Raw genomic sequence first — 57,333 nt, 5'->3', positions numbered from 1 at the left:
TGTTCCTCGGGCCGACGGGCGTCGGCAAGACCGAGCTGTGCAAGGCGCTCGCGGCGTTCCTGTTCGATTCGGAAGATCATCTGATCCGCATCGACATGAGCGAGTTCATGGAGAAGCACAGCGTCGCGCGGCTGATCGGCGCGCCGCCGGGGTACGTCGGCTACGAGGAAGGCGGCTATCTGACCGAAGCCGTGCGCCGCAAGCCGTATAGCGTGATCCTGCTCGATGAAATCGAGAAGGCGCATCCGGACGTGTTCAACGTGCTGCTGCAAGTGCTGGATGATGGCCGCATGACGGATGGCCAGGGCCGCACCGTGGACTTCAAGAACACGGTGATCGTGATGACCTCGAACCTCGGTTCGCAGGTGATTCAAGGCATGGTCGGCGAGCCGCAGGAAGCCGTGAAGGACGCGGTCTGGGAAGAAGTGAAGCTGCATTTCCGGCCCGAGTTCCTCAACCGTATCGACGATGTCGTCGTGTTCCACTCGCTGGATCGCGCGAACATCGAGTCGATCGCCAAGATTCAGTTGCAGCGTCTGCACGACCGGCTGGCGAAGCTCGACATGCAGCTGGACGTGTCCGATGCCGCGCTGGAGCAGGTCGGCAAAGTGGGCTACGACCCGGTGTTCGGCGCGCGGCCGTTAAAGCGCGCGATTCAGCAGGAGATCGAGAACCCGGTCGCCAAGCTGATTCTCGCCGGGCGCTTCGGACCGAAGGACGTCATTCCGGTCGATGTCCGGGACGGCGAGTTCGTGTTCGATCGCGTGGTGCACTAAAGCGCTGGCTCCTTCGCGAGTCGAAGGAGTGTAGTTTCAAAGGCAACGAAGCGATTCGTTGCCTTTTTTATTGCCCGCGATCTGCGGGCGGCTGGTTCGCAAGCGTAAACAAATGCCCCGCGCCGGCGCGAGCCGGGCGCGGGGCGAAGCGTGCGACAGGATGAGCGCGCTTATCCTTGCTTCGGCTCTTCGCTCTTGCCGAACAGGCCAGCAAGACCGCCCAGCGAGCCGAGCACGCCCGTCAGGTCGAGCTTGCCTTCGGGCGGGACTTCGCCGTTGGGCGTCGCGCGATCGACGATATGCGGCAGCACCGCCGCAAGCATGCCGGAGAGCTGATCGCCCGACACGCCCGCCTTCTGCGCGAGCGCGCCGACGTTGTCCGCGCCGAGCACGTTGGTCAAGAGGCCCGGGCTGATCGGCTTGTTTTCGCCGTTGCCGATCCACGACGAGACGATATCGCCCGCGCCGTTCTGATGGAAACGCTGAATCAGCCCCATGATGCCGCCGGGCTGGCTGTTCACGAATTCGAGCGCCGCCGCGATCAGCGCAGCCTGGCCGGATTGACCCGGCTGACCGGTCTGGCCGCCTTGTTGCGACGAATTGCCGAGGGAAGAGGCGAGGATATCGAGTAGGCTCATGGCAGTCTCAGTACTAAAGGTTGCAGATGAATTACAGGCTGGCAGCCGACGCGCTCGCCGCCTTGTCTTTCTTTCGCTTCGATTTCGAGGGCTTCGCGTCGCTCGTTGCCGCCGCAGCCGTGGCGCCCGACTTCTTGGCCGAAGCAGTGGTGGATGCCGAAGCACCCGCCGGGCCCGATGCCGGGGCGACGGCCGGCGTCTGCGCGGTCGTGGCCGCGGGCGATGTCGCAGCGGTCGCCGCCGCCGATGACTTGATGGTCGAGTTCGGCGCGGCCGCGCCGTGAGAAGCCGTCGCGGCGGGCTTCGGGGCCTTGCCGGTCGGCGGCAGCGAAGATCCGCCGATGGTCAGGCCGTTCTCTTCCAGCTTGGCGACCGACTTGGCGCCGAGTCCTTTGACGCGATTAGCGAGATCGTCCGCGTCCTTGAACGGGCCGTTCTTCGTGCGCTCGTCGACGATCGCCTTCGATTTGACGGGCCCGAGGCCCTTGACCGAATCGAGCGCGGCTTGATCGGCGGTATTGACATCGATGGCGGCGAACGCCGCGCCGATGGACAGCGTGAACGCGAGGCACAGCATCAACAGCTTTCTCAGCATGACGACACTCCAGGCAGATTAACGGAACAAACGAAACGAAGGAAACGAAGGCCGCACGGTCCGGCAAACGGACGATGCCGTTAAGGATAGGACAAATCCGTGTTTCGAACGCGGGCTGTCCGCATTGTGCATGAGGCCGGGGAAAGCGCTCCGTCGGCGCACAATCTTTAACGTTGCATGTCGTGCGACGAACGGCCGGATTGTGTCCGCGAGCAAATGAATTGTTGAAACGCTTCGTCGTGCCAACGGTGCGCCAGCGCCGGCAGCTATTTCACGACAGGCGCGGCAGTTTTCGCGCAGGCGCCGCGCACTTCGAAGTTGACCGAGTCGATCACTTCTCCGCGCGCATCGACGAGTTCCAGCCGGTGACGGCCCGGCCACGGCAGCCACGCGGCGCGGGCGTCGCGGCTGAACGGCTTGCCGTCGAGCCGGCGGTGCCGGTCTTTACCGCGCCGAAGGTGCGCGTCTCGAGCACGCGGTCGAGGTAGAACTTGCGCGTGCGGGCATGGTTGTCCGCGAGGGTGTCGGAGACGATGAAACTCGCTCCAAGATTTTTCCGCCGAGATTTTACGGGACTCCTACCGAGATCCTTCTACGCGGCCCGGCCATCGACGCTTTCTCCCGCTTTCGATGACACGCGCTCGTTCAGTTCGCGTCCACCGTATTGAGATGCCGCGCGCTCACGCGCCGCCAGTAGACGAACAGTCCGACGCCCGCCACGCCGAGGCTCAGCGAATTGGCGATCCAGAATCCGCGCGCGCCCTGAAGCCACGCGGGCACCGCGCCACCGACATCGAAGCCGAGCAGATAACCGCCGCCCAGCCCGATGCCCCACAGCGCGATCGCATAGATGATGGTCGGCACGAGGGTGACCTTGTACGCGCGCAGAATGAAGGCAGTGGTGATCTGCAGCGCGTCGCAGAGGTGATAGAAGACGATGATGAGCACGAGCGGCATCGCAGCCGCGATGACGTTCGCATCGGGCGTATAGGCCGCGATGATGTGCGGCCGCGCGGCGAGCAGGATCACGCCGTACACGAAGGCCAGCACGCACGCCATGCCGATGCCGTGCCGCGAGATCGACGCGGCGTCGTCGAAGCGCCGCGCGCCGAGCGCCTGCGAAACCAGCGTGGACGACGCAATGCCGATGGCAAGCGGCGTCATGTAGAGCACCGCGCCGAGGTTGCCCGCGATCTGATGGCCCGCGAGCGTCGTCGTGCCGAAACGCGAGATGAAGAGCGCCATGAACGTGTACGACGTCACTTCGATCAGATAAGAGAGCCCCATCGGAATGCCGAGCCGCAAGAGCGCGACTTGCCGCCTGAATGCAGGCCACGAAAAGCGCGAGAAGATGCCGAACGGGCGGAAGAACTCGAACTTCACGAGCACCGTCATGCCGACCGCCGCCAGCACCCAGTTGATGAGCGTGCTCGCGAGCGCGCAGCCCGGACCGCCGAGCGCCGGCACGCCCGCGCCGCCGAAAATGAACCACGTATTGAGGGGAAACTTGAGAATCAGGCCGCCGACTTGCAGAAACATCACGAGCCGGGGCTTGCCGACCGCGTTGGTCAGCGAACTGTAGACGCGAAACGCGAGGCTCGCGGGCAAACCGAACGACAAGATGCGCAGATACTGCACCGTGCGTTCGTGCAGCGCGGGCGGCGCCTTAGCAAGACTCAGAAGCGGCTCGGGGAAGAAGAGCAGCACGAAGCCCATCACCGTCAGCGCCACCGCGAGCCACAGCGCCTGACGCGTCTCCTCGCCGATCTCGCTCTCGCGTCCCGCGCCGAAAAGCTGGCCGGCAATCGGCTGAAGCGCCACGAGAATGCCCGTCAGGCCGATGTAGATGGAGATATAGACCGACGAGCCGAGGCCGAGCGCGGCGAGGTCGGTGGCGGAGAAGCGGCCGACCATCGCGGTGTCGATCACGCCGAACGCGATCACCGCGAGCTGGCCGATCAGCACCGGCCACGCGAGCGCCGCGATGGTGCGTACGTCGCGCCACATGCCGGCCTGGCCGTTCGGGATCGAGAGCTTCGGGAGCATGGCCTTACTGTGTCCGGCGCAGCGTTCGCGGGCGCAACGGCTTCTTCACCGGCGGCGCGGGGCGCTGGATGCGCACGTACAGGCGGAAGCGTTCGTCGCGGTCGGCGGCGCGGCGGCCTTCCCAGACGAGCTTCCACTGGAACGTCGAGATGGACGGCGGATCGCCGTAATCGGCGCGGTCCTGTCGCAGGATCACATCGCAGTCTTCATCGAACGCGAAATGCATGCCGCCGAAATAGGCGAAGGTCGCGATTTGCGCATCGCCGAGGCGCACGGGCGAAATGCACGTGTAGTCGGGCGGAAGATGATCCGCGATCTGCTCCGCGACGTCGCGATACGTGCGGCTGTAGTTGACGACCGGCAGCCAAAGCGTCATGAGCAGCACCCACATCAGCGTCGTCCCCGCGCTCGACAACACGACGCTGCGCCACAGCACCTTCGGGTGCCGTGCAAGCCGCCAGCGGGCGAGCAGGAACCAGCAGACCGTCACGGCCACCGCGCAAACGAAGGAAATGAGCTTGAACTCAGGATGAAAGCCCGGCACGAGACGCGCGAGGTTGCGCGCCATCGGCGCCGGGAAGCCGATCATGCCCGCCGTCCACACGAGCCACACCAGCGAGCCGATGATCGTGAAGCTGAGCATCGCGAACCAGTCGATCGCGTTGATCGCGCCGCGCTTGAGCGTCGGCAGCGCGAAGGTCGCGAGCACGGAAAGCGGCGGCAAGAGCAGCAGGAACAGGCGGTTGGTCTCGTGCGCCTGCAACACGACGAGCACCAGCAGCGGCCCGATGATCGACAACGGCACCGCCACGTGCGGCGAGCGGCGCATGCCGCCCCAGCTTACGAACGCCCAGATCGCGAGCGGCCACGCGGGCCACGCGAAGAGCGGCAGGTTCTTCATCGCGTAGCCGAAGACGATCGACGGCGGCCCGGAGAACGTATAGAAGCTCGTGCGCCACCATTGGCGCAGCCACCACTCGCCGTCGTCGGGAAAGAAGTGCAGGGTCGGCCACACCCATGCGGCGATCAGCACGACGGCGACCGGCAGGCCGTAGATCAGCAGGGGCGCGGCGCGCACCTGACGCACGATGATCGTCATGGCGAGCGTGCAGAGCAGCAGCGCGAATACGAGCACCGGCGAGCTCGACAGCCCGACGACGCCGATCGCCGCGCCCCACACGAGCGCGCCGTGGACCGGCTTGTCGAGGCTGCGCACGAGGCCGTAGATGAGCATGGCCGTGCCGGCGAACTGCGCGAGCTGCGGCGTGGTTTCGTGGCCGCGCTCGGCAAGGCCGAAGCACGCGAGCAGGATCAGGAGCGCGCCGTCGGCGAGGGTGCGGCCGTAGTCGCGCGGCTCCGGCTCGCCGCCGAACGCGTACTTGAACGGCTGCGCTTCTTCGCGGCGGCCGAGCAGATACGTCGAATACCAGACGAACGCGCACGCGATACAGAAGAGCAGGCCCGTTACGACGCGCGACGCGTTGCTCGCATCGACCCACGGGCTCAGGAGGCGGATGAACGTCGCGCCGAGCCAGTACATCAGCGGTCCGTCGGCGGTCGGCGCCTTGCCGAGCAGATTCGGCAGGAGCCAGTCGCGGGCGTCGCCGTTGGCCATCGTCCACATCACGCCGAAGCCCGCTGCGTCTTCGTTCTTCCAGGGATCGCGGCCGAAGAGGCCGAACGACGCATACGTGATGCAGATGGCGAGCAGGAGCCAGCGCGGCAGGGCGCTGGTGGCGGAGGCGGTCAGACGAACGACAGATCGCATGCGAGAAGGCTTGATGAAGAGACGGACCGCCAGGAGGCGTGCGCAAAAGAGCGCGGCGGGGCCGGAGCATCCGGCATTGTAGTCGGGCAGCGGCTTCTGTAGCGTCTTGCCGCGTCGGCATGTAACCGCGCGCAACGACGCTTGCCGAAGGTGCGACGACAGAAGACGCAGGGACAAAAAAGGGCAGCCAAAGCTGCCCTTTTTGCTGAACACTGAAGCCCGACTTACTTCTTGGTGGAGAAGCGCGCGAACTTGTTGTTGAACTTCTCGACGCGGCCGGCCGTGTCCATGATCTTCTGCTGGCCGGTGTAGAACGGGTGCGATTCCGACGACACTTCGATCTTGGCGAGCGGGTACGTCTTGCCGTTGTACTCGGCGGTTTCGCGCGTCTGGATGGTCGAGCGGGTCACGAACTTGAAGTCGTTCGACATGTCGACGAACAGGACTTCGCGGTAATCCGGGTGAATGCCTTCTTTCATGATCTTTCCTGGTATCTGGCGGTAGCCAACCCACTGCACCGTTCACGGCGGCTTTAGCGAGTCACTTGCCTGGGGGTCGAAAAACGAAGATTATGCCAGAAAATCAGTCGGTTGATACTTTTTCCGAGACGTTTGCAGCACTCAACCGGCCAGCGCGCCCACGTTCGCCGGGTCTTGGCGGTAATAACGCGCGAGCAGCCGATACAACTCGGGATACTCGGCCTCGAAAGCCTGCGGCGTGACGAAGAGCGCCTCGCTGCATACCGCGAAGAATTCCGACGGATGGTCCGCCGCATACGGATCGATCAGCGATTCGCGCTCGAAGCGCGCCCAACGGCGCTTCGGCACGGCGTCCACGCGCGCGCAGAACTGGTCGTACGCGTTGTCGAACACGTCGGACCACGCGGCGTGGTCGAGCGGCGCGTGCCAGCGTCGAAAGAGCGGCGGATGCCCGTTAGCCTCGCCGTTCACCATGTCGATCTTGTGCGCGAACTCGTGAATCACGACGTTGTACGCGTCCGAGCCGTCCGCCATCTGCGCGTCCTCCCACGAGAGCACGACCGGCCCGCCTTCCCACGCCTCGCCGCTCGCGTCGTGCTCGATCTCATGCACCACGCCGGCTTCGTCCTCCACGGTCTTCTTGATCACGAACTCGCCCGGATAGACGATCACGCCGACCCAGCCGTCGTATAGATCGAGACTCAGGTTGAGCACCGGCAGGCACGCCTGCGCGGCGATCGCGACGATCATCTCGTCGGTCATTTGCAGTTCGTGCGCGGTGGAAAACGACTTCTGCGCGATGAACAGGCTCGTCAGCTCGCGCAGGCGGTCGCGGTCGGGCGCGCTCAGGTGGCCGAAGAACGGGAAGGCGTCGAGCGTGCACTGCCAGAGGGCGTCGTCGATGGCGTATTTGCGCAGCGCGCGCTCGCGGCGTTGCGCGCCGAACCAGCGGGTGAAGAGGTTGGGCATTGGTCGGTCGAGTGGTGCACGTGATCGCGCAGGAACAGACGGGATTGTACGGATGCGAGCCCGACAGCATCGTGACCGGGCGCCCACGCGCCAAAAAAAAACCGCCTGACGAAGCAGGCGGCATTCTATGACGACGCGAACGAGAATCAACCCCCGCCGCGACGCATCAGGTCGAAGAACTCGGAGTTGCTCTTCGTCTGACGGATCTTATCGAGCAGGAATTCCATCGCTTCGACTTCGTCCATGTCGTGAATGAACTTGCGCAGCACCCAGACCTTTTGCAGCAGATCCGGCTTGATGAGCAGTTCTTCGCGGCGCGTGCCCGACTTGTTCAGGTTGATCGACGGATACACGCGCTTTTCCGCGAGACGGCGCTCGAGGTGCACTTCCATGTTGCCGGTGCCCTTGAACTCTTCGTAGATCACGTCGTCCATGCGGCTGCCGGTTTCGATCAGCGCCGTGCCGATGATGGTGAGCGACCCGCCTTCCTCGATGTTGCGCGCCGCGCCGAAGAAGCGCTTTGGACGTTGCAGCGCGTTCGCATCGACACCGCCCGTCAGCACCTTGCCCGATGCCGGCACGACCGTGTTGTAGGCGCGCGCGAGACGCGTGATGGAGTCGAGCAGAATCACGACGTCATGCTTCATTTCGACCAAGCGCTTCGCCTTCTCGATGACCATTTCGGCCACCTGCACGTGACGCGCGGCGGGTTCGTCGAAGGTCGAGGCGATCACTTCGCCCGCGACCGAGCGCTGCATTTCGGTGACTTCCTCGGGACGTTCGTCGATCAGGAGCACGAACAGCACGACATCCGGATGATTGGCCTTCACCGCATGCGCGATGTGCTGAAGCATCACGGTCTTGCCCGACTTCGGCGATGCGACGAGCAGCCCGCGCTGGCCCTTGCCGATCGGCGCGATCATGTCGATGATGCGGCCCGTCACGTTTTCTTCGCCGCGCATTTCGCGTTCGAGCGGCAGCGGCTTGTTCGGATGCAGCGGCGTGAGGTTCTCGAACATGATCTTGTGTTTCGAGGCCTCGGGCGGCTGCCCGTTGACTTTGTCGACTTTCACCAGCGCGAAATAGCGCTCGCCGTCTTTCGGCGTGCGGACTTCGCCTTCGATGGTGTCGCCGGTATGCAGATTGAAACGGCGGATCTGCGACGGGCTGATATAGATATCGTCCGTACTCGCGAGATACGAAGTCTCGGGCGAGCGCAGAAACCCGAAGCCGTCGGGCAGCACTTCGAGCGTGCCGTCGCCGAAAATCGTGTCGCCAGCCTTGGCGCGCTTTTTAAGAATCGCGAACATCAATTCCTGCTTGCGCAGGCGGTTCGCGTTTTCGATCTCCAGGCCATTGGCCATCTCGATCAGTGCAGACACGTGCTGAGACTTGAGCTCGGATAAATGCATACGGATTTCCCGCCAGGGAGAAGAGGTGCGACAGAAAGATTTGGGGAAGAGGTGAGCGGAACCGCTCTAGACTTAATACTGCTAGTTAATACTTCTTGAAGTCTTGTGATTCTAGCATAGCACACGCCGCGCAAGCCTCGGATAGGCCGGGGACGGGGCTTTTCGGCCGATGTTGTCGTGCGACAACATCGGCTCACGCGCTTTTCATTCGAATCGCGCGGAATCGCAGAGCGGGCGCCGATGAAAGCCGACGCCCGCCTGTGGTGCAGTTACAGGTTGCTGTCGAGAAATGCGGTCAGTTGCGACTTCGACAAGGCGCCGACCTTTTGCGCGGCGACCGCGCCGTTCTTGAACAGGATCAGCGTGGGAATGCCGCGCACGCCGAACTTGACCGGCGTCGACTGATGTTCGTCCACATTGATCTTCGCGATCTGCAGGCGATCGCCGTAATCCTTCGCGACTTCGTCGAGGATCGGGGCAATCATCTTGCACGGACCGCACCATTCGGCCCAGAAGTCGAGCAGGACAGGTTTATCCGACTTGACGACGTCCTGTTCGAAAGAAGCGTCGCTGATGTGCTTGATTGATTCGCTCATTGTCTGAATACCTCTATTGATTCGAGGCCCGCGTTGGAATGCTCGCCACGATACACGAAAACTGGAAAAGGATTTCGCCGCTCATCTTGCCGCTAAATCTACAGTTCATGAGCGAACGAATGTCCCGCCACCGCGCCCGCCGATTCGAGCTAGAGCACGCACGGTCACAGGTAAGTCACATGCCATCTTAGCCTACTTTGCTATCCGTTGCCCGTGCCCGATAGCGACGATCTGAGGGCGAAAGCACGAAGCACAAGAGCACGGTCGCGCTTTGCAGTGAGGTTCGCGGCGAGCCTTCCGGGCGGCGCGCGGTGCGTGATACAATTCGTCGTGACGGGCCTCCTCGCATGGTGGCGCGGTCAACCTGGTCAGGTCGGGAACGAAGCAGCCACAGCCGCTTTCCACCAGTGCCGAGGGTCGGGCTCGTCACCTTCCGCTTTCTCTTCGTCTTCTCCCCAGCATTTCCTCGGTTTTCCAGTGCGGCGACAGCCTCCCTGGACGCTTGCCGCGTCCCGCTCTCGCGCGTTTGCCGCAAGTCGTTGCTGATACAATTTCGCGCATGACCTATCAAGTTCTCGCACGCAAATGGCGGCCGAAATCGTTCGAGTCGCTCGTCGGCCAGGAGCATGTCGTTCGCGCGCTCACGCATGCGCTCGACGGCGGCCGTCTGCATCACGCCTATCTGTTCACGGGCACGCGCGGCGTCGGCAAGACGACGCTTTCGCGCATTTTCGCGAAGGCGCTCAATTGCGAGACCGGCGTGAGCTCGAAGCCGTGCGGCGTGTGCCGCGCGTGCCGCGAAATCGACGAAGGCCGCTTCGTCGACTATGTGGAAATGGATGCGGCGAGCAATCGCGGCGTCGATGAAATGGCCGCGCTCCTGGAGCGCGCGGTGTATGCGCCGGTCGATGCGCGCTTCAAGGTCTATATGATCGACGAAGTGCACATGCTCACGAACCACGCCTTCAACGCCATGCTGAAGACGCTGGAAGAGCCGCCGCCGCACGTCAAATTCATTCTGGCCACCACCGATCCGCAGAAGATTCCGGTGACGGTTCTGTCGCGCTGCCTTCAGTTCAACCTGAAACAGATGCCGGCGGGGCATATCGTCTCGCATCTCGAGCACATTCTCGGCGAAGAGCACATCGCGTTCGAGCCGCAGGCGCTGCGGCTTCTGTCGCGCGCGGCGGACGGCAGCATGCGCGACGCGCTTTCGCTAACCGACCAGGCTATCGCGTATTCGGCCAATCAGGTGACCGAGGAAGCCGTGCGCGGCATGCTCGGCGCGCTCGATCAAAGCTATCTGATCCGTCTCATCGACGCGCTCGCCGCCGGCGATGGCGCGGGCGTGCTCGCCATCGCGGACGAAATGGCGCTGCGCAGCCTGTCGTTTTCGACTGCGCTGCAGGATCTGGCGAGCCTGCTGCACCGGATCGCGTGGGCGCAGTTCGCGCCGTCGTCGGTGTTGGACGAGTGGCCCGAAGCCGACGATATCCGCCGCTTCGCGGACGCGCTGTCCGCGGAGCAGGTGCAGTTGTTCTATCAGATCGCGACTGTAGGCCGAAGCGAGTTGGGCCTCGCGCCGGACGAATACGCAGGCTTCACGATGACGCTGCTGCGCATGCTGGCGTTCGAGCCTGCGGGCGGGCCCGGCGGTGGTGGCGGCGGCCTCGCGGTGAACGCGCCGCAAGCGACGAAGCCGCAGCGCAGCGCGGCGCTCGCGGGCGCGATGGCCGAACGCGCGGTGGCGCCCGCGCCGGTTGCCGCGAAGGCGGCGAGCGCGGCATCTGCGGCGACGCGCGAGCCGCTAGCGCCGGCTCGTGATCGTAGCGTCGATTCTTCGGCGTACGCATCGCCTGCATCAACTGCTGGTGATGAAGCATCTGCGATGAACGTCGAACGCTCGGATGCGTCGCGCGCGTCCACGACTCGCCAGGAAGAAGCCGCCGCTGTTGGTAACGCAGCGCCAGCCGCGTCGCTTGCGTCGGCGATTCGCCCGGAAGCCAAAGCAGGCGAGAGAGACAGCGCACCGTCAACGGCGTCGCGCGTCTCCGCGAATCGGCCGCAAGACAAAGCTACCGATGTAGGCGATGCGCCACTAGCAGCGTCGCGCGCTTCCGGGAATCAGCCGGAAGGCGAAGCTACCGATGCGGGCAATGCGCCACTAGCCGCGTCGCTCGTGTCGGCGACCCGGCCAGAAGACGAAGCCGCCAACGCCGCCAACGAGCCGCCCGCCGCTCCCGCGCCGCTTTCCGCCGCCGCGCGACAGACGGTCGATGCCGCTGCATCCGTGGAATCTCCCGCGCCTTCCTCCGCACCTTCGCGCGCCGGAAGCGGAGCCAGCGCCGCGCTCGAAGTGCTGCGCAGCGCAGGCATGCGGCTGTCGTCGGATCGCCCGGGGCGCGGATCGGCGGCAGGGCAGGCGAACGCGCCGGCCGCTGCGCCCAAGCCTGTCGCCAACGTCGCCAAGCCTGCCGTGAAAGTGCAGGTTCCGGAGCCGCGCCGCCCGGCGGCTCAAGCGGCATCCGCGTCGGCACCAGCGTCGACGCCCGCAGCCGCGCCCGAGCCGCAAGCCAAACCCGCCGCGAAAGTCATCCCGCCGTGGGAGGATATGCCGCCGGACGACTACGCCCCGGCATCGTCGGAAGATGCGTATTTCATGCCGCCCGACGACGGTTATATTCCCGCGTTCGACAACGGCCCCGACGACATGCGCTTTGGCAGCGAACCCGCGCCGAAGCCCGCGCCAAAGGTCGACACCGCGCCGCTTCCGCCCGCAATTCCGCTCGATGCGCTCGGCGTCGACATCGAATGGGCTGCGCTCGCCGTCGATCTGCCGCTCAAAGGCGTCGCGTATCAGCTCGCGTTCAACAGCGAACTGACCGCCTGCGACGCGAATTCGGTCACGCTCACTGTCGCCGTGCCGATGTACAAGGACGCCGGCCACGTCGCGAAGCTCAAGAGCGCGCTCGCCGAGAAGCTCGGTCGCGCCGTCGAAGTCAACGTGAGCGTCGGTCCCGCGCGCCGCACGGCCGCCGCGCTCGATGCAGCCGAACGCGCGAAGAAGCAGCAGGAGGCCGAGCAGGAAATCCAGCGCGATCCGTTCGTGCAGTCGCTCATCCGCGATTTCGGCGCGAGCATCGTGCAAGGCTCGATCAGGCCGCTGGCCGCATCGGGCGGACATACGCCGGGCGCATCCGCCTGACGGGCACGGTACAGTAAGCAGCAAGACACGCCGCACATTCGCCGCATGTGCGGCTTGAATCCCGAAGCGCGCCGCCGCACGTCGCGGCGCGCTCGCCGCCATCCGCATATCCGCTTTTCAGGAAGGAGCCGCACCATGATGAAGAACCAACTCGCCGGGCTGATGAAGCAAGCTCAGCAGATGCAGGAAAACATGAAGAAGATGCAGGATCAGCTCGCGCTCATCGAGGTCGAGGGCCAGTCGGGCGCCGGTCTCGTGAAAGTGACGATGACCTGCAAGAACGACGTGAAGCGCGTGCAGATCGACCCGAGCCTGCTCGCGGACGACAAGGACATGCTCGAAGACCTCGTCGCCGCCGCGTTCAACGACGCCGTGCGCAAGGCCGAGGCCACCACGCAAGAGAAGATGAGCGGCATGACCGCCGGCATGCCGATGCCGCCGGGCTTCAAGCTGCCGTTCTGATCGCGCGCGCCGAAGCGCATTCGGCGCGTTTCGATGCCAACGAAGGACACATGAAACAACCTTCCGCCCTCTCGGCGCTCGTCGAGGCGCTGCGCGCGCTGCCGGGCGTCGGCCCGAAATCCGCGCAGCGCATGGCGTATCACCTGATGCAGCATGACCGCGCAGGCGCCGAGAAGCTCGGCAACTCGCTGTTGTTCGCGACCGAGCATCTGCGCCACTGCGAGAAGTGCAACACGTTCACCGAGGCGCCGATTTGCGAAGTCTGTCTCGATCCGGAGCGCGATCCGGCTCTGCTGTGCGTCGTCGAGACGCCCGCCGACCAGATCATGCTCGAACAGACGCTCACGTATCGCGGGCTGTATTTCGTGCTGATGGGCAGGTTGAGTCCGCTCGACGGCATCGGGCCGAAGGAGATTCACTTCGAGCGCCTGATCAACCGCGCGCTGGATGGCGTCGTGCAAGAGGTCGTGCTCGCGACGAACTTCACCAACGAAGGCGAAGCCACCGCGCATTACCTCGCGCAGACGCTCAAGTCGAAAGGGCTAAAGGTCACGCGGCTCGCGCGTGGCGTGCCGGTGGGCGGCGAGCTCGAATATGTCGATGCGGGCACCATCGCGCGCGCGATGCTCGACCGGCGCTCCGTATAAGGAAGACTTCATGACAGAAACCGAAGCACTCGCGCTCGCCACGCATCGGCATTACAAGGGCGGGCTGTATCGCGTGATCGGCGTGGCCCGGCACTCCGAAACGGAAGAAGCGATGATCGTCTACGAACACCTGTGGCCACACGAGCGCGGCCTGTGGGTGCGGCCCGCCGCGATGTTCAACGAGACGCTCGCCGACGGCACGCCGCGCTTCAAGCCGCTGAATCTGCCGCTCTGAAAGCCCGTACAAAAACAAAGGAGACGAAAACATGAGCGCAACCGCGGGGCCGCTCGCCGGCGTCAAGGTGCTCGAATTGGGCACGCTCATCGCGGGGCCGTTCGCGGCCCGCTTCATGGGCGAGTTCGGCGCGGACGTCATCAAGATAGAAGACCCGAACGGCGGCGATCCGCTGCGCAAGTGGCGCAAGCTCTATCCGGAAGTCGGCGGCACGTCGCTCTGGTGGGCGGTGCAGGCGCGCAACAAGAAGTCCGTGACCGTGAACCTGAAGGCCGAAGAGGGCAAGGAAATCGTGCGGCGGCTCGCGAAGGAAGCGGATATCGTCATCGAGAACTTCCGGCCGGGTCTTTTGGAAAAGCTCGGTCTCGGCTATGAAACGCTCTCTGCCGAGAACCCCGGCCTCGTGATGGTGCGGCTTTCCGGCTACGGCCAGACCGGGCCGTATCGCGATCGTCCGGGCTTCGGCGCGATCGCCGAATCGATGGGCGGCCTGCGGCACATCACCGGCTATCCGGACTTGCCGCCGCCGCGCATCGGCATTTCCATCGGCGATTCGATTGCCGCGCTGCACGGCGTGATCGGCGCGCTGATGGCGCTGCATCATCGGCAAGTGAACGGCGGCAAAGGGCAAGTGGTCGACGTCGCGCTCTACGAAGCCGTCTTCAACATGATGGAGAGCGTGGTGCCCGAATACGGCGTGTACGGTCTCGTGCGCGAGCGCACGGGCGCGTCGCTGCCGGGCATCGTGCCGTCGAACACGTATCCGTGCCGCGACGGCAGCATCGTCATCGGCGGCAATAGCGATCCCATCTTCAAGCGGCTGATGACCGCCATCGACCGCGCCGATCTCGCGAACGATCCGGCGCTTGCCTCGAACGACGGCCGCGTGCCGCGCACGCAGGAAATCGACGAGGCCATCGCCGCGTGGCTTTCGACGCGCAGCATCGACGAGGCGCTCGCCGTGCTCAATGCGGCCGACGTGCCGGCCGGGCGCATCTACAGCGTCGCCGACATGTTCACGGACCCGCAATACATCGCGCGGCAAATGCTGCAACGCTTCCCCTGGCAGGACGGCCGCGAGATCACGCTGCCGAACGTCACGCCGAAGCTGTCCGACACGCCCGGCGAGACGCGCTGGCTCGGGCCGCGACTCGGTGAACACACCGATGAAGTCCTTACAACGCTCGGGTATCATCCTGACGATATCGCGCGACTGCGGGCGGCCAAAGTGATCTGAGCGAATCGTCACGCGGCCGGCAGCGCAGACCAGAACGACAAGCAACCGGAGCGCGCTTCATGCGACATCCGGTGGACAGGAGACAACAACGATGAAACGCAGGACGTTCATCGCGAGCGGCGCCGTGCTCGCGGGTAGCGCAGTGACGGGCATGCCGCTCGCGTTCGCGCAAGGCAAGCCGGAACAGACGAAGGTGTCGATCGCCGTCGGCGGCAAGAACCTTTTCTACTATCTGCCGCTCACCATCGCGGAGCGCCGCAACTACTTCAAGGACGAAGGACTCGATATCGAGATCGCCGATTTCGCGGGCGGCGCGAAGGCGTTGCAGGCGGCGGTCGGCGGCAGCGCGGATGTCGTGTCCGGCGCGTTCGAGCACACGTTGCTGCTCCAGGCCAAGAACCAGTATTTCCGCGAATTCGTGCTGCAAGGGCGCGCGCCGCAGATCGTGCTCGCCGTATCGAAGAAGGCGATGCCCAACTACAAGTCCGTCGCGGACCTGAAGGGCAAGAAGATCGGCGTCACGGCGCCGGGATCGTCGACGTCGATCATGGCGAGCTTCGTGCTCGCGAAGGCCGGTCTCAGGGCGACGGACGTGTCGTTTATTGGCGTCGGCGCGGGAGCGGGCGCGATCGCGGCGCTGGAGTCCGGGCAGATCGACGCCATGGCGAACCTCGATCCCGTGATGACCAAGCTCGACCGCGCGGGCGAAATCCGCATTGTCTCGGACACGCGCACGCTCGCGGATACCCGCACCGTGTTCGGCGGCAACATGCCCGCCGGGTGTCTCTACGCGTCGCAGAGCTTCATCAGCAAGAATCCGAACACGACGCAGGCGCTCACCACCGCAATGGTGCGTGCGCTGAAGTGGCTGCAATCGGCATCGGGCAAGGAACTGATCGCGACGGTGCCGGAAGGCTATCTGCTCGGCGACCGCGCGTTGTATCTCGATTCGTGGCAGCACGTGAAGGAAGCGATGTCGCCCGATGGCCTGATGCCGGAAGACGGTCCCGCCACGTCGCTGAAAACGCTTCAGGCTTTCGACGAAACCGTGAAGGGCAAGCCGATCGATTTGTCGAAGACCTGGACGAACGACTTCGTGAAGAAGGCGCTCGCCTCGGTCAAGGCGTAGCCGATGGCGACGCCCGACCAACCCGCGCTCGCGCTGCAGGACGTCACCTGCACGTTCGCGTCGCGCGAGAATCGTAAGGACCGCTATACCGCCGTTCGCGATACCACGCTGTCGATTGCGCCCGGCGAGTTCGTGTCCGTGGTTGGCCCGACGGGATGCGGCAAGTCCACGCTGCTCAACATCTCGGCGGGCTTGCTGCAGCCGTCGTCGGGCACGGTGAGCGTGTTCGGCGAACCGCTGAAAGGCATCAACCGCCGCGCCGGCTACATGTTTCAGGCCGACGCGCTGATGCCCTGGCGCTCCGCGATCGACAACGTGACCGCGGGCCTCGCGTTCGACGGCGTGCCGAAAGACGAAGCGCGCTCTCGCGGCGAAGCGTGGCTGAAGCGCGTGGGGCTGTCAGGCTTCGGCGATCGCTATCCGCATCAACTGTCGGGCGGCATGCGCAAGCGCGTCGCGATGGCGCAGACCTTGATTCTCGATCCCGACATCATCCTGATGGACGAGCCGTTCTCCGCGCTCGACATCCAGACGCGGCAGTTGATGGAAAACGAACTGCTCGAACTCTGGGCCGCGAAGCGCAAGGCCGTGCTCTTCATCACGCATGATCTGGACGAAGCCATCTCCATGTCCGATCGCGTCGTCGTGCTGTCGGCGGGGCCGGGCACGCATCCCATCGGCGAGTTCGCGATCGACCTTCCGCGTCCGCGCGATGTCGCCGAGATTCGCTCGCATCCCCGCTTCGTCGAATTGCACGCGCAGATCTGGGGCGTGTTGCGCGAGGAAGTGCTCAAGGGTTATCAGCAGCAATTGAAGCCCGCCGTCGCAAATTAAGAATACGAACATGTGGAACAAGCTGCGCCCTAGTCGTTCAAATCGGGCCAATCTCGCGCTGTGGCAGTGGCTGCTGCTCGTCGCGTGCTTCGTCGTGTGGTACGTGCTCACGAGCCCGACGCTCTTGCCGCCGTTCTATTTCGACGACGCCAACAAGGCCGCGTTCTTCTTCGGCGAGCCGCAGAAGGTGCTCGTGCGCATCTGGGAGTGGTTTAGCGGCGGCGAGATTTATATCCACCTTTGGGTGACGCTGATCGAGACGGTGCTCGCGTTCGTGATCGGCACGGTGTCGGGGCTCGCGGTCGGCCTCTGGCTTGCGCTCGCGCCGACGACGAGCGCGCTGCTCGACCCCTACATCAAGGCCGCCAACTCGATGCCGCGCGTGATTCTCGCGCCGATCTTCGCGGTGTGGTTCGGGCTCGGCATCTGGTCGAAAGTCGCGCTCGGCGTGACGCTCGTTTTCTTCATCGTGTTCTTCAACGTGTATCAGGGCGTGAAGGAAGTGAGCCCTGTCGTGCTCGCGAACGCGCGCATGCTCGGCGCGAACCGCAAGCAACTGCTGCGTCATGTGTATCTGCCGAGCGCGACGAGCTGGGTGTTTTCGAGCCTGCATACGTCGGTCGGGCTCGCGTTCGTCGGCTCGGTGGTGGGCGAGTATCTCGGTTCGGCGCGCGGCGTCGGCTATCTGATTCTGCAGGCGGAAGGCACGTTCGACATCAACACCGTGTTCGCCGGCATTCTCGTGCTGACAGCGTTCGCGCTGGTGCTCGACGGGCTCGTTGCGGTCGTCGAGCGGCGGCTCATGAAATGGCAGCCGAAAACCGGCGATACCGAGAAGCTGTGAGATAGCAGCGATCTACGGCTCGATCACGACCTTGCCCGTCACGCGGCGATTCATCATGTCGTCGAGTGCTTGCTGCGTCTCTTCGAGCGCATAGCGCTTGGTGACGACGGGCGCAGCTTGCCCGCTTCGATCCACTGGACCATTGTCGCGAATTCGCGGTCCGCAAGCGCGTGCTCGCGGCGCATGTGATCGCCCCAGAACACGCCGACGATGCTCGCGCCTTTCAAGAGCGCGAGGTTGAGCGGCAGCTTCGGAATCTCGCCGTTCGCAAAGCCGACGACGAGATATCGCCCGCGCCACGCGATGCTGCGAAACACTGGTTCCGCGTACGCGCCGCCGACGGGATCAAATATGACATCCGGACCATTGCCGCCGGTCAGCGCTTTGATGCGCTCGCGCACGTCTTCCTTCGTGTAGTCGATGACATCGTCCGCGCCGTGCTCGCGGCAAAACGCGAGCTTCTCCGCGCTCGATGCCGCCGCGATCACCCGCGCGCCGACGATCTTGCCGATCTGCACCGCCGCCAGCCCGACGCCGCCCGCCGCGCCGAGCACGAGGAGCGTCTCGCCGGCCTCCAGTTCACCGCGATCCACGAGCGCGTGATACGACGTGCCGTAGGCGAGCGTGAAAGCGGCGGCCTCTGCTAGATCGACGTGATCCGGCAGCGCGATGCACGCCGTCTCGCTCGCGCGCGTCTGTTCGGCAAACGCGCCGTGCGCCGTGTACGCGGCCACGCGCATGCCGGGCGTGAAGCGCGTCACGCCCGCGCCAACTTCGCGCACCACGCCCGCCAACTCCGCGCCCGGCGTGAAGGGCAGCGGCGGCTTGAATTGATACTTGTTCTGAACGATGAGCACGTCCGGAAAATTGACGCTCGCCGCCTTCACGTCGATGATGATTTCGCCGGCTTCGGGGTGCAGGTCCGGCATCGTCTCGATGGTGAGCGTGTCGGGTAATCCGTATTGATTGCAGCGAACAGCGCGCATGTCGTCTCCTCGTCGTCGAGGCGGTCAGTGTAGGGCACGGCAGCGCTCCGGACGAGCCCGCGCGCGCGTTCGCGCGTCATCTTTCCTCGGTTACAATCGTCAGATGCGAATCCTACTCAGCAACGACGACGGCTATCTGGCGCGCGGCATCAACGTGCTGCACGACGCTTTGCAGCCGCTCGGCGACGTGACCGTGATGGCGCCCGAGCAGAACTGCAGCGGCTCGTCGAACTCGCTCACGCTGTCGCGGCCGTTGAGCATTCATCGCGCGCCGAACGGTTTCAACTTCGTGAACGGCACGCCGACCGACTCCGTGCATATCGCGCTCACCGGCATGCTGGACGAGCAGCCGGACCTCGTGGTGTCGGGTATCAACAACGGCCAGAACGTCGGCGAGGACACGCTGTATTCGGGCACGGTCGCCGCCGCCACCGAAGGCTTCATGTTCGGCATTCCGGCCATCGCGTTTTCGCTGGTCGGCCGAGACTGGCTTCATCTGGAAGATGCGGCGCGCGTCGCAGCGGAAATCGTCGCGCATTTCCTCGATCATCCGATGCCGGGTCATCCGTTGCTGAACGTCAATATTCCAAGCCTGCCGTACGACCAGCTCGGCGAATGGCGCGTGACGCGCCTCGGCAAGCGGCATCCTTCGCAGCCGGTCATCCGGCAGACGGACCCCCGCGGTAATCCGATTTACTGGATCGGGCCGTCGGGCGATGCGCTCGATGCCAGCGAAGGCACCGATTTTCACGCCGTCGCGAACGGCTATGTCTCCATCACGCCGCTGCAACTCGACCTGACGCACACGAAGCTCATGGCCGAGACGCGCGAATGGGCCGCCGCCGGGAGCCGCCGCTCATGACGGACGAGCGCGCCAAGCGCTTTCCGCTGGCGCTCGCGGACCTGGTACGCGAGCCGCGCAAACCGAGCGGCCGCGCGGATGCGTCGCGCGTGAAGCCTGCCGTCGCGCCGGGCGCGTTGCGTTCGGCGGCCGGCGCGCAGAAAGCGGCGTCCGGTTTCGCTGCCAAGACGGGGAACGGGAAGCCGGTTCCCGCAGCGACTTCTCCTTTAGCCCGCAGTCCGGCGCAGGCGCCGCATCCGCGCACGAGCGCGTTGCGAACCACGCAGCGTCCCGCCGAGCGTGATCTGAACGCGAACACCAACGCCGCGACGAAGAAGGGCGCGCCGAACGTCGCGTTGACGAGCACGCAGACGCTCACCTCCGAACGCGTGCGCGAGCGCATGGTGGAGCGGCTGCGCGGGAACGGCATCACCGATCCGCGCGTGCTGAACGCCATGTCGGTCGTGCCGCGCCACATGTTCGTCGATCCCGGGCTCGCCGCGCAGGCGTACGAAGACGCGGCGCTGCCGATCGGTCACCATCAGACCATCTCGAAGCCTTCCGTGGTCGCGCGCATGATCGAACTGGTCGCGGCCGGCCGCACGCTCGACAAGGTGCTGGAGATCGGGACCGGCTGCGGTTATCAGGCGGCGGTGCTGTCGCAGGTCGCGACCGAGGTTTATTCGATCGAGCGCGTGCGGCCGCTGTCCGAGCGCGCGAAGCTCAATCTTCGGCCGCTGCGCGTGCCGAACATCCGGCTGCACTACGGCGACGGCCGTCTCGGCCTGCCCGCGGCCGCGCCGTTCGATGCGATCGTCATCGCGTGCGCGGGGCTCGACGTCCCGCAAGCCTTGCTGGATCAACTGGCTGTCGGCGGCAGGCTCGTCGCGCCGGTCGGATCGCAGGCCGCGCAGTCGCAGGTGCTGACGCTCGTCACGCGCCTTTCGGCGACGCAGTGGCGCGAGTCGCAGCTGGATCGCGTTTTCTTTGTACCTTTGAAATCCGGAGTGATTTGACACCGATGAGTATCTTGCGTGCTTGGCGAGTAGGGAGTGCGAACGTTCGCCTGACGGCGGCGCAGCGCAGCGTGTGCGTCGTTGCGCTAACCGTGCTGGCGGCGTGTTCGACGCGCATGGACATGGCGCCGGTGGTGGATAGGACCGGCGCGCCCATCGGGACGGATGCCGCCCAGGCCGCCGCGTCCAACGGTCCGCCGCCGCCGGGCTTCTATCGCGTGAAACCGGGCGACACCCTATATCGGATCGCACTGGAAAACGGTCAGAATTATCACGACATCGCTGCCTGGAACAATCTGACCAACCCGAATCAGATCGAGGTCGGTCAACTGGTGCGCGTCGCGCCGCCGGGAGCGAATGTCGCCGCGGCGACGCCGGGCGTGTCGACCGCGCCGATCGCAGGTGGCGCAGTCCAAGCGCAGCCGCTCAACGGCGGCGCGCAGCAGCCGGGCGCGACGACAGGCGCAACCACGGGCGCAACAACGGGCGCGACCCAGCCGCCGTACTACGGGCCGAGTTCCGGCATGGGAACCGCGCCGGGCGCTGCGGCAGGCGCGGCACCGGGCGTGGCGGCGGGCGTCGACAACAGCGCGACGGCGGCAGCGCAGCCGGCGTTCATCTGGCCGGCGCGTGGCCCGATTCTCGGCACGTTCGACGACGCGAAGAACAAGGGTTTGAATATCGGCGGTGCGGCGGGAGATCCGGTCAACGCTTCGGCGGATGGGCGGGTGGTCTACTCCGGAAATGGGCTGCGCGGCTACGGCAATCTCATTATCATCAAGCACGATGCGACTTTTCTCACGGCATATGCACATAACCGCGCTTTGATGGTAAAAGAGGGAGACGCGGTGACTAAAGGGCAGAAAATCGCTGAGATGGGGAACAGCGATTCGGACCGTGTGATGTTGCATTTCGAAGTTCGCCGGCAGGGTAAACCTGTTGACCCACTGAAGTATTTGCCGCCGCAATAAAAGCGGAGCCATCATGCCGAAAACGAAGCGCCGCCTGCCGCAAGCAGAGACTGAGACGATCAGCCGACCTTTGCAAGTGTCGGTGGAAGAGGGCGCTTCTACCCGCGACGAGGACGCCGAGAACATCGACGTCGATGTCGATTCCGACGAAGACGGCGCGGGCCGCGGCAAGCGCGCGGAAGACGGCGCTGAAACCGCCGACGGCGCAAACGATTCCCCGCCCGACGCGGACGACTTCCGCTCGCTGCTTCAGGCCGAACTCACGGCCGACACTATTCAGCATTACCTGAATCGCATCAGCGTGAAGCCGCTGCTCACCGTCGAGGAGGAGCAGCGGTATTCGCGTCTCGCGAAGGCCGGCGAGTTCGAAGCGCGGCAGGTGATGATCGAGCGCAATTTGCGGCTGGTCGTCAGTATCGCGAAGGGTTATTTGAATCGCGGCGTGCCGCTCCTGGATCTGATCGAAGAGGGCAACCTCGGCCTCATGCACGCCATCGAGAAATTCGATCCGACGCGCGGTTTCCGCTTCTCGACCTACGCGACGTGGTGGATACGTCAAAGCATCGAGCGCGCCATCATGAATCAGGCGCGCACGGTGCGGCTGCCGGTCCACGTGATTCGCGAGCTGAATCAGGTGCTGCGCGCGAAGCGCCATCTGGAGAAGAACTCGGCGAATGCGAACGATCCCGTGGCGCCGGAGCGCCGCGACGCCAGCATCGACGACATCGCGTATCTCACCGGCAAGACGCCCGAGGAAGTCACCGACATTCTCGCGTTGAACGAACACACCGCTTCGCTCGACGCGCCGCTCGACCTGGATCCGGGCAGCAGTCTGCTCGACCTGCTTTCAGACGATCAAAGCCAGTCGCCGGATGCCGAAGTGCAACACCGCGAACTGGAAACGTTGACGCGCTTGTGGCTCTCGCGGCTGTCGGACAAGCATCGGCATGTGATCGAGCGACGTTTCGGACTCAATCACATCGAGCCGGCCACGCTGGAAGAGCTGGCCGACGAAATGGGTCTCACGCGCGAGCGCGTGCGCCAGATTCAGCAGGAGGCGCTCGTGAGGCTCAAGCGTTTCTTCGCGTCCAACGGCGTTCGCAAGGACGCCGTGCTTTAGCGCTTACCTGGCGCCCGCGAGGGCGTCGTCGCACTTGTTCTGCCGCATTCCCAGGATTCAATGACACCGATTCTCGTATTCGACATCGAGACGATCCCCGATGTCGACGGCATTCGCCGTCTCGAAGATTTGCCCGGCGATCTTTCGGATCGCGAAGTCGCCGACTATGCGTTCCAGATGCGCCGCGAGCGCGTCGGCAACGATTTTCTGCCGCACCATTTGCAACGCGTCGCGGCTATTTCATGCGTGTTTCGCGACAACAACGGCTTTCGCGTGCGCTCGCTCGGCGCGCCCGGCGACGGCGAGGCGGCGCTGATTCAGTCGTTCTATCGCGTAATCGAGAAATACACGCCGCAACTCGTTTCATGGAACGGCGGCGGTTTCGATCTGCCGGTTCTGCACTACCGCGCGCTCGTGCATGGCATCGCCGCGCCGCGGTATTGGGACCTCGGCCAGGACGACCGCGAATTCAAATTCAATAACTACATCAGTCGCTATCACATGCGGCATATCGACCTGATGGACGTCCTCGCGATGTATCAGGCGCGCGCCAACGCCCCGCTCGACGCACTCGCGAAGCTCTGCGGCTTTCCCGGCAAGCTCGGCATGGACGGCGGCAAGGTGTGGGATGCCTTCTGCGACGGCCAGCTCGACGAGATCCGCAACTATTGCGAGACGGATGTCGTCAACACGTATCTGATGTATTGCCGCTTCCAGTTGATGCGCGGCGGCTTCTCGGCCGACGAATACAGCGACGAGGTCAACTTCGTGAAGAACGCGCTCGCGCAGGAAACGTCGCCGCACTGGGCCGAGTATCTCGCCGCGTTCGGCCGATGAGTTCTTGACGGTTCGTCTACAATCTCGCCTTTGCTATCACGTCAGTCAGGAAGTACGCAGGTGTCTGAAGCCGCTCGAAAAAATCCGCATCGCCGCCGCGCGGCGCCCGCGAAGTCCGTCACGCCCGATCCGTCGTTCGTCGCGCTTGAAATTGAAATCGACGCGCTCGATATGGACGCGCGCGGCGTCGGCCGCACGGTCAACGAGGACGGCGAGCCGGGCAAGGTCATCTTCGTGGAAGGCGCGCTGCCGGGCGAACGCGTGAGCTATTCGAGCTATCGCAAGAAGCCGAGCTTCGAGCAGGCGCAGGTGGTGAAAGTGCTGCGCGAAGCGGTGATCCGCACGAAGCCGAAGTGCCAGTTCTTCGGTACATGCGGCGGCTGCTCGATGCAGCATCTCGACGTGCGCGCGCAGATCGCGGTCAAGCAGCGCGTGCTGGAAGACAATCTCCAGCATCTGGCGAAGCTGCGCGCGGAAACCATGTTCCGGCCGATCCATGGTCCGTCGTGGGGATACCGTTATCGCGCGCGGCTCACCGTGCGCCACGTCGAAAAGAAGGGCGGCGTGCTGGTCGGCTTTCACGAGCGCAAAAGCAGCTACGTCGCCGACATAACGAGCTGCGAAGTGCTGCCGCCGCACGTTTCCGCGATGCTCGTGCCGCTGCGTCATCTCGTAGCGGGGCTGTCGATCCGCGATCGCATGCCGCAAATCGAACTGGCGGTGGGCTCGGACGTGACGGCGCTCGTTCTGCGCATTCTCGAACCGCTGACCGAAGCCGACGAAGCGCTGCTGCGCGCGTTCGCCGACGAGCATAACGTGCAGTTCTGGCTGCAGCCGAAGGGCCCGGACACCGTTTATCCGTTTTATCCGCTCGACCGCGAACTGGCGTACACGCTGCCGGAATTCGACATCCGCATGCCGTTCAAGCCGACCGACTTCACGCAGGTCAATCATCAGATCAACCGCGTGCTCGTATCCCGCGCGTTGAGCCTGCTCGCGGCGGAACGCACCGATCGCGTGCTCGATCTGTTCTGCGGCATCGGCAATTTCACGCTGCCGCTCGCGCGAGTGTCGCGCGAAGTGGTGGGCATCGAGGGTAGCGAGGCGCTGACGGCTCGCGCGCTCGACAATGCGAAGGCGAACGGCGTCGATGGCCACACGTCCTTCGCGTGCCGCAATCTGTTCGAAGTCACCGCCGACGACCTGCGCGCGCTCGGCCGCTTCGACAAGTTTCTGATCGATCCGCCGCGCGAAGGCGCGCTCGCAGTGTCGAAGGCGCTCGCGGACATCGCGCAAAGCGGCGACGACGCGATTCTTCCCAAGCGCATCGTCTACGTGTCCTGCAACCCGGCGACGCTCGCACGCGACGCCGGCCTGCTCGTGCACGAGGCCGGTTACCGGATGAAAGGCGCGGGCGTCGTGAACATGTTCCCGCATACATCGCACGTCGAATCGATCGCGCTGTTCGAGCGGGACTGATTCAACTGCTCCCTCGCGCGTTTTCAGCAGGCAAAGAAAAACCGGCCCGAAGGCCGGTTTTTTCGTTTCAGCGAAGCGTTTCGCGATCAGTTGCGATTGCCGCCGAAAATGCCGAGCAGCGCCAGCAGGTTCGTGAACACGTTGTACAGGTCGAGGTAGATAGCGAGCGTCGCGCTGATGTAATTCGTCTCGCCGCCGTTCACGACGCGCTGCACGTCGAACAGCATGTACGCCGAGAAGATCACGATGGCGAGCACGGAGATCGTCATCATCAGCGCCGGCAGTTGCAAGAAGATGTTCGCGAATGCGGCGAGCAGAATGACGATCACGCCCATGAACAGGAACTTGCCCAGCCCCGAGAAATCACGCTTGCTGACCGTCGCGATGGTGGCCATGGCCGCGAAGATCACGCCCGTGCCGCCGAACGCCATCATGATGAGCTGCGGCCCGTTCGAAAAGCCGAGAATGAAGCTCAAGAGGCGCGAGAGCATCAGTCCCATGAAGAACGTGAAGCCGAGCAGGACGACTACGCCCATGCCGCTGTTCTTCGTCTTCTCGATCGCGAACATAAAGCCGAACGCGATGGCGAGGAACGCGATGAAGCTCATTGCCGGGCTCGTGGCCGCGAACAGCGAAAAGCCTGTCGCGACGCCGATGTACGCGCCGAGAACCGTCGGCACCATCGAGAGCGCCAGCAGCCAGTAAGTATTGCGCAGCACCTTGTTGCGCACCTCGACCGAGGTGACGGCGCCAGTGCGGCCGAAGCCGTAGGGTGATTCGTTCATGGTTTCTCCTTGCTCCAATTGTCCGTCGTTCAGTTTTACCGCTACGTTCTGATTACACGGGATCCTAACGTCGCTGTCTTAAGCCAGTATTAGTATCGCAATGGTGCACGGCTGGTCCATTGAGATACCGCGTTTTGCTCCAATATGGCTGCGGCGTGCGCAGAATTCAATGCTTGCCCGCTCTATTTCACAGCCCGCATGCAGCCAGCCCACGCATGCTTTGATCCTTACGGTGCCGTAAGGTTTCAATCGCAATCATACCTTGCTTCGTGCTACAATTGTCGATTCGTTTTAATCCGTAAACCGTTCATTTTTTGGAGTTTTTCATGGCGATCGAGCGCACCCTGTCGATTATCAAGCCGGACGCAGTGGCAAAGAACGTTATCGGCCAGATCTACAGCCGTTTCGAGAACGCTGGTCTGAAGATCATCGCGTCGCGCATGGTTCATCTCTCGCGCGCCGACGCAGAGAAGTTCTACGCGGTGCACGCCGCGCGTCCGTTCTTCAAGGACCTCGTGGAGTTCATGGTGTCGGGTCCGGTCATGATCCAGGTGCTGGAAGGCGAGAACGCAATTTCCAAGAACCGCGACCTGATGGGCGCCACCGACCCGAAAAAGGCTGACAAGGGCACGATTCGCGCCGACTTCGCCGACAGCATCGACGCGAACGCCGTGCACGGCTCCGACGCTCCGGAAACGGCGCGCCACGAAATCGCGTTCTTCTTCCCGGAAGTGAACGTCTACTCGCGTTAATTCCTGTGCTGGTCGCCGCGCCTGTTCAAGGGCGCGGTCAAACGCGCCTCAGCACAAGAATAGCTGCAAAATGAGTTGTAAATAAGCAGGAATTTGGCGCGAACGGTCCCGGGCAAGCGCCCGGGCTTCGCAATCTGGAAATGGCAGAACTCGACATGACGAGCAGCAGCACCGTCAATCTTCTCGATCTCGACGCCGCCGGGCTGGTCGCTTACTGCGGCAGTCTCGGCGAAAAGCCGTTTCGCGCCAAGCAATTGCAACGCTGGATTCATCAGTTTGGCGCCGACGACTTCGACGGCATGACGGATCTCGCGAAATCTTTGCGCGAAAAACTCAAGGGCCGCGCCACGCTGGCGATGCCCGACATCATTCGCGACCACGTTTCCGCCGACGGCACGCGCAAGTGGCTGATCGACGTCGGCAACGGCAACGCGGTCGAAACCGTGTTCATCCCCGAAGAGACGCGCGGCACGCTTTGCGTGTCGTCGCAGGCGGGATGCGCGGTCAACTGCCGGTTCTGCTCCACCGGCAAGCAAGGCTTCTCCCGGAATCTGACGACCGGCGAGATCATCGGCCAGTTGCGCATGGCGGAATTCGCGCTGCGCAAGTCGCTCGGGCGTGACGTCGGCGGGCCCGGCAAGGGCGAGCGCGTCGTCACGAACGTCGTGATGATGGGCATGGGCGAGCCGATGCTGAACTACGACGCCGTCGTGCCGGCCATGCGCCTGATGCTCGACGACAACGCATACGGCCTGTCGCGCCGCCGCGTCACGCTGTCCACGTCCGGCGTCGTGCCGATGATGGATCGGCTCGCGGCCGATCTTCCCGTGGCGCTCGCCGTGTCGCTGCACGCGCCGAACGATCCGCTGCGCGACATGCTCGTGCCGCTCAACAAGAAGTATCCGTTGCGCGAGCTGATGGCGGCCTGCCAGCGGTATCTGAAGGTCGCGCCGCGCGACTTCATCACGTTCGAATACTGCATGCTGGACGGCGTGAACGACAGCGAGGCTCACGCCCGCGAATTGCTCGCGGTGACGCGCGACGTGCCGTGCAAGTTCAACCTCATTCCGTTCAATCCGTTCCCGGAATCCGGCCTCACGCGCTCGAAGAACGAGCAGATCAAACGGTTCGCGCAAGTGCTGATCGACGCGGGCGTCGTCACGACGGTGCGCAAGACGCGCGGCGACGACATCGACGCGGCATGCGGTCAGCTCGCGGGCGCGGTGCAGGATCGCACGCGGCTCGCCGAGCGCACGAACCGCGCGGGAAGCAAGGTGATCGAGGTGCGCGCGGTCTGACGGATTCGCGGCTGCGCCCACGCTCCGACATGGCAAGACGGCAACGACCATGAGGCAAGCGCCGCGAAGGCGAACATTTTGTTATAAAGCGGTCTGCAACGACGCCGGAGTTGTATCGTTCAGTGCTTTTGAACCTGACGGCGCAGCAGCGCAATATAAAAGAATCGATGCGAGGAATTTGGGATGAGTGAGCCGCAACACCCGACGCCTTTCGGCAGTCATACCGATGAAATGTCCGGCGATCAGCATGATGCCCGGACGCGGGTCGGAGGGGCGGCATCGCGCGAGGGCCAGCCGGAGACGCTGGACTCGTTGCAGGCAGTCGGCGCGCGTCTCGTGCAGCTCCGGCACGCCAAGGGATGGTCGATCGACGACGTTTCCGCCCGGCTCAAGGTGTCGCCGCAGAAGCTCGCCGCGCTCGAAGAAGGCGACATCAGCCAGTTGCCCGACCGGACGTTCGCGGCGGGCATCGTGCGCAGCTACGCGAAAGTGCTCGGCGCCGACCCGGCGCCGTTCACGCAGGCGTTCCGGCGTGACGGCGTGCCCGTCGAGCACAATCTGAAGGTGCCGGCGTCGTCGGGCGCGGGCTTGCCGCGCGGCCGCGTGTCCGTGCCGCTCGGCAATTCGTCGGGCCGCAAGCGTTCGTGGCTGTGGGGCGTCGCGGCGATCGTCGCGGTGCTCGCGGCGCTGGTGATGTGGCATACCGGCGGCGATTCGTCGGCGTGGCTCGCGCGGCTCAAGTCGAGCACCGGCGCGGGGCTCGCGTCGACGTCCGGCGACAAGCCGGCCGCGTCGCAAGTCGCGACGCCCGACGAGGCCGCCGCCGCGAACACCGGCGAGGCCTCGCTGCCCGAAGTGGCGGCCGCGCCCGGCGAGCAGCCGATGCCGCGTCCGCTCGGCACGAACGCGCTGCCGGCATCGTCGTCCACCATCACCGCCGTGCAGAGCGCGAGCGCGCCGGCAGTCGCCGTGCCCGCGCCGAAGGCGGCATCGGCGGTTGTCGCGACGGCACCGGCTTCGGCCGCGACCGTGGCAACCACGGGCAAGGGCACGAACGCCGTCGAATTGAAAGTGAAGGAAGATAGCTGGTTCAGCGTGCGCGGCAAGGACGGCAAGGAAGTCTTCTCCGGACTGGTGCGCGCGGGCAGCACGCAGCGCGTCCAAGGCGAAGCGCCGTTCAAGGTGACGGTCGGAAACGCGAGGGGCGTCGAGTCGCTGTCGGTGGACGACGAGCCCGTCGACGCCAAGAAGTATTCTTCCGCCCGCGGAAACGTCGCGCGCTTCTCGCTGCCGTAAGGACATCACGCGGGCGGCTTGAGGCTCCGCGCGACGCGCGCGGACAAGTCAGGGGCGCCACGGTCTTTGCCGTGACGCCCGTTCGAGGTTCCAATCAAGCAACTCCGGCTGCATGTCAGCGCCCCGGTTGCCAAAGGGTTTTTCGATGCAATCCGAAGCTCAATCCCTGATTAGCAGCAAAATCTGTTCGACGGAGCCGGTCTTCGGCGGTCCGTTGCCGCGTCGTTCGTCGCATGCGGTGGACGTGCGCTGGGGCGGCCAGCTCGTGACCATCGGCGGGGATGCCCCTGTGCGCGTCCAGTCGATGACCAACACCGATACCGCCGACGCCATCGGCACCGCGATACAGATCAAGGAACTCGCGCAAGCCGGATCGGAACTCGTGCGCATCACGGTGAATACGCCCGAAGCGGCGGCGGCCGTGCCGCATATCCGCGAGCAGCTCGACCGCATGGGCGTGACCGTGCCGCTCGTCGGCGACTTCCATTACAACGGCCACTTGCTGCTGCGCGATCATCCCGCGTGCGCCGAGGCGTTGTCGAAGTATCGGATCAACCCGGGCAACGTCGGACAGGGCGCGAAGCGCGACACGCAATTTGCGCAGATGATCGAAGCGGCAATCCAGTACGACAAGCCGGTGCGCATCGGCGTGAACTGGGGCAGTCTCGATCAGGACCTGCTCGCGCGCATGATGGACGAAAACGCCGCCCGCGCGACGCCGTGGGAACTGCAAAGCGTGATGTACGAGGCGCTGATCCAGTCGGCCATCGGCTCGGCGGAACGCGCCGTGGAACTGGGGCTCGGACGCGACAAGATCATCCTGTCGTGCAAGGTGAGCGGCGTGCAGGACTTGATCGCGGTTTATCGCGAACTCGCCAAACGCTGCAGCTTCGCGCTGCATCTCGGCCTGACCGAGGCGGGCATGGGCTCGAAGGGCATCGTGGCGTCCACGGCGGCGCTGTCGGTGCTGCTGCAAGAGGGCATCGGCGATACCATTCGCATCTCGCTCACGCCCGAGCCGGGCGGCGCGCGTACCGGCGAAGTGGTCGTCGGACAAGAGATCCTGCAGACCATGGGCCTGCGCTCGTTCACGCCGATGGTGATTGCGTGTCCCGGCTGCGGCCGCACGACGAGCACGCTGTTCCAGGAACTTGCGTCGCAGATTCAGACCTACCTGCGCAACTCGATGCCCGTCTGGCGCGACCAGTACCCCGGCGTCGAGAAGATGCACGTCGCCGTGATGGGCTGCATCGTCAACGGGCCCGGCGAGTCGAAGCACGCGAACATCGGCATCAGCCTGCCGGGCTCGGGCGAAAATCCGGCCGCGCCCGTGTTCGTCGACGGCGTGAAGGTGAAGACGCTGCGCGGCGAGCGCATTGCCGAAGAATTCCAGCAAATCGTTAGCGACTACGTCGAGCGCACTTACGGCAAGCGCGTCGAAACGTCCGCGGCATCAATCTAAAGACAGATGACTGAACAGAAGAAACGGCTCGCGAAGCTGACGGGCGTGAAGGGCATGAACGACATCCTCCCGCAGGATGCCGCGTTGTGGGACTTCTTCGAAACCACCGTGAAGTCGATGCTGCGCGCATACGGCTATCAGAACATTCGCACGCCGATCGTTGAGCATACGCAGCTTTTCACGCGCGGTATCGGTGAGGTGACCGATATCGTCGAGAAGGAGATGTACAGCTTCACCGACGCGCTGAACGGCGAGCATCTGACGATGCGCCCGGAAAATACGGCGGCCGTCGTGCGCGCGACCATCGAGCACAACCTGCTGTACGACGGCCCGAAGCGCCTGTGGTATATCGGCCCGATGTTCCGGCACGAGCGTCCGCAGCGCGGGCGGTATCGCCAGTTCCATCAGGTCGGCGTCGAGGCGCTCGGCTTCGCGGGTCCGGACACGGACGCGGAAATCATCATGATGTGTCAGCGCCTGTGGGACGACCTCGGGCTGACGGGCATCCGCCTCGAACTCAACTCGCTCGGCCAGGCGCACGAACGCGCGGCGCACCGCGAGAAGCTGATCGCGTATCTCGAACAGCACGTCGATGTACTCGACGAGGAAGCGAAGCGCCGTCTCTACACGAACCCGCTGCGCGTGCTCGACACGAAGAATCCGGCGATGCAGGAGATCGCGCAGAACGCGCCGAAGCTCGTCGATTTTCTCGGCGATGAGTCGCGCAAGCACTTCGAAGGCGTGCAGCGGCTGCTGAAGGCCAACAATATTCCGTTCACGATCAACCCGCGTCTCGTGCGCGGCCTCGATTACTACAACCTCACCGTCTTCGAATGGGTGACCGACAAGCTCGGCGCGCAGGGCACGGTGGCGGGCGGCGGGCGCTACGATCCGCTGATCGAGCAGCTCGGCGGCAAGCCGACCGCCGCATGCGGCTGGGCGATGGGCGTCGAGCGCATTCTCGAACTGCTGAAGGAAGAAAATCTGGTGCCGGAAGCCGAGGGCACGGACGTCTACGTCGTGCATCAGGGCGAGCGGGCGGCAGAGCAGGCGTTCATCGTGGCCGAGCGTCTGCGCGACACGGGGCTCGACGTGATTCTGCATTGCAGCCCGGACGGCGCGTCTTCCAGCTTCAAGTCGCAGATGAAGAAGGCGGACACAAGCGGTGCGGCGTTCGCGGTGGTGCTCGGCGAGGACGAACTCGCGCAGGGCATGATCGGCGTGAAGCCGCTGCGCCGCTCGGGCGACCAAACGTCCGATGCGCAAAAGAACGAGCAGGTGAACGTTCCGGCGGAAGACTTGACCGAATACCTAATCAATGCGATGGTTGCAACCGCCGCGGACGAGGATGCCTAAAGCATAGGCATCGAAGCGAAGCCGTGCGCATCCGGCGGAATCGAGTACAAGCGCGTTCCGCCATCGCGCCGCGCGAACGAAGGGCCATGAAACGCAGGAAGGAATAGCTGGACGATGAGTTACCACGACGAACAAGAATCGCTGGAAAGTGTCAAGGCCTGGTGGGCCAAATGGGGTAACACCACGACGTGGATCGTGCTCGTGGCGCTCGTCGTTGCGGCCGCTTTCAACGGCTGGAATTACTGGCAGCGCCGTCAGGCTGCCGAGGCTTCGGTGCTGTACGACCAGCTTCAGCAGGCGGTCAACGGCAGTGATCAGAAGCTCGTCGCGCGGGTCGCATCGGACATGGAAGACAAGTTCGGCCGCACCGCTTACGCCGAGATGAGCGCGCTTCTGGCTGCGAAGTCCCTGTATATGGCAGGCGATACGGCCGGCGCGAAGGCGCAGTTGCAGTGGGCCGTCGATCACGCGAAAGACGACGAGTACAAGCAGATCGCGAAGCTGCGCCTCGCGCTCGTGCTCTCCGACGAGAAAAACTACGACGCCGGCCTGAAGCTGCTCGCCGACGCGCCGCTCGATGCGTTCAAGGGCGTGATCGCGGACCGCCGGGGCGATCTGCTCGCCGCGCAAGGCAAGCGCGACGATGCGCGTGCCGCGTACCAGACGGCCCTCGGGGCGCTTCCGCCGAACGACACGTCCGCGCGGCAACTGGTCCAGTTCAAGCTCGATGCGCTCGGCGGCTGATCCGCATCGCTTCCGCCGTTCGGCGCTCCGCTAGCGCCGAAGCCGATTCGCCAATCAAGCCGCCGCGCCGCGTGTCGCCCGCAAGCGATTCGCGGCCGCGCCGGTCAACCGAATTCACATTCATGTTGCGTCCTCCGATGATCCAATTGAAACGCTTCGCTGTGCCGCTCGCCTGCGCGATGACCGTGCTTCTGTCCGCCTGTTCGTCGACCAAGGACGAGCGCCGCGTGCCGACGCCGCTCGTCGAGTTCAAGCCGGTGCTGAACGTCAGCCAGGCGTGGAAGGCCAGCGTCGGCAAGGCCGGCCGCTATCTGTTCTCGCCGGTCGCGGTGGGCGACGCCGTCTACGCCGCGGGCGAGAACGGCACCGTCGCGAAGATCGACGCGAAGACGGGCCAGGACGTCTGGCGCACGAAGCTCAAGGACGACCTTTCGGCGGGTGTCGGCAGCGATGGCAATCTGACGGCGGTCGGCGGCCTGAAGGGCGCCGTCTACGTGCTCGGACCCGACGGCAAGCAATTGTGGACGGCCACCGCGCCGGGCGAAATCATCTCGCCGCCGCTCGTCGGCAACGACCTCGTGATCGTGCGCACCATCGACGGCAAGGTGGTCGCGTTCAACGCTCAGACCGGCGAGCAGAAGTGGATCTTCCAGTTGCGCGCCGTGCCGTTGAATCTGCGCGTGGCCGCCGGCATGACGTTCGCGGGCAGTCAGGCGGTGCTCGCGGGCTTCCCGGGCGGCAACTTCGCTGCGATCAACCTGCAAACGGGCGATGCGTACTGGCAAGCGCCGGTGTCGTATCCGAAGGGCGTGACCGAAGTCGAGCGCATCAACGACGTCACGGGCGCGCCCGGTCTCGTCGGCGCGCAGACCTGCGCGGTCACGTTCCAGGGCAAGATCGGCTGCTTCGACGCCAATTCGGGCCGTGCGGTGTGGGAGAAGAACTTCTCGAGCGACAGCGGCCTCGCGCAAGACGAGCAGATCGTCGCGGCGGGCGACGATTGGTCCGTCGTGAATGCGTTCCGTGCCGCCGATGGTTCGCCAGTCTGGAAGAACGACAAGCTCAAGAACCGCCAGGTAAGCGTGCCGTTCATCCTCGGCCGCGCGGTCGTTCTCGGCGACTACAAGGGCTTCGTGCATTTCCTGAGCACGGACAACGGCGAACTCGTGGGCCGCGTGCCGACCGACGGCAGCGCGATCACCGCCGCGCCGGTGCTGGCGGGCAATACGCTCGTCGTGCAGACGCATGACGGCGATCTCTACGGCTTCCGTCCGCAGTAAGTCTCGAAACGGCGCGTCGGCTCGCCCGAGGCGAAGCGTCGTGGAAAGCCGCGCTGGCGGGTTCGTCCGCGCGGCATGCAGGAAAGAGGGCGCGTCCACCGTACGCGCCCGGCAACAATACTCAGTACGCAGGGCCTGACAGAACAAAGCGCGTCGCGCGGTGACGCGGCGCGAGAATAGCCCTCGGACAGACAGAACAACGGCGCACGGCGCCGGCGCTCGATCGCCACGCACCCTCGCGTGGCTCGGGCCGAATCCATGCTAATTTTCGACAAGCGCAGCCATTGCGCGGCGTATGCGGGACGAACCGTCCCACCGCACGTTTCGCGTTCGCCTTGCGTTCAACCGTGAACAACATCTGATGAAACCCGTGATTGCCCTCGTCGGGCGCCCCAATGTGGGGAAATCGACTCTCTTCAACCGGCTGACGCGTTCGCGCGATGCGCTCGTCGCCGACCTGCCCGGCCTGACGCGCGACCGCCATTACGGCGAAGGTCGCGTCGGCGGCGAACGGCCGTATCTCGTCGTGGATACGGGCGGTTTCGAGCCGGTGGCGAAAGACGGCATCCTCCACGAAATGGCGCGGCAGACGCGGCAGGCCGTGGAAGAAGCGGACGTCGTCGTGTTCATCGTCGATGGACGCAACGGGCTCGCGCCGCAGGACAAGTCCATCGCGGACTATTTGCGCAAGACCGGCCGGCCGCTCTTTCTCGTCGTGAACAAGGCCGAGGGCATGAAGTACACGGCGGTGGCGTCCGACTTCTACGAGCTCGGTCTCGGCGATCCGCGGGCGATCTCGGCCGCGCACGGCGACGGCGTGACGGAGATGATCAACGACGCGCTCGACATCGCTTATGCCGGTCACACGGAAGAAAGCGAGGAAGAAAAGGCGCAGCACGGCGTGAAGATCGCTATCGTCGGGAGACCGAACGTCGGCAAGTCGACGCTCGTGAACACGCTGATCGGCGAGGAGCGCGTGATCGCGTTCGACATGCCGGGCACCACGCGCGATTCGATCTACGTTGATTTCGAGCGACAAGGCCGCAAATACACCCTGATCGACACGGCCGGTCTGCGTCGACGCGGCAAGGTGTTCGAGGCGATCGAGAAGTTCTCGGTCGTGAAGACCCTGCAGTCGATCTCGGATGCGAACGTCGTGATCCTGCTGCTCGACGCGCAGCAGGACATTTCGGATCAGGACGCGCATATCGCGGGCTTCGTCGTCGAACAGGGACGCGCGCTCGTGGTAGGCGTGAACAAGTGGGACGGTCTTGACTCGCATGTGCGCGAGCGCACCAAGGCCGATCTCACGCGCAAGCTCAAGTTTTTGGACTTTGCTAAATTTCACTACGTCTCGGCGCTGGAGAAGACCGGCATCGGCGCGCTGATGAAATCGGTCGACGACGCCTACGCCGCCGCGATGGCCAAGCTGCCGACGCCGAAGCTCACGCGCGCGCTGATCGAAGCCGTGGAGTTCCAGCAGCCGCGCCGCCGCGGGCCCGTGCGGCCGAAGCTTCGCTATGCGCACCAGGGCGGTCAGAACCCGCCGATCATCGTCGTGCATGGCAACGCGCTCGATGCGGTCACGGATACCTATAAACGGTATCTGGAAGGGCGCTTTCGAGAAACTTTTGGACTGGCCGGCACTCCATTGCGCATAGAGTTCCGCTCGAGCAAGAACCCTTATGCGGACAAGGACTGAGAGCCGCTTCAGTCAAGCGTTGCGGCCCGATTGGCCGGGTGGCCGATCTCTTGCCGAAACGAAAATCGGCTATAGTGTAGCGATTGTCGGCGGATCTCTTTTTCTTCGTCCACAATACTTCTAACCTGCAAAAAAATACGGAGTTTGCTATGAGCAACAAAGGGCAATTGTTACAAGACCCGTTTTTGAACGCGCTGCGTAAAGAGCACGTGCCGGTGTCGATCTATTTGGTCAACGGCATCAAGCTTCAAGGGAACATCGAATCGTTCGACCAGTACGTTGTGTTGCTCAGAAATACGGTCACCCAGATGGTCTACAAGCACGCCATTTCCACGGTCGTGCCGGCCCGTCCGGTGAATTTCCATCCGGACGCCGAATCGTCCTAAACCTCGTCGCGGCCGGCGGCAAGATCGCAGCTAAATGCGACTCGCCGGTCGCTTCAAAAAACGAATACATCAATTTGATTAACGCCGCACTCGTCGGCATCGACTTCGGCAAGATCGATTTCGAAGCCAGTCTCGAAGAACTCAGTCTGCTCGCAGAAAGCGCGGGCGCCCATCCCGCCGTTACGCTCACTGGACGCAGGTCCAGTCCGGACGCCAAAATGTTCATCGGCAGCGGAAAGGTCGAAGAACTGCGCCTTTCCTGCGAAGCGAACGACGTCGAACTCGTCATCTTCAATCACGCCCTCGCGCCGGCGCAGCAGCGCAATCTCGAGATGGCGCTGAACCGCCGCGTGGTGGATCGCACGAGCCTCATTCTCGATATCTTCGCGCAGCGCGCCCGCAGCCACGAAGGCAAGCTGCAGGTCGAGCTCGCGCAACTGCAATATCTGTCGACGCGGCTGATTCGCGCGTGGACTCACCTCGAACGGCAGAAGGGCGGCATCGGCTTGCGCGGTCCCGGCGAAACACAGCTGGAAACCGACCGCCGTCTGATCGGCGAACGCATCAAGGCGCTCAAGACGCGTCTTGCGAAACTGCGCCGCCAGCACGGCACGCAGCGCCGGCAGCGCACGCGCAATCGCACGTTGTCGGTGTCGCTCGTCGGTTATACGAACGCGGGCAAGTCCACGCTCTTCAATGCGCTCACCAAGGCGCAGGCGTACGCGGCCAACCAGTTGTTCGCCACGCTCGACACCACTTCGCGCCGCGTGTTTCTCGGCGAGGAAGCGGGGCAAGTGGTGGTGTCCGATACGGTCGGCTTCATCCGCGAGTTGCCGCACCAGCTCGTCGCCGCATTCCGCGCGACGCTGGAGGAAACCGTTCACGCGGATCTGCTGCTGCATGTCGTGGATGCATCGAGCCCCGTGCGCCTCGATCAGATCGATCAGGTGAACGAGGTATTGCGCAGCATCGGCGCCGAATCCATTCGCCAGATTCTCGTCTTCAACAAGATCGACGCAGTGCCGGAACTGGCGGCCCGCGGCGAGGCGGTTGAAAGGGACGAGTATGGTAATATTTCGCGCGTCTTTTTGAGCGCGCGCACCGGTCAGGGACTCGACGAACTGCGCGCCGCCATCGCTGAAATCGCTGCGGCCGACGAAGGCGAACCCGAAGAAAGCCTGCCCAGCGTGCTCGCCGAAACACAAGCGCCGGCGGAAACGTCGGAAATGTCGGGAACGCCGGAAGTGTCGGATAAGCCGGAAGTATCGAATGCGCCGGAAGCCACGGACGTCACACAATCCGTGCAACCCGCGCAGTCCGGGCCGAACGAGACACACGACGCCAACGCGCAGCCGGAAGACCACCGGCCAGCCGAACAACGTGACGGCCACCAGGTTCCCGAGCACGGACACTGAACTGCTCCGCAATACCGACGCGGCATCGAACCGGCTGTCTAATGGTGAATCACCGAGTGAACGATTACAACGAGCGGACTAACAGGCAGCGCATGCGCGCCGTCTTTTCCATCAACGATCCGCGCTGGGGGCGGGGCGACGCCAATGGTGTAAAGAACGACGCGAAGCGTCCGCAAGACGGCAAGCGCGGCAACGGCAAGGAAGAAGGCCCGCCCGACCTCGATGAGATGTGGCGCGAGTTCAACCGCCGGATCGCGGGCATCTTCGGCCGCAAGCCGGGCGGCGGCATGCCGCGCGACAACGGCCGCGGCACGAAGATCGGGGTCGGCATCGTCATCGGCGTGTTGATCGCCATCTATCTCGGCAGCGGCGTGTTCGTCGTGCAGGACGGACACGTGGGCGTGGTTTCCCAGTTCGGCCAGTATCGGCAGACGGTGCCGCAGGGCATCCACTGGCGCTTGCCGTATCCGTTCCAGTCGCACGATATCGTCGATACGTCGCAGATCCGCTCGGTCGAGATCGGGCGCGGCGTCGCGCTCGCGCAGGGCAACGTGCGCGATGCATCGCTGCTCACGAACGAGGCCGACATTCTCGACGTGCGCTTCGCGGTGCAGTATCAGATCAAGTCGCCGACCGACTTCCTGTTCCGCAATCTCGATCCCGACCAGAGCGTGACCGAAGCCGCGCAAGCCGCGATCCGCGAGATCGCGGGCGCGTCGGCGACGGACGATCTGCTCTACAAGGACCGCGACACGCTGCGCGCGCGTCTGGCCGAGACCATCCAGCACTCGCTCGACGCGTATCGCACCGGCTTGCAGGTCACGGGCGTCACGGTGCAGAGCGTGCAGGTGCCGACTCAGGTGCAGGCGGCGTTCGAAGAAGCGTCGCGCGTGCGGCAGGACAACGAGCGCGCCCGCGACACCGCCGAAGCCTACGCGAATCAGCTATTGCCGCGCGCGAAGGCCGATGCCGCGAAGATGATCGACGAAGCGACCGCCTACAGCAATCGCCAAGTCACGCAGGCACAGGGCGACGCCGAGCGCTTCAAGCAGGTCTACGCCGAATACTCGAAGGCGCCCGCCGTCATTCGCCAACGCATGTACCTGGACACGATGCAGCAGATCTACTCCCGCACCACGAAGGTCTTCGTGGACAGCAAGGCCGGCAACAACGTGGTGTATCTGCCGCTCGACAAGCTCGTCGAAGCGAATCGTCAGCAGGCGAAAGACGCAGCCGCGAACCCGGCCGACGCCGCGTCGGCCAGCGCGCCCGCTACGGCTAGCGCCGAAGTGCGCGCGCAAGGCTCCGCCGCCGCTTCAGCCGCTGCGGTCCCCGCAAGCGGCGCGGCAGGCGCGAGCGCGCCGAACGCCGCGAGCGGCGCTGGCGACCCGCTGCGCTCGCGCGATGCGTTCCGCTCGCGCAGCCGTCAAGACGATCTGCAGTAAGGAGCGCTCAACATGAATCGAATCATTGCGCTCGTCGTCGCGGTCGTGGTCGTGCTCTTCATCGGCTCGTCGATGGTCTTCACCGTCGACGAACGGCATGCCGGCGTGGTGGCCGCGCACGGCGACAGCAACCCGCGTCTCGATGGCCCCGGCCTGCACTTCAAGCTGCCGCCGCCGTTTCAAACGCTGACGCTCATCGACACGCGCACCCTCACCATCGACGAGGGCGGGGCGGACCGCTTCACCACGTCGGACAAGAACGAAGTGCTCGTCAACACGGTCATCAAGTATCGCGTGGCGGACCCGCTGAAGCTCTTCGTGAGCAACGAAAAGAACACGCAGAGCGCGCAGGAACGCCTCGCCGCGCTGACCCGCACCGCGCTTGCGAGCGCGTTCGCGAATCGCTCGCTCAGCGATGCGCTCGCCAATCAGCAAGCGCTCGAAACCGAGGCGCAGAAGGCGGTGGAAGGCGCGGCATCCGGCTTTGGCGTGAAGTTGGTCGATCTGCAGATGACGCGCGTCGACTTTCCGTCGGCTGTGGCGGATTCCGTCTACAAGCGCATGATCGCCGCGCGTCAGCAAGCGGCCGCGAACGAGCGCGCGAAGGGCACCGCGGACGCCGACAAGATCAAGGCCGACGCCGAGCGCGAGCAGCAGCAGATTCTCGCCGACGCCTACAGCCAGGCGCAGTCCATCAAGGGCGAAGGAGACAGCAAGGCGGCAGCCATCGCCGCCGATGCCTATGGACGCGACCCGCAGTTTTACCAGTTCTATCAGAGCCTCGAAGCGTACAAGAAGACGTTCAAGCCGGGCGACGTGATCGTGGTCGACCCGAGCAGCGACTTTTTTCGTTTCATGAAGAGCCCGAACGGCGGCGTCGACACGTCCGCCTCCGCCGCGCCGAAGCGCTGACCGCACCCGCGCCGCGCGGCTCTCTCGTCGCGCGGCGCTCATCCTCCGTAGACAATGGTCGAGACGATACTGCTCGCTCTTGCGTTGATGTTGATTATCGAAGGCATGTTCCCCTTCGTCTTTCCGACGGCCTGGCGCGATACGTTCCGCCGCATCGCCGAGCGCCCGCCGCATCACATCCGCATCGGCGGGTTGATCGCGATGGTGCTGGGCTTGATTCTGCTCGTTATCGCGACCTAGCCGCGAAGCCGCGTCTTTTCGCCTATCTTTGTCCTTATCCTTCCATGCGCGCCGCGCTTTGACGCGTCGCGCCCCGCAGGAAACGTATCGATGTCCACCTGGCTTCTTCCCGAGAATATTGCCGACGTGTTGCCGTCGGAAGCGCGCAAGATCGAAGAAATGCGCCGGCGCCTCCTCGACCGCTTCCGTTCGTACGGCTACGAGCTGGTCATGCCGCCGATGCTCGAATACCTCGAATCGCTGCTGACGAGCGGCGGCAGCGACCTCAATCTGCGCACGTTCAAGCTCGTCGATCAGCTTTCCGGGCGCACGCTCGGCCTGCGCGCGGATATTACGCCGCAAGTCTCGCGCATCGATGCGCACTTGCTGAACCGGCAGGGCGTGACGCGCCTGTGCTATGCCGGCGTCGTGCTGCACACGCGTCCGCGCGGCCTGCACGCCACGCGCGAGCAGATTCAGATCGGCGCGGAAATCTTCGGCCACGCCGGCCTCGAAGCCGACCTCGAAATTCAGCAGCTGATGCTCGACTCGCTGCATCTCGCCGGTCTGACGAAAGTGCGGCTCGATCTGTGTCACGCGGGCGTGCTGGCGGCGTTGCTGGAACTGGAGCCGGCGGCGGCATCGCTCGGCGAGGCGCTCTACGACGCGCTCGCGAGCAAAGACGTGCCGCGCCTGAACGAACTGACGGCGCATCTCGGTCAAGTGCCGCGCGAGGCATTGCGCGCGTTGCCCTCGCTTTACGGCGACGCCTCCGTGCTCGAGACGGCGCGCGCGCGTCTGCCGAATCTGCCGGTGATCGCCCGCGCGCTCGACGATCTCGCGTTCCTCGCGTCTCAGGCGGATGGCGCGGAACTGATGATCGACCTCGCCGATTTGCGCGGCTACGCGTACCACAGCGGCGTGATGTTCTCGGCGTACGTCGATGGCGTGCCGAACGCGGTGGCGCGCGGCGGCCGTTACGACGACGTGGGCCTCGCCTACGGCCGGGCGCGCCCCGCGACGGGCTTCTCGCTCGATCTGCGCGAAGTGGCGCGCATTTCGCCCGTCGATGCGCGCGGCAGCGCGATCCTCGCGCCGTGGAAGCACGACGAACCGCTGCGCGCGGCGGTCGCGGCATTGCGCGATGCCGGAGAAGTCGTGATTCAGGCGCTGCCGGGCCACGATCACGACCTCGACGAGTTCGCGTTCGACCGCGTGCTGATCGAACGCGACGGCCGCTGGGAAGTGGAAGAGCGCGTGACGCCGGCGCGCGCAGGCGTCTGATCGGCAAGGACTTTTGCGAAGACGCGCGTGCGCGCGCCGACGTGACGGAATCGCGAAACGCATCCCGAAAAATTCGGAACGCGCCGCGAACATAGGTAAAATACGTTTTTAACCAGCTAACGAATCAACATGTCTGCCAGTGCAGTGAATGTGAACCCAGGGCGCAATGTCGTCGTGGTGGGCACCCAATGGGGTGATGAGGGCAAGGGCAAGATCGTCGACTGGCTGACGGACCACGCCCAGGGCGTCGTGCGCTTCCAGGGCGGTCACAACGCCGGACACACGCTCATCATCGGCGGCAAGAAAACCATTTTGCGCCTCATCCCGTCGGGCATCATGCGCGCGGGCACGGCCTGTTACATAGGCAATGGCGTCGTGTTGTCGCCCGAGGCGCTCTTCAAGGAAATCGACGAACTGGAAGGCGCGGGCATCGACGTCTCGAAGCGTCTGTTCATTTCCGAAGCCGCCACGCTGGTTCTGCCGTACCACGTCGCCATCGACCAGGCGCGCGAAGCCAAGCGCGGCGCCGGCAAGATCGGCACGACGGGGCGCGGCATCGGCCCGGCGTACGAAGACAAGGTCGCGCGTCGCGGCCTGCGCGTGCAGGATCTCTTCGACCGCGCCGTGTTCGAGGAGCGTCTCTCCGAAGCGCTCGACTTCCATAACTTCGTGCTGACGCAATACCTCGGCGCGAAGGCCGTCGACTTCCAGCAAACGCTCGATACGATGCTCGGTTTCGCCGACCGTCTCGGGCCCATGGTCACCGACGTTTCGCGCCGTCTCTACGACGAAAACCACGCTGGCCGCAATCTGCTGTTCGAAGGCGCGCAAGGCACGCTGCTCGATATCGACCACGGCACGTATCCGTTCGTCACGTCGAGCAACTGCGTCGCCGGTGCGGCGACGGCCGGCGCGGGCGTCGGCCCGCAGAAGCTGAATTACATTCTCGGCATCACGAAGGCGTACTGCACGCGCGTCGGTTCGGGCCCGTTCCCGAGCGAACTGTACGACGCGGACAACGCGCAGCGTCAGGATCAAGTGGGTCTGAACCTCGCCACGGTCGGCAAGGAATTCGGCTCGGTCACGGGCCGCCCGCGCCGTACCGGCTGGCTGGATGCCGCCGCGCTGCGCCGTTCCATTCAGATCAACGGCATCTCGGGCCTGTGCATGACCAAGCTCGACGTGCTCGACGGCCTCGAAGAAGTGAAGCTGTGCGTCGGCTATACGCTCGACGGCAAGCCGGTCGACATTCTTCCGCGCGGCGCATCGGAAGTGGCGCGCTGCGAGCCGGTCTACGAGACCTTCGGCGGCTGGAAGGAAAGCACCATCGGCATCACGCAGTGGGACAGCCTGCCCGAAAACGCGCGCGCTTATCTCACGCGCGTGCAGGAAGTGGCCGGCGTGCCGATCGACATGGTTTCGACCGGTCCGGACCGCGACGAAACCATTCTGCTTCGTCATCCGTTCAAGGTCTGAGCGCGCGTTAGCCTCGACCTGAACCGGACGCTGTAAAGAATGTGGCCGCTTCATGCGGCCACATTTCGTATATAACCGCAGTATGCAATCGAAAGAGCCTCACCATGATCGCGATGACCGACCCGCGTAACGACGACAAGAATCTTTGGGTCAACTGGGACGAATATCACCGGTTGATCGAACTGCTCGCGCTGAACGTGCACGACTCCGGATGGAAGTTCGACAAGATCCTGTGTCTCGCGCGCGGCGGTCTGCGCGTGGGCGACCAGCTGTCGCGCATCTACGACCTGCCGCTCGCCATTCTCGCGACGAGCTCGTATCGCGAAGCCGCGGGCACGCAGCAGGGCGATCTCGACATCGCGCAGTACATCACCATGACGCGCGGCGAGTTGTCGGGCAACGTGCTGCTGGTGGACGATCTCGTCGATTCGGGCGTGACGCTCGCGCGCGTGCAGGAGCATCTGAAGGAGCGTTATCCCGCGATCACGGCCGTGCGTTCCGCGGTGCTGTGGTACAAGGCGTGCTCGAAGGTGAAGCCGGACTACCACGTTCAGTTTCTCGAAACGAATCCGTGGATTCATCAGCCGTTCGAGGAATGGGACACCGTGCGTCCGCACAACCTCGGCGCGTGGATCAAGCGAGGCATGCAAAACGGCCGCGCGTAAGCGAACCACCGCTTTGTTTCGACAAGAGGCGCCGTTGCGCCCGGGCTTGCGCCCGGCGCAACGGCGTTTTGCATTTCGGGCTGCTTTCACCGCGAACCGCGCATCAAGCGAGCGGAAGGATGCGCGTAAGCATGCACGACCTGCCGACGTGTTTGGGGCGCGATGCTAAACTTCCAGTCGCGCCTGTCGTGGCAAGTGAGCAACATGCGAGAGGCCGTTTTTGCGCGCGGCGTTAGATAGAATGGCGTTCGGTTTTTTACCGCTCTGGACGGACATTTCGTTTTTATGACTACCCTGACTCACGCGCAAGAGCGCAAACAGCCTTTGCCTTCGCTTGCGCTCGCGGCCATCGGCGTCGTCTTCGGCGACATCGGCACGAGTCCTCTCTATGCGCTGAAGGAAGCCTTCAGTCCCTCGCACGGCATCGGTCTTTCCGAAGCCTCGATTCTCGGCGTCATCTCACTGCTCTTCTGGGCCATCGTGATGGTGGTCGCGATCAAATACGTGCTGTTCGTCATGCGCGCCGACAACAACGGCGAAGGCGGCGTGTTCGCGATGATGACCCTCGCGCTGCGCAGCGTGAAAGATCCCGGCCGACTCTCCGGCGTGCTGATGATGCTCGGCATCTTCGGCGCGTGCATGTTCTATGGCGATGCAGTCATCACGCCGGCCATGTCCGTCATCTCGGCGGTGGAAGGTCTGGAAATCGCCGCGCCCAAACTGTCGCCGTACGTGATTCCGATCACGATGATCATCCTCATCATGCTCTTCTGGATTCAGCGGCACGGCACGGCGGTCGTCGGCAAGCTGTTCGGGCCGATCATGCTGCTGTGGTTCCTGACGCTCGCGGTGCTGGGCGCGTATCACATCGCGCTGGCGCCGGGCGTGCTGATCGCGCTGAATCCGTACTATGCGTTCTCGTTCATGGCCGACCATGTGCTGCAAGCCTACATCGTGCTCGGCTCGGTGGTGCTGGTGCTGACGGGCGCCGAGGCGCTCTACGCGGACATGGGGCACTTCGGCGCGAAGCCTATCCGCTTCGGCTGGTACGGCATCGTGATGCCGTCGCTCTTGCTGAACTACTTCGGTCAGGGCGCGTTGCTGATGCATTCGCCGAAGGCCATCGAGAGTCCGTTCTTCCTGCTCGCGCCGGAATGGGCGCTGCTGCCGCTCGTCATTCTCTCGACCATCGCTACCGTCATCGCGTCGCAAGCCGTCATCTCGGGCGCGTACTCGCTCACCAGCCAGGCCATCCAGCTCGGCTACGTGCCGCGCATGAAGATCCTGCATACGTCGGAACTGGCCATCGGGCAGATCTATATTCCGCTCGTCAACTGGATGCTGCTGTTCATCATTCTGTGCATCGTCGTCGGCTTCAAGAGTTCGGAGAATCTGGCGGCGGCCTATGGTCTCGCCGTGACCGCGACGATGCTCGTGACCACCATCCTCGTGTCGGTCGTCATGACGAACCTGTGGGGCTGGAACCGCTTTCTCGTCGGCGGGATGATCGCCGTGTTCCTCGTGATCGACATCGGCTTCTTCGGCGCGAGCCTGTTGAAGATCGAGCAGGGCGGCTGGCTGCCGTTGTGCATCGGCGGGGCGCTCTTCTTCCTCTTGATGACGTGGTACAAGGGCCGCATGATCGTGAAGGACCGCACGGCGGCCGACGGTATTCCGCTGATGCCATTCCTTCAAGGGCTGCTCGCGCATCCGCCGCATCGCGTGTCGGGCACGGCCATCTATCTGACGGGCAGCGATTCGCTCGTTCCGGTGAGCCTTCTGCATAATCTGAAGCACAATAAGGTGCTGCACGAGCGCACGATTTTCCTGAACTTCCTCACGCGCGATATTCCGTACGTGGACGACTCGCATCGCCTGGACGTGAAGGACATCGGCGGCGGGCTGTTTCTGGTGAAAGCAGCGTACGGCTTCAACGAAACGCCGGACGTGAAGGCCGTGCTCGAGCAGATCACGCGCACGCACGCGATGACCTTCGAGCTGATGGACACCTCGTTCTTCATGGCGCGCGAAACAGTCGTGCCGACGGAGCTTCCGGGCATGTCGGTATGGCGCGAGCGTGTCTTCGCGTGGATGCATCAGAACGCCGCGAAGCCCACCGATTTCTTCAGCATTCCGGCGAACCGCGTCGTCGAACTCGGGACCAAGATCGAGATCTGACCGCGCTCTCGGTCACGGAGCACAAACAAAAAACCCACGCCGCGAAGCGTGGGTTTTTTCGTTGGAGCTTGCCGAATCAGCGTTTGAGTTTCGCGAACGCCGCGGCCATCGCGCCTGCCGGTTCCGGCTCGCGGCGCGGGTTCGGACGCGCGTCGCGCCCGCCGCCGCCCGCGCGCCGATCCTGACCGCCGCGCGCCGGCGCGCCCGCGTTGGCTGCGGATGCGGGAGCGAAGTCGTCGTCGAGGCGCATGGTCAGCGAGATCCGCTGGCGCTTGACGTCGGTTTCGAGCACTTTGACCTTCACGACCTGACCGGCCTTCACGACTTCGTGCGGGTCCTTGATGAACTTCGTCGACATGGCCGACACGTGGACGAGTCCGTCCTGATGCACGCCGATATCGACGAACGCGCCGAACGCCGCGACGTTCGTCACCACACCTTCCAACACCATGCCCGGCGCGAGGTCCGAAATCTTCTCGATGCCTTCGCGGAACGTCGCGGTTTTGAACTCGGGGCGCGGATCGCGGCCCGGCTTTTCGAGTTCCGCGAGAATGTCGCGCACGGTCGGCAGACCGAAACGATCGTCGACGAACTCGGCCGGCGAAAGGCCCGCGAGCGCCTCGCGCTTGCCGAGCACATCGCCGACGTGCTTGTTGATCTTCGCGAGAATGCGCTCAACCACCGGATATGCTTCCGGGTGCACCGACGAGCGGTCGAGCGGATTCTCGCCGTTGTTGATGCGCAGAAAGCCCGCCGCCTGCTCGAAGGTTTTGTCGCCGAGACGCGGCACGCGGCGCAGATGCTCGCGCGACGGGAACGGCCCGTTGGCGTCGCGGTATTCGACGATATTGCGCGCGAGCGTCGCATTGAGACCCGACACGCGGGCGAGCAGGGCGACGGAAGCCGTGTTGGCATCGACGCCGACGGCGTTCACGCAGTCTTCCACCACGGCGTCGAGCGAACGCGCGAGTTCGCGCTGATTCACATCATGCTGATACTGACCGACGCCGATGGCTTTCGGCTCGATCTTGACCAGTTCCGCGAGCGGGTCTTGCAGACGCCGCGCGATCGACACCGCGCCGCGCAGCGACACGTCCAGTTCCGGAAACTCCTTCGCCGCGAGTTCGGACGCCGAATACACCGACGCGCCCGCTTCCGACACCACGATCTTTTGCAGCTTCAGATCCGGATGCTTCGCGATGAGTTCGCTCGCGAGCTTGTCGGTTTCGCGCGATGCGGTGCCGTTACCGATCGAAATGAGTTCGGCCTTCGTCTCGCGTGCGATTCGCGCGAGCTTCGCAAGCGAGCCGTCCCAGTCGCGGCGCGGCTCGTGCGGGTAGATCGTATCGGTGGCGAGCAGCTTGCCGGTGCGATCGACGACCGCCACCTTCACGCCGGTGCGCAGACCCGGATCGAGACCGATCACGGCCTTCGGACCTGCGGGCGCGGCGAGCAGCAGGTCTTTCAGATTGCGCGCGAACACGCGAATCGCTTCGTGTTCGGCTTCTTCGCGCAGTTGCGTGAGCAGTTCGTTCTCGATATGCGGCTGCACCTTCACGCGCCAGCACCAGCGGCAGACATCGGAGAGCCACTTGTCGGCCGGGCGGTTGCGGTTCGAGATGCCGACGTGGTGCGCGATCATCGCTTCGCATGGATGCGGCACTTGGCCATCGAGTTCTTCGCCGAGACCGAGCTTCACCGACAGCACGCCGGCATTGCGCCCGCGGAAGAGCGCGAGCGCGCGATGCGACGGCACCGTGCGCACGGTCTCGCTGTAGTCGTAGTAATCGCGGAATTTCTCGCCTTCTTCGCCTTCCTTGCCGTCCACCACGCTCGATATCACGAGCCCCTGATTGAACAGATAGTCGCGCAGCTTGCCGAGAATCTCGGCGGTCTCGCCGAACTGCTCCGAGAGAATGTCGCGTGCGCCGTCGAGCGCGGCTTTCGTGTCCGCGACGCCTTTCTCCGCATCGACGAACTTCGCGGCTTCGGTGTGCGGATCGAGCGTCGGATCGGCGAGGAGCGCCTGCGCGAGCGGCTCGAGCCCGGCTTCGCGCGCGATCTGCGCGCGCGTGCGGCGCTTTGGCTTGTACGGCAGATAGAGGTCTTCGAGCACCTGCTTGCTGTCGGCGCCTTCAATCGCGCCGCGCAGTTCGTCGGTCAGCTTGCCTTGCTCGTCGATGCTTTGCAGGATCGCCGCGCGCCGGTCTTCGAGTTCGCGCAGATAGAGAAGGCGCTCTTCGAGCGTGCGCAGTTGCGTGTCGTCGAGATTGCCGGTGACTTCCTTGCGATACCGGGCGATGAACGGGACAGTGGAGCCTTCGTCGAGAAGCTGCACGGCGGCGGCGACCTGGCGCGGCTGCACGGTGAGCTCGGTGGCAATGCGCTGTACGATCTTGAGTGCTACGGTTTCCGTCATGATTGCGCTGTCTGCTGGCTCGTCGGAAAGCGGCGCGGGCGTCCTGCATCGCCGCGTCCGGGCGGGCGGCGCTCGAGGCCTCGCGGCGCGCCGCGACGAGCGATGGGCCGGGTTTCTGAGCGGGGCATTTTGCCATAAATGCCGAAGCGCTCCGGCGCGCGGTGATAGAATTTCGGGACCGCGCACGCCCCTTTTTCACCTTCGCGCACCTGATTCCTTATCACGTTGCCGTTCATCAACTTGCTCAATTTTCGCCTTACGAAGCTCGCGCCGATGGCTGTTGCCGCCTCGTCGATTTGCGTGCTTGCCGTCGTCTTGCCGCAGCATGCGAACGCTCAGACGCCGAAGCCCATCGACCCGACGACCGCGGTAAGCACGCAGCCGCTCGATGCGTCCCAAAGCGGCCCGGCCAGCGCCGACAGCAGCGCGGACAACAGCGCGGACGCAGCCCTTCGCGCCGGCTTCGAGCGGCGGCAGAAGGCGCTCGACCGGCGCACGTCGGAGAACGACTATCGCTATGGCGTGAAGCAGCACGACTGCTACAGCAAGTTCTTCGTGAACCATTGTCTCGACAATGCGCGCACCGAGATGCGCGAGGCGCGTCAGCAGATCCGGCAGGAGCAACTCGCGCTGAACGACGAGCAGCGCGCCGAACGCGTGAAGGAGCGCGACCGGCAGACGGCGTTGAAACAGGCGCAATACGAAGCCGATGCGCCGCAACGCGCGGCCAACGAGCGCGCGAACCAGCAGGCGTACGAGGACAAGCAGCGCCAGAACGCGCTCGCCGCCGCGCAGCGCAACGCCGAAGCCCCGCAGCGCGCGGCGAACCAGAAGGCTTACGATCAGAAGCAGGCGGACTACCAGAAGAAGCTGGAGGACGCCCGCGCCCGCGGCGTGCAGGAAGCGCAGGAGCGCGAACAGAAGGCGCAGCGATTCGAGCAGAAGCAGCAGGAAGCCGCGCAGCATCGCGCGGAAGTTGAGGCGCGTCAGAAGGAAGCCGCCCGCAAGCAGCAGGAAAAGGCACAGCAAGCACAGCAAGAGCAGTTGAAGCAACAGCAGCAACAACAGCAGCAGCAAGGCAAGTAGCGCCGCGTCGGCGCGAAGACCGGGCCCACCGGGCCGACCGGGTGTCCCGGGACAGGAGGCGAGCATGCAGCAACGCTTGAACGCACCCCGACAAACCGCAGCGGATGCCGCGATGATCCGCGACCGCATCGCGCAATTGCAGGACGAGCATCGCGGTCTGGACACGCTCATCGGCAAGCTGTCCGGCATCGACGACCTCGAGCTGCGGCGCTTGAAAAAGCGCAAGCTCAAGGTGAAAGACACCATCCTCCTGCTGCAATTGCAGCTGGACACGGACCCGCACTGAGCGGCCCCGACGCGTGGCGCAGTCGCCTGCGCGTGGCGCACGGCACGAAACCGCAGTATTCGCAGGATCAGGCTCCCTTTGAACTCTCCCGCCCAACCGTCCGATGCCGCGAGCGCGCCGCTCGCGCTGACGAACAAACGCAGCGTCGAACTCGATGCGATCTTCTCCGCCGATGGCCTGCTCGCCCGCGCCATCGACGGCTATCGGCCGCGCGCATCGCAGATCGAAATGGCGCGCTCGGTCGCCGCAGCGATGGAAGCATCCGGCCGCGCGATGCCGGAGCCCGCGATGTTCGAAGCGCAGCGCCGCCCCGCGCGCAAGCTCGGGCCGTCGGACAAGCCGCATGCGCCCGACGACGAGACGGCCGACGACGTCGGCATCGCGACCGCGAAGGCCGCCATCGACGGCGGCGAGAACACGTTGATCGTCGAGGCCGGCACCGGCACGGGCAAGACCTACGCGTATCTCGTTCCCGCCATGTTGTGGGGCGGCAAGGTCATCGTCTCGACGGGCACGAAGCATTTGCAGGATCAGCTTTTCCAGCGCGACATCCCGACCGTGCGCGACGCGCTCGCCGTGCCGGTGTCGGTCGCCATGCTCAAGGGCCGCGCGAACTACCTCTGTCACTACTATTTGGAGCGAACCGCCGACAACGGCCGGCTGCCCTCGCGGCAGGACACGTCGCATCTGCAGGAGATCGTCCGCTTCGCGAAAATCACGCGCACGGGCGACAAGGCCGAACTCGCGAGCGTCCCCGAAAACTCGCCCGTCTGGCCGATGGTCACGTCCACGCGCGACAACTGCCTCGGTCAGGAGTGTCCGCACTACAAGGACTGCTTCGTGATGCAGGCGCGCAAGGAGGCGCAGCAGGCCGATATCGTCGTGGTGAATCACCATCTGTTCTTCGCCGACGTGATGTTGCGCGATACCGGCATGGCCGAATTGTTGCCGATGGCCAACACCATCATCTTCGACGAAGCGCACCAGTTGCCCGAGACGGCGACGCTCTTCTTCGGCGAGACGCTTTCCACCACGCAACTGCTGGAACTGGCACGCGATACCGTCGCGGAAGGCCTGAGTCACGCGCGCGACGCGGCGGACTGGACCAAGCTCGGCGCGGCGCTGGAGCGGGCGGCGCGTGATCTGCGGCTCGCGTTCAAGGAAGATTCGGCGCGCTTTTCGCTCGGCCAGCTTCCGGACGGGCATCCGCTCTTCGAGGCGCTCGACACGCTCGAAACGCACCTCGATGCGCTCGCGGCGGCGTTGTCGTCGCATGCGGAGCGGGCGGAGTCGCTGCAGGCGCTCGTGCGGCGCGCGCGCGAGTTGCAGGACTTGCTCGCGGGCTGGACCACGCCGCCGACGCCGCTCGAACGCGCCGTCGCGGACGACGAAGACACCGCGCAACAGACGGCGAAGGACGAGCCGAACGAGATGGTCCGCTGGGTCGAGGTGTTCTCGCACACGGTGCAGTTGCACGAGACGCCGCTATCCGTGGCGCCGATCTTCGCGAAGCAGCGCGCGGGCGTGCCGCGCGCATGGATCTTCACGTCGGCGACGCTTTCGGTGCGCGGCGACTTCACGCACTACGCGGCGCAAATGGGCCTGAACGCGCGTCGCTCCATGACGCTGCCGAGCCCGTTCGACTATCCGACGCAAGGGCTCTTGTACGTGCCGCGCAATCTGCCGCAGCCGTCGTCGCCCCAGTTCACGGATGCCGTCTTCGAGGCGGCGCTGCCCGTAATCGAAGCGGCGGGCGGCGGCGTGTTCGTGCTCTGCACGACGCTGCGCGCGGTCGATCGCATTTCGGCCCGGCTGCGCGACGTGATCGAGCGGCGCGGCTGGCAGAATCCGCTGCTGGTTCAGGGCGATGCGAGCCGCACGGAACTGCTCGACCGTTTCCGCGCCTACGGCAACGCGATTCTCGTGGGTAGTCAGAGCTTCTGGGAAGGCGTCGATGTGCGCGGCGACGCGCTCTCGCTCGTCGTGATCGACAAGCTGCCGTTCGCGCCGCCGGACGATCCGGTGCTCGCCGCGCGGCTCGATGCGCTCACGAAAAAAGGGCTGAGCCCGTTCGCCGTGCATCAGTTGCCGCAGGCGGTCATCACGCTGAAGCAGGGCGCGGGTCGCCTGATTCGCGCGGAAACCGATCGCGGCGTGCTGATGATCTGCGACACGCGCCTCGTCGACAAACCGTACGGACGGCGCATCTGGCAAAGCCTGCCGCCGTTCAAGCGCACGCGCGAGCTCGATGTCGTGCGCGCGTTCTTCAGCGACTCGCGCAGCTCGGCGGTGGAACTGGCCGACTAGCCTTCCGTGACGCTGCGCACGTTGAAGATGGCCTGAGCGAGCCGCGCGGCGCGTTCGGCTGCGGCCTCGTCGGCGCCACGCGCGAGGCGCACGCGCATCGATTGACGGCCGTATGCGCCGCCGAAGCTCGGCCGCGCCGCAGCTTTGCTGGCGACGGGCTTTGGCGCGGTTTCGTCGCGCCGCTCCGGCGCGTCGGCGAAAATGCGCGGGTTGACGATCGCGCCCGGCTTGACGCGGATCCCGTTCGACGCCAGCACGCGGTTGACCTCGGCCGCCAACGGCTGCGCCCGTTCCCGCGACTGCAAGTCACCGCGAAACTCGCGGATAGCGCGCGCGTCGGGAAAGCCGTCGCGTTCGGCGTCGATACGCGCGAACCGCTGAAGCCCGATACTGTCGATGAGCGCGTCCGCGCAATCACGATCGGACAGACCGAACCAGCTTTGCAGCAGGCAAATCCGCAGCATGCGCTCGGTGTGCACCCGCGCCTCGAGGTTCGGCTGGACGATCGCGCACAGCGTCGGCCAGGGCAGCAAGGAATCCATCGTGTCGAGGAATGCGTCGCGCTGGGTGCGCGGAACCGTTACAGCCATGCTTATCTCTTGCAGAAAACGTGTTGCAGGCGAGGGCTCGCTTTGCACGGATGCCTGCGAACGCCATCAGGATAGCTAAATTTTGTTGCGGGATTCTGTTGCCGGATATTGTTGCTAAATGGCAAAAATCTGGACGAAAAAATAGGGCGATTCAACGCCCTTGCAAACGAAGCCGGCGCACGCGCGCCGGCCGTTCGACATGCATTACCAGATCTGATACCAGGGCTTATCCGTGCCCGGACGGCGCTTGCCGGTGACATACGGGCTGTCCGGGAACGTCGCGGCCAGCACGCGCTTGGTGTCGTCGGCGAGTTGCGGTTGATCGAGCCTCTGATACGACATCATCATGATGTGCAGCGCGTCTTCGGTCGCCGGGGCGTTCTTGTATTCGCGAATGGCGAGTTGCGCCCGGTTGATCGCGGCCACATACGCGCCACGGCGGAAGTAGTAATCGGCGGCATGCACTTCATGCGAAGCCAGCGCGTTCACGATATAGCGCATGCGCTGGGCGGCGTCCGGCGCGTACTTGCTTTGCGGATACTTGTCGACGACCACCTTGAACGCGTCATACGACTCGCGCAGCGACTTCGGATCGCGCTCGCTCATGTCCTGGCCGGAGAAGCGGCCGAAGAGACCGAGGTCGTCGTTGAAGTGGATCATGCCCTTCAGATAATACGCGTAGGCAATATCCGGATGATCCGGATGCAAGCGGATGAAGCGGTCGATGGCCTGATCCGCCGAGGCGGTTTCGCCGTCCTTCCAGTTGCAGTACGCGACGTTGATCTGCGCCTGCTGCGCGAAGTGGCCGAACGGGTCGCGGCCCTCGAGCGCCTCGAAATACTTGGCGCACTTGCCCCAGTCGCTGCCGGATAGCGCGTCCTGGGCCTCCGTATATAATTTGTTGTTATTCCACGTTGCCGTTTCGTCGGTCTTCTCGGGCAGGCCGTGGCAGGCCGTGACGATGGCGACGCTCGCGGCCAGCGCCAGATACTTGATCGATCGCTGCATCGCTTGATGAATGGTGTTGAAGGCTCGCATCAGTGCTTGCATTTCCTGGGCTGATTTCTGGCTTGCTTCTTAACTGATTCCAACTGTGTGCGGCAGTGCTTCCGGTGCAGTCTTTGCGCGCGGCGCGCTGCTCGGTCGATCACGTCGTTTCGTGGCTCGCAACGCTCGCGCGTGATGACTCGTCAGGCTGTCGGCTTCCAGTCGGCTTCGATAGAGACCGCGGTCTGCTCCCCGTCAATCTCTCGTTCACATGACTCGCTCAAGTACTCGTCGTACCAAAGACCAACTCAAAGATTATAGCCCATGCGCCAACGGCGACGACTCGGCTTTGCCCGAATCGGAAGCCGGCGCGGGCCCGCAGCCAGGCGCCGACGCGCCTCGCACGGCGCGCGTGCCCAACGAACTCGCGGGCGACCGGCTCGACAAAGTGCTTGCCAAGGTTTTCCCGGAGTTTTCGCGCAGCCGTCTGCAAAGCTGGATCGAAGAGGGCCGCGTGCTGGTCGACGGCGCGAGCGCAAAAGTGCGCCAGCCGGTGCCGCTCGGCGCGACCATTTCGCTCGTCCCTGACCTGTTGCCCGAGCAACTCGCCTTCACGCCCGAGCCGGTGCCGCTCGACATCGTGTACGAAGACGACGCGCTCGTCGTCATCAACAAGCCCGCGGGAATGGTCGTGCATCCCGCGGCCGGCAACTGGAGCGGCACGCTGCTGAACGGCCTGCTGCATCGTTACGGCAGTGCCGCGGCCGGCTTGCCGCGCGCGGGCATCGTGCATCGGCTGGACAAGGAGACGTCCGGGCTGATGGTCGTCGCGCGCACGCTCGAAGCGCAAACGGACCTCGTGCGCCAGTTGCAGGCGCGCACGGTCAAGCGTCGCTATGTCGCTTTCGTGTGGGGCACCATGCCGGAGGACGGCACCATCGACGCGCCCATCGGCCGCGATCCGCGCGAACGCACGCGCATGGCGGTCGTGCAGAGCGCGGCGGGCAAGCCCGCGCGCACGCACTTTCGCACCATCGACCGGGCGAGATGGCAAGGCCAGCCGGTGAGCGCCATTCATTGCGATCTCGAAACGGGCCGCACGCACCAGATTCGCGTGCATTGCGCGCACGTCGGACATCCGCTTCTGGGCGATCCGGTCTACGGGCGCGCGCGCGGCAAGCGTTCGGTGACGCCGCTGCCGGACGGCTTCGCGCGGCAGGCGTTGCATGCGTGGCGGCTCGGCCTGATTCATCCGGTGACGGGCAAGGCCGTGCACTGGCGCGCCGACGTGCCCGAGGATATGACCGCGCTCGCCGCCGCACTCGGATTCGGACGCGAAGACGAAGCGGACCTCGACGAAGAAGACGAAGACGAAGAGTTCGTGCAGGTCTACGAGGCGGACGAAGACTGGGAGGAAGACGAGCAAGACGAAGACGACGATTACGAGGACGACGAAGCATGACCGATTCGCACGCGGCTCAGCCACACGCATTGGACCCGAAACACTGCCTCTGGCCGCAATGGCGCGTGGCACCGCGCGTCCACGCCTTCGTGACGACGCGCGCGGGCGGCGTGAGCGAGGCGCCGTATCACGGCGGCGCGCCGCAAGCGGGCGGTCTGAATCTGGGTCTTTCGACCGGGGATGCGCCCGCCGCCGTGCAGGAGAACCGCCGCCGGGCGCTCGCCCTGACCGGCGCGCGCGCCGCCGCGTGGCTCGAACAGATTCACGGCACGCAAGTGGAAGACGCTCACGCCGTCATCGAGGCACGCGCGTCAGGGCCGACGCGCGCCGACGCGAGCGTGACGGATCGCGCCGGCATCGTCTGCGTCGTGATGACGGCGGACTGCCTGCCCGTGCTCTTCTGCGATGACGAAGGCCGCGCGGTCGGCGCGGCGCATGCGGGCTGGCGTGGGCTCGCAGGCGGCATCGTCGAGCGGACGGGCGAGCGCGTGGCGGCGCTCGCGGGCGCGCCGGCATCGGCACTGACGGCGTATCTCGGACCGGCTATCGGACCGAATGCGTTCGAAGTCGGCGAAGACGTGCTCGACGCGTTCGTCGCCGCGAGTCCGGTGCATCGACGGGATGCGACCGCAGCCGCGTTCAAGGCCGCCAGCGCGCCCGGCAAATACTTCGCGGACATTTACGCGCTCGCGCGGTTGCGGCTGGCCGATATCGGCATCGACGCGGCGCGCATTCACGGTGGCACGCACTGCACCGTGACCGAAGAAACGCGCTTCTATTCCTACCGGCGCGACCGCGTCACGGGCCGCATGGCCGCGATGATCTGGCTCGCCGACTGATCGGGAAGCCGCGTCACCCAACGCCCGGAAAGGCGCGGCAAACAGGCATTTCTTTCATGGGGGAAAACGATAATTATAAAAACATCGCACTGCGGCAAAATCGGGACGAAGCATTGACATGCTTGACGCCCAAGCGCAAGAATGTTCCCAGAATTGTGTTCAATCGGGCACGGCGTAGCGAGGGCGGACTCCCGCCCGGCGCGCAAAGGCGCACCCATACTTTCGCGCGCTGGCCGAGACGGCCCGGCAATGCCTGCATCAGCAATCAGTCTTTCGAGACTCAGAGGTCAAAGGCGGGTATGGCTTCCAAAACATCCTCATCATCTTCCCGCTCCCGTACCGCCGCCGAAGACAGCACCGCGGCGCAGCCAGCAGCCGACAACACGGCAGGCGTACAGCAGGCGTTCGAGCAATGGCTGAACGCGTGGCGCGCGGTCGCCGATCCGGCGCAGTGGGCGAAATTCACTCAGCAGACGAATCCGGCGAATCCGACGGCTGACGGCGCGTCCGCGAATGGCGGCGCTTCGCCTTCTTCCGCGTTCGGCGGCTTCCCGTTTCAGGGTTTCGGCGGACTTCCCGGCGCGCTTCCCGGTGGATTTCCGACCGCTTTCCCCACCATCGCGAGCATGCCGCAGATGCCGGACCTCGCGAAGATGAACGGTCTCGCCGAATTCGCGAAGCTCGCGAGCAGCATGCCGGGCTTCGGCGCGGCGATGCAGGGCCTGCCGACGTTGCCGAAGATTCCGACGGCGGCCATCGCGCCCGAGCGCCTGCATCAACTGCAAAGCGACTACACGCGCGACGTCGGCGAACTGATGAAACAGGCGAGCGGACAGAGCATCGATCCGGCTGCGCTCAAGGATCGGCGTTTCAAGGACACCGCGTGGCAATCGACGCCCGCGTTCGCATTCACGGCCGCATGGTATCTGCTGAACGCGCGCTATCTTCAGGAACTCGCCGACGCCGTGCAGAGCGATCCGAAGACGCGCGAGCGCATTCGTTTCGCCGTCCAGCAGTGGGCCGCCGCGGCCGCGCCGAGCAACTATCTGGCGCTGAATCCCGAGGCGCAGAAGGCGCTCATCGAAAGCAAGGGCGAAAGCCTGCGCCAGGGCATGCTGAACCTGCTCAACGACATGCAGCGTGGCAAGATCTCGCAGTCGGACGAATCGGTGTTCGCCATCGGCAAGAACGTCGCGACGACCGAAGGCGCGGTCGTGTACGAGAACGAGCTCATGCAGCTCATTCAGTACAAGCCGCTCGCGCCGAAGGTGTATGCGCGGCCGCTCTTGATCGTGCCGCCGTGCATCAACAAGTTCTACATCCTCGATCTTTCGCCGGAAGGCTCGCTCGTGCGTCATGCGCTCGAATCCGGCCAGCAGGTGTACATGATCTCGTGGCGCAATGCGGACCAGTCCATTGCTCACAAGACGTGGGACGATTACGTCGGCGAAGGCGTGATGCAGGCGATGAGCGTCGTCTCCGACATCTCCGGCGCGGACAAGATCAATACGCTCGGCTTCTGCATCGGCGGAACGCTGCTCGCCACCGCGCTCGCCGTCGAGAAGGCGCGCGGCAACGAG

50 protein-coding genes, 1 other RNA gene and 3 pseudogenes (2 of these 54 running past the window's edge) are annotated in these 57,333 nt (G+C 64.6%); 39 read left to right on the top strand and 15 right to left on the bottom strand.

Features of this window, described 5'->3' with window-relative positions; translation table 11 throughout:
• Positions 1-776, top strand: the final stretch of a protein-coding gene (gene clpB / locus LDZ24_RS07740; protein ID WP_248319962.1) for an ATP-dependent chaperone ClpB. 1,822 nt of this gene lie to the left of the window's left edge; the window shows 776 of its 2,598 coding nt (coding positions 1,823-2,598); its start codon lies beyond the left edge, outside the window; the stop codon is at positions 774-776.
• Positions 777-946: 170 nt separating this feature from the next.
• Here the strand turns inward: clpB and LDZ24_RS07735 are convergent, their stop codons facing one another.
• The 9 genes and pseudogenes from LDZ24_RS07735 to trxA form a co-directional block, all read right to left on the bottom strand.
• A complete protein-coding gene (locus LDZ24_RS07735; protein ID WP_175940464.1) occupies positions 947-1,414 on the bottom strand; it encodes a YidB family protein in 468 nt (155 codons plus the stop codon).
• Positions 1,415-1,445: 31 nt separating this feature from the next.
• Positions 1,446-2,009, bottom strand: coding sequence for a helix-hairpin-helix domain-containing protein (locus LDZ24_RS07730; protein ID WP_248319961.1), 564 nt, complete (start codon positions 2,007-2,009; stop codon positions 1,446-1,448).
• A gap of 266 nt (positions 2,010-2,275) precedes the next feature.
• Positions 2,276-2,440, bottom strand: a pseudogene (locus LDZ24_RS07725) (hypothetical protein); the annotation flags it as partial.
• Between the two features lie 214 nt (positions 2,441-2,654).
• On the bottom strand, positions 2,655-4,016 hold the full coding sequence (locus tag LDZ24_RS07720; RefSeq protein WP_248322303.1) for an MATE family efflux transporter: 1,362 nt from the start codon (positions 4,014-4,016) through the stop codon (positions 2,655-2,657).
• A gap of 43 nt (positions 4,017-4,059) precedes the next feature.
• Positions 4,060-5,823 (bottom strand): glycosyltransferase family 39 protein, encoded by a 1,764-nt coding sequence (locus tag LDZ24_RS07715; RefSeq protein WP_248319960.1) that lies wholly within the window; start codon positions 5,821-5,823, stop codon positions 4,060-4,062.
• 224 nt (positions 5,824-6,047) lie between these two features.
• Entirely contained in the window at positions 6,048-6,302 is a 255-nt protein-coding gene (locus LDZ24_RS07710) for a type B 50S ribosomal protein L31 (RefSeq protein WP_175940459.1), read from the bottom strand.
• 141 nt (positions 6,303-6,443) lie between these two features.
• A complete protein-coding gene (locus tag LDZ24_RS07705; RefSeq protein WP_248319959.1) occupies positions 6,444-7,271 on the bottom strand; it encodes a zinc-dependent peptidase in 828 nt (275 codons plus the stop codon).
• 146 nt (positions 7,272-7,417) lie between these two features.
• The gene (rho, locus tag LDZ24_RS07700) at positions 7,418-8,683 is read right to left on the bottom strand and encodes a transcription termination factor Rho (RefSeq protein ID WP_159836362.1); all 1,266 of its coding nucleotides are present in this window, start codon (positions 8,681-8,683) and stop codon (positions 7,418-7,420) included.
• 269 nt (positions 8,684-8,952) lie between these two features.
• Positions 8,953-9,279 carry a thioredoxin TrxA gene (trxA, locus tag LDZ24_RS07695; protein WP_008349330.1) on the bottom strand — a complete coding sequence of 109 codons (327 nt, stop codon included), beginning with the start codon at positions 9,277-9,279 and terminating at the stop codon, positions 8,953-8,955.
• Positions 9,280-9,611: 332 nt separating this feature from the next.
• On the opposite strand from trxA, the gene ffs reads away from it, so the two are divergent.
• The 9 genes from ffs (at position 9,612) to LDZ24_RS07650 (ending at position 17,872) form a co-directional block, all read left to right on the top strand.
• An RNA gene (ffs, locus tag LDZ24_RS07690) (signal recognition particle sRNA small type) lies at positions 9,612-9,710 on the top strand.
• 128 nt (positions 9,711-9,838) lie between these two features.
• Positions 9,839-12,484, top strand: coding sequence for a DNA polymerase III subunit gamma/tau (locus tag LDZ24_RS07685; protein ID WP_248319958.1), 2,646 nt, complete (start codon positions 9,839-9,841; stop codon positions 12,482-12,484).
• A gap of 135 nt (positions 12,485-12,619) precedes the next feature.
• Positions 12,620-12,946, top strand: a complete 327-nt coding sequence (locus tag LDZ24_RS07680; RefSeq protein ID WP_159836360.1) for a YbaB/EbfC family nucleoid-associated protein — start codon at positions 12,620-12,622, stop codon at positions 12,944-12,946.
• Positions 12,947-12,996: 50 nt separating this feature from the next.
• Positions 12,997-13,593: a recombination mediator RecR gene (recR, locus tag LDZ24_RS07675; RefSeq protein WP_248319957.1), complete on the top strand. Its 597-nt coding sequence runs from the start codon at positions 12,997-12,999 to the stop codon at positions 13,591-13,593.
• Between the two features lie 10 nt (positions 13,594-13,603).
• Positions 13,604-13,828, top strand: a complete 225-nt coding sequence (locus LDZ24_RS07670) for a DUF1653 domain-containing protein (RefSeq protein WP_248319956.1) — start codon at positions 13,604-13,606, stop codon at positions 13,826-13,828.
• Between the two features lie 31 nt (positions 13,829-13,859).
• On the top strand, positions 13,860-15,065 hold the full coding sequence (locus tag LDZ24_RS07665; RefSeq protein ID WP_248319955.1) for a CaiB/BaiF CoA-transferase family protein: 1,206 nt from the start codon (positions 13,860-13,862) through the stop codon (positions 15,063-15,065).
• Positions 15,066-15,156: 91 nt separating this feature from the next.
• Entirely contained in the window at positions 15,157-16,194 is a 1,038-nt protein-coding gene (locus LDZ24_RS07660; RefSeq protein ID WP_248319954.1) for an ABC transporter substrate-binding protein, read from the top strand.
• Between the two features lie 3 nt (positions 16,195-16,197).
• Entirely contained in the window at positions 16,198-17,028 is an 831-nt protein-coding gene (locus LDZ24_RS07655; protein ID WP_248319953.1) for an ABC transporter ATP-binding protein, read from the top strand.
• 10 nt (positions 17,029-17,038) lie between these two features.
• Positions 17,039-17,872 (top strand): ABC transporter permease, encoded by an 834-nt coding sequence (locus LDZ24_RS07650; RefSeq protein WP_248319952.1) that lies wholly within the window; start codon positions 17,039-17,041, stop codon positions 17,870-17,872.
• Positions 17,873-17,884: 12 nt separating this feature from the next.
• Here LDZ24_RS07650 and LDZ24_RS07645 read toward each other — a convergent pair.
• A pseudogene (locus LDZ24_RS07645) lies at positions 17,885-18,801 on the bottom strand (NADPH:quinone oxidoreductase family protein).
• A gap of 160 nt (positions 18,802-18,961) precedes the next feature.
• On the opposite strand from LDZ24_RS07645, the gene surE reads away from it, so the two are divergent.
• Genes surE through rlmD form a run of 6 tightly spaced genes read left to right on the top strand, consistent with a single transcriptional unit; the run spans position 18,962 to position 25,122 of the window.
• A complete protein-coding gene (surE, locus tag LDZ24_RS07640) occupies positions 18,962-19,720 on the top strand; it encodes a 5'/3'-nucleotidase SurE (RefSeq protein ID WP_248319951.1) in 759 nt (252 codons plus the stop codon).
• On the top strand, positions 19,717-20,715 hold the full coding sequence (locus LDZ24_RS07635) for a protein-L-isoaspartate(D-aspartate) O-methyltransferase (RefSeq protein ID WP_248319950.1): 999 nt from the start codon (positions 19,717-19,719) through the stop codon (positions 20,713-20,715). The genes surE and LDZ24_RS07635 overlap by 4 nt, the downstream gene beginning before the upstream one ends.
• A 5-nt stretch (positions 20,716-20,720) precedes the next feature.
• On the top strand, positions 20,721-21,686 hold the full coding sequence (locus LDZ24_RS07630) for a peptidoglycan DD-metalloendopeptidase family protein (RefSeq protein ID WP_248319949.1): 966 nt from the start codon (positions 20,721-20,723) through the stop codon (positions 21,684-21,686).
• A gap of 13 nt (positions 21,687-21,699) precedes the next feature.
• Positions 21,700-22,806 (top strand): RNA polymerase sigma factor RpoS, encoded by a 1,107-nt coding sequence (rpoS, locus tag LDZ24_RS07625; RefSeq protein WP_248319948.1) that lies wholly within the window; start codon positions 21,700-21,702, stop codon positions 22,804-22,806.
• Positions 22,807-22,866: 60 nt separating this feature from the next.
• Complete coding sequence (locus LDZ24_RS07620; RefSeq protein WP_248319947.1) at positions 22,867-23,643, top strand: 3'-5' exonuclease; 777 nt, start codon at positions 22,867-22,869, stop codon at positions 23,641-23,643.
• Between the two features lie 60 nt (positions 23,644-23,703).
• Positions 23,704-25,122: a 23S rRNA (uracil(1939)-C(5))-methyltransferase RlmD gene (gene rlmD / locus LDZ24_RS07615; protein ID WP_371747331.1), complete on the top strand. Its 1,419-nt coding sequence runs from the start codon at positions 23,704-23,706 to the stop codon at positions 25,120-25,122.
• An 86-nt stretch (positions 25,123-25,208) separates the two neighbouring features.
• Here the strand turns inward: rlmD and LDZ24_RS07610 are convergent, their stop codons facing one another.
• Positions 25,209-25,907, bottom strand: coding sequence for a Bax inhibitor-1/YccA family protein (locus tag LDZ24_RS07610; protein WP_206466506.1), 699 nt, complete (start codon positions 25,905-25,907; stop codon positions 25,209-25,211).
• Between the two features lie 326 nt (positions 25,908-26,233).
• Between LDZ24_RS07610 and ndk the strand changes: the two genes are divergently transcribed.
• The 17 genes and pseudogenes from ndk to LDZ24_RS07525 all read left to right on the top strand — a co-directional run bounded on the left by ndk (position 26,234) and on the right by LDZ24_RS07525 (position 45,777).
• Positions 26,234-26,659 carry a nucleoside-diphosphate kinase gene (gene ndk / locus LDZ24_RS07605; RefSeq protein ID WP_248319946.1) on the top strand — a complete coding sequence of 142 codons (426 nt, stop codon included), beginning with the start codon at positions 26,234-26,236 and terminating at the stop codon, positions 26,657-26,659.
• A 155-nt stretch (positions 26,660-26,814) separates the two neighbouring features.
• On the top strand, positions 26,815-27,957 hold the full coding sequence (rlmN, locus tag LDZ24_RS07600) for a 23S rRNA (adenine(2503)-C(2))-methyltransferase RlmN (RefSeq protein ID WP_244849066.1): 1,143 nt from the start codon (positions 26,815-26,817) through the stop codon (positions 27,955-27,957).
• A 183-nt stretch (positions 27,958-28,140) separates the two neighbouring features.
• On the top strand, positions 28,141-29,253 hold the full coding sequence (locus LDZ24_RS07595; RefSeq protein WP_248319945.1) for a RodZ domain-containing protein: 1,113 nt from the start codon (positions 28,141-28,143) through the stop codon (positions 29,251-29,253).
• A gap of 145 nt (positions 29,254-29,398) precedes the next feature.
• Positions 29,399-30,715, top strand: a complete 1,317-nt coding sequence (gene ispG / locus LDZ24_RS07590) for a flavodoxin-dependent (E)-4-hydroxy-3-methylbut-2-enyl-diphosphate synthase (protein WP_175940440.1) — start codon at positions 29,399-29,401, stop codon at positions 30,713-30,715.
• Between the two features lie 6 nt (positions 30,716-30,721).
• Positions 30,722-32,071, top strand: a complete 1,350-nt coding sequence (hisS, locus tag LDZ24_RS07585) for a histidine--tRNA ligase (protein WP_248319944.1) — start codon at positions 30,722-30,724, stop codon at positions 32,069-32,071.
• 114 nt (positions 32,072-32,185) lie between these two features.
• Positions 32,186-32,815: a tetratricopeptide repeat protein gene (locus tag LDZ24_RS07580; RefSeq protein WP_248319943.1), complete on the top strand. Its 630-nt coding sequence runs from the start codon at positions 32,186-32,188 to the stop codon at positions 32,813-32,815.
• Between the two features lie 137 nt (positions 32,816-32,952).
• Entirely contained in the window at positions 32,953-34,095 is a 1,143-nt protein-coding gene (bamB, locus tag LDZ24_RS07575; RefSeq protein WP_248322301.1) for an outer membrane protein assembly factor BamB, read from the top strand.
• Positions 34,096-34,456: 361 nt separating this feature from the next.
• Entirely contained in the window at positions 34,457-35,797 is a 1,341-nt protein-coding gene (gene der, locus LDZ24_RS07570) for a ribosome biogenesis GTPase Der (RefSeq protein ID WP_206466504.1), read from the top strand.
• Positions 35,798-35,946: 149 nt separating this feature from the next.
• The gene (hfq, locus tag LDZ24_RS07565; RefSeq protein ID WP_006999489.1) at positions 35,947-36,183 is read left to right on the top strand and encodes an RNA chaperone Hfq; all 237 of its coding nucleotides are present in this window, start codon (positions 35,947-35,949) and stop codon (positions 36,181-36,183) included.
• Positions 36,184-36,257: 74 nt separating this feature from the next.
• A pseudogene (gene hflX / locus LDZ24_RS07560) lies at positions 36,258-37,338 on the top strand (GTPase HflX); the annotation flags it as partial.
• Between the two features lie 316 nt (positions 37,339-37,654).
• Positions 37,655-39,043, top strand: a complete 1,389-nt coding sequence (gene hflK, locus LDZ24_RS07555; protein ID WP_248319941.1) for an FtsH protease activity modulator HflK — start codon at positions 37,655-37,657, stop codon at positions 39,041-39,043.
• Between the two features lie 12 nt (positions 39,044-39,055).
• Positions 39,056-39,955 carry a protease modulator HflC gene (gene hflC, locus LDZ24_RS07550; RefSeq protein ID WP_248319940.1) on the top strand — a complete coding sequence of 300 codons (900 nt, stop codon included), beginning with the start codon at positions 39,056-39,058 and terminating at the stop codon, positions 39,953-39,955.
• A gap of 54 nt (positions 39,956-40,009) precedes the next feature.
• Complete coding sequence (locus LDZ24_RS07545; RefSeq protein WP_175940433.1) at positions 40,010-40,195, top strand: DUF2065 domain-containing protein; 186 nt, start codon at positions 40,010-40,012, stop codon at positions 40,193-40,195.
• A gap of 90 nt (positions 40,196-40,285) precedes the next feature.
• Entirely contained in the window at positions 40,286-41,458 is a 1,173-nt protein-coding gene (locus LDZ24_RS07540; RefSeq protein WP_248319939.1) for an ATP phosphoribosyltransferase regulatory subunit, read from the top strand.
• A gap of 129 nt (positions 41,459-41,587) precedes the next feature.
• On the top strand, positions 41,588-42,934 hold the full coding sequence (locus tag LDZ24_RS07535) for an adenylosuccinate synthase (RefSeq protein WP_248319938.1): 1,347 nt from the start codon (positions 41,588-41,590) through the stop codon (positions 42,932-42,934).
• Between the two features lie 104 nt (positions 42,935-43,038).
• The gene (locus LDZ24_RS07530) at positions 43,039-43,599 is read left to right on the top strand and encodes a phosphoribosyltransferase (protein ID WP_244846467.1); all 561 of its coding nucleotides are present in this window, start codon (positions 43,039-43,041) and stop codon (positions 43,597-43,599) included.
• A gap of 285 nt (positions 43,600-43,884) precedes the next feature.
• Positions 43,885-45,777 carry a potassium transporter Kup gene (locus tag LDZ24_RS07525; protein WP_248319937.1) on the top strand — a complete coding sequence of 631 codons (1,893 nt, stop codon included), beginning with the start codon at positions 43,885-43,887 and terminating at the stop codon, positions 45,775-45,777.
• Between the two features lie 76 nt (positions 45,778-45,853).
• On the opposite strand, the gene LDZ24_RS07520 is transcribed toward LDZ24_RS07525, so the two are convergent.
• Together LDZ24_RS07520 and LDZ24_RS07515 are read right to left on the bottom strand one after the other, a co-directional pair.
• The gene (locus tag LDZ24_RS07520) at positions 45,854-48,196 is read right to left on the bottom strand and encodes a Tex family protein (protein WP_248319936.1); all 2,343 of its coding nucleotides are present in this window, start codon (positions 48,194-48,196) and stop codon (positions 45,854-45,856) included.
• Complete coding sequence (locus LDZ24_RS07515; protein WP_175940427.1) at positions 48,193-48,444, bottom strand: hypothetical protein; 252 nt, start codon at positions 48,442-48,444, stop codon at positions 48,193-48,195. The genes LDZ24_RS07520 and LDZ24_RS07515 overlap by 4 nt, the downstream gene beginning before the upstream one ends.
• A 25-nt stretch (positions 48,445-48,469) precedes the next feature.
• Between LDZ24_RS07515 and LDZ24_RS07510 the strand changes: the two genes are divergently transcribed.
• From LDZ24_RS07510 to LDZ24_RS07500, 3 genes are all read left to right on the top strand, one after another.
• Positions 48,470-49,282: a colicin transporter gene (locus LDZ24_RS07510; protein ID WP_248319935.1), complete on the top strand. Its 813-nt coding sequence runs from the start codon at positions 48,470-48,472 to the stop codon at positions 49,280-49,282.
• 64 nt (positions 49,283-49,346) lie between these two features.
• Positions 49,347-49,568, top strand: a complete 222-nt coding sequence (locus LDZ24_RS07505; RefSeq protein ID WP_175940425.1) for a DUF465 domain-containing protein — start codon at positions 49,347-49,349, stop codon at positions 49,566-49,568.
• A gap of 78 nt (positions 49,569-49,646) precedes the next feature.
• Positions 49,647-51,875 carry an ATP-dependent DNA helicase gene (locus LDZ24_RS07500; RefSeq protein ID WP_175940424.1) on the top strand — a complete coding sequence of 743 codons (2,229 nt, stop codon included), beginning with the start codon at positions 49,647-49,649 and terminating at the stop codon, positions 51,873-51,875.
• Here the strand turns inward: LDZ24_RS07500 and LDZ24_RS07495 are convergent.
• Both LDZ24_RS07495 and LDZ24_RS07490 read right to left on the bottom strand, forming a co-directional pair.
• Positions 51,872-52,465 carry a transposase gene (locus LDZ24_RS07495; RefSeq protein ID WP_248319934.1) on the bottom strand — a complete coding sequence of 198 codons (594 nt, stop codon included), beginning with the start codon at positions 52,463-52,465 and terminating at the stop codon, positions 51,872-51,874. The genes LDZ24_RS07500 and LDZ24_RS07495 overlap by 4 nt on opposite strands.
• A gap of 204 nt (positions 52,466-52,669) precedes the next feature.
• Positions 52,670-53,473 carry an outer membrane protein assembly factor BamD gene (locus LDZ24_RS07490; protein ID WP_371747414.1) on the bottom strand — a complete coding sequence of 268 codons (804 nt, stop codon included), beginning with the start codon at positions 53,471-53,473 and terminating at the stop codon, positions 52,670-52,672.
• A 250-nt stretch (positions 53,474-53,723) separates the two neighbouring features.
• Here LDZ24_RS07490 and LDZ24_RS07485 point away from each other — a divergent pair, with 250 nt between their 5' ends.
• The 3 genes from LDZ24_RS07485 to phaC form a co-directional block, all read left to right on the top strand.
• Entirely contained in the window at positions 53,724-54,914 is a 1,191-nt protein-coding gene (locus tag LDZ24_RS07485; RefSeq protein ID WP_248319933.1) for an RluA family pseudouridine synthase, read from the top strand.
• A complete protein-coding gene (pgeF, locus tag LDZ24_RS07480; RefSeq protein ID WP_248319932.1) occupies positions 54,911-55,753 on the top strand; it encodes a peptidoglycan editing factor PgeF in 843 nt (280 codons plus the stop codon). The genes LDZ24_RS07485 and pgeF overlap by 4 nt, the downstream gene beginning before the upstream one ends.
• A 299-nt stretch (positions 55,754-56,052) precedes the next feature.
• Positions 56,053-57,333: the 5' portion of a class I poly(R)-hydroxyalkanoic acid synthase gene (phaC, locus tag LDZ24_RS07475; protein WP_248319931.1), read on the top strand. The gene runs 771 nt beyond the window's last position; 1,281 of the gene's 2,052 nt are visible here — the first part of the coding sequence; its start codon is at positions 56,053-56,055; the stop codon falls past the right edge of the window.

Source organism: Caballeronia sp. Sq4a (assembly GCF_023170545.1).
Lineage (GTDB): Bacteria > Pseudomonadota > Gammaproteobacteria > Burkholderiales > Burkholderiaceae > Caballeronia.
Note: the sequence above shows the minus strand (reverse complement) of the source record. Positions and strands in the feature narration are given on the sequence as shown.

Bases quoted from the DNA above. Each gene is read 5' to 3' on its own strand.
- der (WP_206466504.1), top strand. From the start codon at position 34,457: ATGAAACCCGTGATTGCCCTCGTCGGGCGCCCCAATGTGGGGAAATCG.
- ispG (WP_175940440.1), top strand. From the start codon at position 29,399: ATGCAATCCGAAGCTCAATCCCTGATTAGCAGCAAAATCTGTTCGACG.
- LDZ24_RS07545 (WP_175940433.1), top strand. From the start codon at position 40,010: ATGGTCGAGACGATACTGCTCGCTCTTGCGTTGATGTTGATTATCGAA.
- LDZ24_RS07705 (WP_248319959.1), bottom strand. From the start codon at position 7,271: ATGCCCAACCTCTTCACCCGCTGGTTCGGCGCGCAACGCCGCGAGCGC.
- LDZ24_RS07635 (WP_248319950.1), top strand. From the start codon at position 19,717: ATGACGGACGAGCGCGCCAAGCGCTTTCCGCTGGCGCTCGCGGACCTG.
- LDZ24_RS07715 (WP_248319960.1), bottom strand. From the start codon at position 5,823: ATGCGATCTGTCGTTCGTCTGACCGCCTCCGCCACCAGCGCCCTGCCG.
- LDZ24_RS07510 (WP_248319935.1), top strand. From the start codon at position 48,470: ATGGCTGTTGCCGCCTCGTCGATTTGCGTGCTTGCCGTCGTCTTGCCG.
- hflC (WP_248319940.1), top strand. From the start codon at position 39,056: ATGAATCGAATCATTGCGCTCGTCGTCGCGGTCGTGGTCGTGCTCTTC.
- pgeF (WP_248319932.1), top strand. From the start codon at position 54,911: ATGACCGATTCGCACGCGGCTCAGCCACACGCATTGGACCCGAAACAC.
- LDZ24_RS07650 (WP_248319952.1), top strand. From the start codon at position 17,039: ATGTGGAACAAGCTGCGCCCTAGTCGTTCAAATCGGGCCAATCTCGCG.
- LDZ24_RS07685 (WP_248319958.1), top strand. From the start codon at position 9,839: ATGACCTATCAAGTTCTCGCACGCAAATGGCGGCCGAAATCGTTCGAG.
- bamB (WP_248322301.1), top strand. From the start codon at position 32,953: ATGATCCAATTGAAACGCTTCGCTGTGCCGCTCGCCTGCGCGATGACC.
- LDZ24_RS07540 (WP_248319939.1), top strand. From the start codon at position 40,286: ATGTCCACCTGGCTTCTTCCCGAGAATATTGCCGACGTGTTGCCGTCG.
- LDZ24_RS07525 (WP_248319937.1), top strand. From the start codon at position 43,885: ATGACTACCCTGACTCACGCGCAAGAGCGCAAACAGCCTTTGCCTTCG.
- LDZ24_RS07720 (WP_248322303.1), bottom strand. From the start codon at position 4,016: ATGTGGCGCGACGTACGCACCATCGCGGCGCTCGCGTGGCCGGTGCTG.
- LDZ24_RS07680 (WP_159836360.1), top strand. From the start codon at position 12,620: ATGATGAAGAACCAACTCGCCGGGCTGATGAAGCAAGCTCAGCAGATG.
- trxA (WP_008349330.1), bottom strand. From the start codon at position 9,279: ATGAGCGAATCAATCAAGCACATCAGCGACGCTTCTTTCGAACAGGAC.
- LDZ24_RS07535 (WP_248319938.1), top strand. From the start codon at position 41,588: ATGTCTGCCAGTGCAGTGAATGTGAACCCAGGGCGCAATGTCGTCGTG.
- LDZ24_RS07665 (WP_248319955.1), top strand. From the start codon at position 13,860: ATGAGCGCAACCGCGGGGCCGCTCGCCGGCGTCAAGGTGCTCGAATTG.
- LDZ24_RS07530 (WP_244846467.1), top strand. From the start codon at position 43,039: ATGATCGCGATGACCGACCCGCGTAACGACGACAAGAATCTTTGGGTC.
- LDZ24_RS07710 (WP_175940459.1), bottom strand. From the start codon at position 6,302: ATGAAAGAAGGCATTCACCCGGATTACCGCGAAGTCCTGTTCGTCGAC.
- LDZ24_RS07670 (WP_248319956.1), top strand. From the start codon at position 13,604: ATGACAGAAACCGAAGCACTCGCGCTCGCCACGCATCGGCATTACAAG.
- rho (WP_159836362.1), bottom strand. From the start codon at position 8,683: ATGCATTTATCCGAGCTCAAGTCTCAGCACGTGTCTGCACTGATCGAG.
- LDZ24_RS07595 (WP_248319945.1), top strand. From the start codon at position 28,141: ATGAGTGAGCCGCAACACCCGACGCCTTTCGGCAGTCATACCGATGAA.
- ndk (WP_248319946.1), top strand. From the start codon at position 26,234: ATGGCGATCGAGCGCACCCTGTCGATTATCAAGCCGGACGCAGTGGCA.
- rpoS (WP_248319948.1), top strand. From the start codon at position 21,700: ATGCCGAAAACGAAGCGCCGCCTGCCGCAAGCAGAGACTGAGACGATC.
- LDZ24_RS07490 (WP_371747414.1), bottom strand. From the start codon at position 53,473: ATGCAGCGATCGATCAAGTATCTGGCGCTGGCCGCGAGCGTCGCCATC.
- recR (WP_248319957.1), top strand. From the start codon at position 12,997: ATGAAACAACCTTCCGCCCTCTCGGCGCTCGTCGAGGCGCTGCGCGCG.
- LDZ24_RS07730 (WP_248319961.1), bottom strand. From the start codon at position 2,009: ATGCTGAGAAAGCTGTTGATGCTGTGCCTCGCGTTCACGCTGTCCATC.
- LDZ24_RS07630 (WP_248319949.1), top strand. From the start codon at position 20,721: ATGAGTATCTTGCGTGCTTGGCGAGTAGGGAGTGCGAACGTTCGCCTG.
- LDZ24_RS07505 (WP_175940425.1), top strand. From the start codon at position 49,347: ATGCAGCAACGCTTGAACGCACCCCGACAAACCGCAGCGGATGCCGCG.
- hisS (WP_248319944.1), top strand. From the start codon at position 30,722: ATGACTGAACAGAAGAAACGGCTCGCGAAGCTGACGGGCGTGAAGGGC.
- LDZ24_RS07580 (WP_248319943.1), top strand. From the start codon at position 32,186: ATGAGTTACCACGACGAACAAGAATCGCTGGAAAGTGTCAAGGCCTGG.
- rlmN (WP_244849066.1), top strand. From the start codon at position 26,815: ATGACGAGCAGCAGCACCGTCAATCTTCTCGATCTCGACGCCGCCGGG.
- hfq (WP_006999489.1), top strand. From the start codon at position 35,947: ATGAGCAACAAAGGGCAATTGTTACAAGACCCGTTTTTGAACGCGCTG.
- LDZ24_RS07610 (WP_206466506.1), bottom strand. From the start codon at position 25,907: ATGAACGAATCACCCTACGGCTTCGGCCGCACTGGCGCCGTCACCTCG.
- LDZ24_RS07520 (WP_248319936.1), bottom strand. From the start codon at position 48,196: ATGACGGAAACCGTAGCACTCAAGATCGTACAGCGCATTGCCACCGAG.
- LDZ24_RS07655 (WP_248319953.1), top strand. From the start codon at position 16,198: ATGGCGACGCCCGACCAACCCGCGCTCGCGCTGCAGGACGTCACCTGC.
- LDZ24_RS07485 (WP_248319933.1), top strand. From the start codon at position 53,724: ATGACTCGCTCAAGTACTCGTCGTACCAAAGACCAACTCAAAGATTAT.
- surE (WP_248319951.1), top strand. From the start codon at position 18,962: ATGCGAATCCTACTCAGCAACGACGACGGCTATCTGGCGCGCGGCATC.
- LDZ24_RS07495 (WP_248319934.1), bottom strand. From the start codon at position 52,465: ATGGCTGTAACGGTTCCGCGCACCCAGCGCGACGCATTCCTCGACACG.
- LDZ24_RS07620 (WP_248319947.1), top strand. From the start codon at position 22,867: ATGACACCGATTCTCGTATTCGACATCGAGACGATCCCCGATGTCGAC.
- LDZ24_RS07735 (WP_175940464.1), bottom strand. From the start codon at position 1,414: ATGAGCCTACTCGATATCCTCGCCTCTTCCCTCGGCAATTCGTCGCAA.
- LDZ24_RS07660 (WP_248319954.1), top strand. From the start codon at position 15,157: ATGAAACGCAGGACGTTCATCGCGAGCGGCGCCGTGCTCGCGGGTAGC.